The sequence below is a fragment of the Pontitalea aquivivens genome (assembly GCF_046507575.1).
Lineage (GTDB): Bacteria > Pseudomonadota > Alphaproteobacteria > Rhodobacterales > Rhodobacteraceae > Pontitalea > Pontitalea aquivivens.
Genome location: NZ_JBKFEY010000006.1, coordinates 1 through 54,826, shown reverse-complemented (window position 1 = coordinate 54,826; position 54,826 = coordinate 1). Strand labels below are relative to the sequence as shown.

The 54,826-nt window shown below is 63.8% G+C and carries 57 protein-coding genes (1 of these 57 cut by a window edge); 21 read left to right on the top strand and 36 right to left on the bottom strand.

The window, feature by feature from the left end; genetic code table 11:
• On the bottom strand, window positions 1–50 hold the 5' end (the start) of the coding sequence (locus ACK8OU_RS09630) for an acyl-CoA dehydrogenase family protein (RefSeq protein ID WP_410303173.1). Its footprint begins 1,195 nt before the window's first position; the window shows 50 of its 1,245 coding nt (coding positions 1–50); its start codon is at window positions 48–50; its stop codon lies off the left edge, out of view.
• Window positions 51–184: 134 nt separating this feature from the next.
• Window positions 185–1,231 carry a zinc-binding dehydrogenase gene (locus ACK8OU_RS09625; RefSeq protein WP_410303172.1) on the bottom strand — a complete coding sequence of 349 codons (1,047 nt, stop codon included), beginning with the start codon at window positions 1,229–1,231 and terminating at the stop codon, window positions 185–187.
• Window positions 1,232–1,312: 81 nt separating this feature from the next.
• On the opposite strand from ACK8OU_RS09625, the gene ACK8OU_RS09620 reads away from it, so the two are divergent.
• Window positions 1,313–1,720 carry a VOC family protein gene (locus tag ACK8OU_RS09620; RefSeq protein WP_410303171.1) on the top strand — a complete coding sequence of 136 codons (408 nt, stop codon included), beginning with the start codon at window positions 1,313–1,315 and terminating at the stop codon, window positions 1,718–1,720.
• Between the two features lie 15 nt (window positions 1,721–1,735).
• Here the strand turns inward: ACK8OU_RS09620 and ACK8OU_RS09615 are convergent, their stop codons facing one another.
• The 5 genes from ACK8OU_RS09615 to ACK8OU_RS09595 are packed head-to-tail and all read right to left on the bottom strand — an operon-like array spanning window position 1,736 to window position 6,345.
• Entirely contained in the window at window positions 1,736–2,545 is an 810-nt protein-coding gene (locus ACK8OU_RS09615) for an SDR family NAD(P)-dependent oxidoreductase (RefSeq protein ID WP_410303170.1), read from the bottom strand.
• A gap of 15 nt (window positions 2,546–2,560) precedes the next feature.
• Complete coding sequence (locus tag ACK8OU_RS09610; RefSeq protein WP_410303169.1) at window positions 2,561–3,424, bottom strand: MaoC/PaaZ C-terminal domain-containing protein; 864 nt, start codon at window positions 3,422–3,424, stop codon at window positions 2,561–2,563.
• A gap of 7 nt (window positions 3,425–3,431) precedes the next feature.
• Window positions 3,432–4,724, bottom strand: a complete 1,293-nt coding sequence (locus ACK8OU_RS09605) for a TRAP transporter large permease (protein ID WP_410303168.1) — start codon at window positions 4,722–4,724, stop codon at window positions 3,432–3,434.
• On the bottom strand, window positions 4,721–5,209 hold the full coding sequence (locus tag ACK8OU_RS09600; RefSeq protein WP_410303167.1) for a TRAP transporter small permease: 489 nt from the start codon (window positions 5,207–5,209) through the stop codon (window positions 4,721–4,723). Before ACK8OU_RS09600 ends, ACK8OU_RS09605 begins: the two co-directional genes overlap by 4 nt.
• Window positions 5,206–6,345 (bottom strand): CaiB/BaiF CoA transferase family protein, encoded by a 1,140-nt coding sequence (locus ACK8OU_RS09595; RefSeq protein ID WP_410303166.1) that lies wholly within the window; start codon window positions 6,343–6,345, stop codon window positions 5,206–5,208. The genes ACK8OU_RS09600 and ACK8OU_RS09595 overlap by 4 nt, the downstream gene beginning before the upstream one ends.
• Before the next feature lie 217 nt (window positions 6,346–6,562).
• Here ACK8OU_RS09595 and ACK8OU_RS09590 point away from each other — a divergent pair, with 217 nt between their 5' ends.
• The 4 genes from ACK8OU_RS09590 (at window position 6,563) to ACK8OU_RS09575 (ending at window position 11,129) form a co-directional block, all read left to right on the top strand.
• A complete protein-coding gene (locus ACK8OU_RS09590; protein WP_410303165.1) occupies window positions 6,563–7,330 on the top strand; it encodes an enoyl-CoA hydratase-related protein in 768 nt (255 codons plus the stop codon).
• Window positions 7,331–7,367: 37 nt separating this feature from the next.
• The gene (locus tag ACK8OU_RS09585; RefSeq protein ID WP_410303164.1) at window positions 7,368–8,924 is read left to right on the top strand and encodes an AMP-binding protein; all 1,557 of its coding nucleotides are present in this window, start codon (window positions 7,368–7,370) and stop codon (window positions 8,922–8,924) included.
• 76 nt (window positions 8,925–9,000) lie between these two features.
• On the top strand, window positions 9,001–10,029 hold the full coding sequence (locus ACK8OU_RS09580; RefSeq protein WP_410303163.1) for a TRAP transporter substrate-binding protein: 1,029 nt from the start codon (window positions 9,001–9,003) through the stop codon (window positions 10,027–10,029).
• Between the two features lie 74 nt (window positions 10,030–10,103).
• Window positions 10,104–11,129: a TRAP transporter substrate-binding protein gene (locus tag ACK8OU_RS09575; RefSeq protein ID WP_410303162.1), complete on the top strand. Its 1,026-nt coding sequence runs from the start codon at window positions 10,104–10,106 to the stop codon at window positions 11,127–11,129.
• Between the two features lie 60 nt (window positions 11,130–11,189).
• Here the strand turns inward: ACK8OU_RS09575 and ACK8OU_RS09570 are convergent, their stop codons facing one another.
• Together ACK8OU_RS09570 and ACK8OU_RS09565 are read right to left on the bottom strand one after the other, a co-directional pair.
• Window positions 11,190–11,999: an SDR family NAD(P)-dependent oxidoreductase gene (locus ACK8OU_RS09570; RefSeq protein ID WP_410303161.1), complete on the bottom strand. Its 810-nt coding sequence runs from the start codon at window positions 11,997–11,999 to the stop codon at window positions 11,190–11,192.
• A 22-nt stretch (window positions 12,000–12,021) separates the two neighbouring features.
• Window positions 12,022–13,662 carry an AMP-binding protein gene (locus tag ACK8OU_RS09565; protein ID WP_410303160.1) on the bottom strand — a complete coding sequence of 547 codons (1,641 nt, stop codon included), beginning with the start codon at window positions 13,660–13,662 and terminating at the stop codon, window positions 12,022–12,024.
• Between the two features lie 154 nt (window positions 13,663–13,816).
• Between ACK8OU_RS09565 and ACK8OU_RS09560 the strand changes: the two genes are divergently transcribed.
• Window positions 13,817–14,599 (top strand): enoyl-CoA hydratase/isomerase family protein, encoded by a 783-nt coding sequence (locus ACK8OU_RS09560; RefSeq protein ID WP_410303159.1) that lies wholly within the window; start codon window positions 13,817–13,819, stop codon window positions 14,597–14,599.
• Here the strand turns inward: ACK8OU_RS09560 and ACK8OU_RS09555 are convergent.
• Window positions 14,596–15,033 (bottom strand): PaaI family thioesterase, encoded by a 438-nt coding sequence (locus ACK8OU_RS09555; RefSeq protein ID WP_410303158.1) that lies wholly within the window; start codon window positions 15,031–15,033, stop codon window positions 14,596–14,598. The genes ACK8OU_RS09560 and ACK8OU_RS09555 overlap by 4 nt on opposite strands.
• 159 nt (window positions 15,034–15,192) lie before the next feature.
• On the opposite strand from ACK8OU_RS09555, the gene ACK8OU_RS09550 reads away from it, so the two are divergent.
• Together ACK8OU_RS09550 and ACK8OU_RS09545 are read left to right on the top strand one after the other, a co-directional pair.
• Window positions 15,193–16,215 (top strand): TRAP transporter substrate-binding protein, encoded by a 1,023-nt coding sequence (locus ACK8OU_RS09550; protein WP_410303157.1) that lies wholly within the window; start codon window positions 15,193–15,195, stop codon window positions 16,213–16,215.
• Window positions 16,216–16,267: 52 nt separating this feature from the next.
• On the top strand, window positions 16,268–16,741 hold the full coding sequence (locus tag ACK8OU_RS09545) for a MaoC family dehydratase (RefSeq protein ID WP_410303156.1): 474 nt from the start codon (window positions 16,268–16,270) through the stop codon (window positions 16,739–16,741).
• Window positions 16,742–16,778: 37 nt separating this feature from the next.
• On the opposite strand, the gene ACK8OU_RS09540 is transcribed toward ACK8OU_RS09545, so the two are convergent.
• From ACK8OU_RS09540 to ACK8OU_RS09490, 11 genes are all read right to left on the bottom strand, one after another.
• Window positions 16,779–17,699 (bottom strand): branched-chain amino acid ABC transporter permease, encoded by a 921-nt coding sequence (locus tag ACK8OU_RS09540; protein ID WP_410303155.1) that lies wholly within the window; start codon window positions 17,697–17,699, stop codon window positions 16,779–16,781.
• A gap of 74 nt (window positions 17,700–17,773) precedes the next feature.
• Window positions 17,774–18,652: a branched-chain amino acid ABC transporter permease gene (locus ACK8OU_RS09535; protein WP_410303154.1), complete on the bottom strand. Its 879-nt coding sequence runs from the start codon at window positions 18,650–18,652 to the stop codon at window positions 17,774–17,776.
• A 13-nt stretch (window positions 18,653–18,665) separates the two neighbouring features.
• Complete coding sequence (locus ACK8OU_RS09530) at window positions 18,666–19,358, bottom strand: ABC transporter ATP-binding protein (protein ID WP_410303153.1); 693 nt, start codon at window positions 19,356–19,358, stop codon at window positions 18,666–18,668.
• Complete coding sequence (locus tag ACK8OU_RS09525) at window positions 19,351–20,103, bottom strand: ABC transporter ATP-binding protein (protein ID WP_410303152.1); 753 nt, start codon at window positions 20,101–20,103, stop codon at window positions 19,351–19,353. Before ACK8OU_RS09525 ends, ACK8OU_RS09530 begins: the two co-directional genes overlap by 8 nt.
• A gap of 88 nt (window positions 20,104–20,191) precedes the next feature.
• The gene (locus tag ACK8OU_RS09520) at window positions 20,192–21,385 is read right to left on the bottom strand and encodes an ABC transporter substrate-binding protein (protein WP_410303151.1); all 1,194 of its coding nucleotides are present in this window, start codon (window positions 21,383–21,385) and stop codon (window positions 20,192–20,194) included.
• A gap of 148 nt (window positions 21,386–21,533) precedes the next feature.
• The gene (locus ACK8OU_RS09515; RefSeq protein ID WP_410303150.1) at window positions 21,534–22,289 is read right to left on the bottom strand and encodes an SDR family NAD(P)-dependent oxidoreductase; all 756 of its coding nucleotides are present in this window, start codon (window positions 22,287–22,289) and stop codon (window positions 21,534–21,536) included.
• Window positions 22,289–22,864 (bottom strand): 2-hydroxyacyl-CoA dehydratase, encoded by a 576-nt coding sequence (locus ACK8OU_RS09510; RefSeq protein WP_410303149.1) that lies wholly within the window; start codon window positions 22,862–22,864, stop codon window positions 22,289–22,291. Before ACK8OU_RS09510 ends, ACK8OU_RS09515 begins: the two co-directional genes overlap by 1 nt.
• A gap of 121 nt (window positions 22,865–22,985) precedes the next feature.
• A complete protein-coding gene (locus tag ACK8OU_RS09505) occupies window positions 22,986–24,197 on the bottom strand; it encodes an acetyl-CoA hydrolase/transferase C-terminal domain-containing protein (RefSeq protein WP_410303148.1) in 1,212 nt (403 codons plus the stop codon).
• A 3-nt stretch (window positions 24,198–24,200) separates the two neighbouring features.
• On the bottom strand, window positions 24,201–24,995 hold the full coding sequence (locus ACK8OU_RS09500; RefSeq protein ID WP_410303147.1) for an enoyl-CoA hydratase-related protein: 795 nt from the start codon (window positions 24,993–24,995) through the stop codon (window positions 24,201–24,203).
• A 52-nt stretch (window positions 24,996–25,047) separates the two neighbouring features.
• Entirely contained in the window at window positions 25,048–25,503 is a 456-nt protein-coding gene (locus ACK8OU_RS09495) for a PaaI family thioesterase (protein WP_410303146.1), read from the bottom strand.
• A gap of 1 nt (window position 25,504) precedes the next feature.
• Window positions 25,505–26,269: a glucose 1-dehydrogenase gene (locus ACK8OU_RS09490; protein ID WP_410303145.1), complete on the bottom strand. Its 765-nt coding sequence runs from the start codon at window positions 26,267–26,269 to the stop codon at window positions 25,505–25,507.
• A gap of 119 nt (window positions 26,270–26,388) precedes the next feature.
• On the opposite strand from ACK8OU_RS09490, the gene ACK8OU_RS09485 reads away from it, so the two are divergent.
• From ACK8OU_RS09485 to ACK8OU_RS09450, 8 genes are read left to right on the top strand one after another with little or no spacing between them, the layout of a single operon-like run.
• Window positions 26,389–27,822, top strand: coding sequence for a hypothetical protein (locus ACK8OU_RS09485; protein WP_410303144.1), 1,434 nt, complete (start codon window positions 26,389–26,391; stop codon window positions 27,820–27,822).
• Window positions 27,822–29,015, top strand: coding sequence for an acetyl-CoA acetyltransferase (locus ACK8OU_RS09480; RefSeq protein WP_410303143.1), 1,194 nt, complete (start codon window positions 27,822–27,824; stop codon window positions 29,013–29,015). Before ACK8OU_RS09485 ends, ACK8OU_RS09480 begins: the two co-directional genes overlap by 1 nt.
• Window positions 29,016–29,025: 10 nt before the next feature.
• Window positions 29,026–29,478 carry a MaoC family dehydratase gene (locus tag ACK8OU_RS09475; protein WP_410303142.1) on the top strand — a complete coding sequence of 151 codons (453 nt, stop codon included), beginning with the start codon at window positions 29,026–29,028 and terminating at the stop codon, window positions 29,476–29,478.
• Window positions 29,475–30,347 (top strand): HpcH/HpaI aldolase/citrate lyase family protein, encoded by an 873-nt coding sequence (locus tag ACK8OU_RS09470; protein ID WP_410303141.1) that lies wholly within the window; start codon window positions 29,475–29,477, stop codon window positions 30,345–30,347. Before ACK8OU_RS09475 ends, ACK8OU_RS09470 begins: the two co-directional genes overlap by 4 nt.
• A 4-nt stretch (window positions 30,348–30,351) precedes the next feature.
• The gene (locus tag ACK8OU_RS09465) at window positions 30,352–31,542 is read left to right on the top strand and encodes an acyl-CoA dehydrogenase family protein (protein WP_410303140.1); all 1,191 of its coding nucleotides are present in this window, start codon (window positions 30,352–30,354) and stop codon (window positions 31,540–31,542) included.
• Window positions 31,543–31,551: 9 nt separating this feature from the next.
• A complete protein-coding gene (locus tag ACK8OU_RS09460) occupies window positions 31,552–32,469 on the top strand; it encodes an SDR family oxidoreductase (RefSeq protein ID WP_410303139.1) in 918 nt (305 codons plus the stop codon).
• A gap of 3 nt (window positions 32,470–32,472) precedes the next feature.
• Entirely contained in the window at window positions 32,473–33,321 is an 849-nt protein-coding gene (locus tag ACK8OU_RS09455) for a MaoC/PaaZ C-terminal domain-containing protein (protein ID WP_410303138.1), read from the top strand.
• 11 nt (window positions 33,322–33,332) lie between these two features.
• Window positions 33,333–34,343: an NADP-dependent oxidoreductase gene (locus ACK8OU_RS09450; RefSeq protein WP_410303137.1), complete on the top strand. Its 1,011-nt coding sequence runs from the start codon at window positions 33,333–33,335 to the stop codon at window positions 34,341–34,343.
• Between the two features lie 54 nt (window positions 34,344–34,397).
• Here ACK8OU_RS09450 and ACK8OU_RS09445 read toward each other — a convergent pair whose 3' ends face one another.
• The 6 genes from ACK8OU_RS09445 to ACK8OU_RS09420 form a co-directional block, all read right to left on the bottom strand.
• The gene (locus tag ACK8OU_RS09445; protein WP_410303136.1) at window positions 34,398–35,543 is read right to left on the bottom strand and encodes an acyl-CoA dehydrogenase family protein; all 1,146 of its coding nucleotides are present in this window, start codon (window positions 35,541–35,543) and stop codon (window positions 34,398–34,400) included.
• Window positions 35,544–35,613: 70 nt separating this feature from the next.
• On the bottom strand, window positions 35,614–36,774 hold the full coding sequence (locus ACK8OU_RS09440; RefSeq protein WP_410303135.1) for an acyl-CoA dehydrogenase family protein: 1,161 nt from the start codon (window positions 36,772–36,774) through the stop codon (window positions 35,614–35,616).
• A gap of 141 nt (window positions 36,775–36,915) precedes the next feature.
• Complete coding sequence (locus ACK8OU_RS09435; protein ID WP_410303134.1) at window positions 36,916–38,538, bottom strand: AMP-binding protein; 1,623 nt, start codon at window positions 38,536–38,538, stop codon at window positions 36,916–36,918.
• Between the two features lie 229 nt (window positions 38,539–38,767).
• Entirely contained in the window at window positions 38,768–40,129 is a 1,362-nt protein-coding gene (locus tag ACK8OU_RS09430; protein ID WP_410303133.1) for an enoyl-CoA hydratase-related protein, read from the bottom strand.
• A 206-nt stretch (window positions 40,130–40,335) separates the two neighbouring features.
• The gene (locus ACK8OU_RS09425) at window positions 40,336–41,079 is read right to left on the bottom strand and encodes a tyrosine-protein phosphatase (RefSeq protein WP_410303132.1); all 744 of its coding nucleotides are present in this window, start codon (window positions 41,077–41,079) and stop codon (window positions 40,336–40,338) included.
• An 11-nt stretch (window positions 41,080–41,090) separates the two neighbouring features.
• Window positions 41,091–41,564, bottom strand: coding sequence for a MarR family winged helix-turn-helix transcriptional regulator (locus ACK8OU_RS09420; RefSeq protein WP_410303131.1), 474 nt, complete (start codon window positions 41,562–41,564; stop codon window positions 41,091–41,093).
• Window positions 41,565–41,749: 185 nt separating this feature from the next.
• Between ACK8OU_RS09420 and ACK8OU_RS09415 the strand changes: the two genes are divergently transcribed.
• Window positions 41,750–42,682 (top strand): beta-keto acid cleavage family enzyme, encoded by a 933-nt coding sequence (locus ACK8OU_RS09415; protein ID WP_410303130.1) that lies wholly within the window; start codon window positions 41,750–41,752, stop codon window positions 42,680–42,682.
• Window positions 42,683–42,852: 170 nt separating this feature from the next.
• Here ACK8OU_RS09415 and ACK8OU_RS09410 read toward each other — a convergent pair whose 3' ends face one another.
• The 5 genes from ACK8OU_RS09410 to ACK8OU_RS09390 form a co-directional block, all read right to left on the bottom strand.
• On the bottom strand, window positions 42,853–43,722 hold the full coding sequence (locus ACK8OU_RS09410; protein ID WP_410303129.1) for an SDR family oxidoreductase: 870 nt from the start codon (window positions 43,720–43,722) through the stop codon (window positions 42,853–42,855).
• Between the two features lie 18 nt (window positions 43,723–43,740).
• Window positions 43,741–44,793: a phosphotransferase family protein gene (locus tag ACK8OU_RS09405; RefSeq protein WP_410303128.1), complete on the bottom strand. Its 1,053-nt coding sequence runs from the start codon at window positions 44,791–44,793 to the stop codon at window positions 43,741–43,743.
• Window positions 44,790–45,578, bottom strand: a complete 789-nt coding sequence (locus tag ACK8OU_RS09400; protein WP_410303127.1) for an SDR family NAD(P)-dependent oxidoreductase — start codon at window positions 45,576–45,578, stop codon at window positions 44,790–44,792. Before ACK8OU_RS09400 ends, ACK8OU_RS09405 begins: the two co-directional genes overlap by 4 nt.
• Before the next feature lie 102 nt (window positions 45,579–45,680).
• Window positions 45,681–46,397 (bottom strand): SDR family NAD(P)-dependent oxidoreductase, encoded by a 717-nt coding sequence (locus tag ACK8OU_RS09395; RefSeq protein ID WP_410303126.1) that lies wholly within the window; start codon window positions 46,395–46,397, stop codon window positions 45,681–45,683.
• Between the two features lie 669 nt (window positions 46,398–47,066).
• On the bottom strand, window positions 47,067–47,291 hold the full coding sequence (locus tag ACK8OU_RS09390) for a helix-turn-helix domain-containing protein (RefSeq protein ID WP_410303125.1): 225 nt from the start codon (window positions 47,289–47,291) through the stop codon (window positions 47,067–47,069).
• Window positions 47,292–47,408: 117 nt separating this feature from the next.
• Between ACK8OU_RS09390 and ACK8OU_RS09385 the strand changes: the two genes are divergently transcribed.
• The 4 genes from ACK8OU_RS09385 to ACK8OU_RS09370 all read left to right on the top strand — a co-directional run bounded on the left by ACK8OU_RS09385 (window position 47,409) and on the right by ACK8OU_RS09370 (window position 51,424).
• Window positions 47,409–47,918: a PaaI family thioesterase gene (locus tag ACK8OU_RS09385; protein ID WP_410303124.1), complete on the top strand. Its 510-nt coding sequence runs from the start codon at window positions 47,409–47,411 to the stop codon at window positions 47,916–47,918.
• A gap of 63 nt (window positions 47,919–47,981) precedes the next feature.
• A complete protein-coding gene (locus ACK8OU_RS09380; RefSeq protein ID WP_410303123.1) occupies window positions 47,982–48,773 on the top strand; it encodes an enoyl-CoA hydratase/isomerase family protein in 792 nt (263 codons plus the stop codon).
• A gap of 72 nt (window positions 48,774–48,845) precedes the next feature.
• Window positions 48,846–49,733, top strand: coding sequence for an SDR family oxidoreductase (locus tag ACK8OU_RS09375; RefSeq protein ID WP_410303122.1), 888 nt, complete (start codon window positions 48,846–48,848; stop codon window positions 49,731–49,733).
• Between the two features lie 50 nt (window positions 49,734–49,783).
• Window positions 49,784–51,424, top strand: a complete 1,641-nt coding sequence (locus ACK8OU_RS09370) for a long-chain-fatty-acid--CoA ligase (RefSeq protein ID WP_410303121.1) — start codon at window positions 49,784–49,786, stop codon at window positions 51,422–51,424.
• An 80-nt stretch (window positions 51,425–51,504) separates the two neighbouring features.
• Here ACK8OU_RS09370 and ACK8OU_RS09365 read toward each other — a convergent pair whose 3' ends face one another.
• The 4 genes from ACK8OU_RS09365 to ACK8OU_RS09350 are packed head-to-tail and all read right to left on the bottom strand — an operon-like array spanning window position 51,505 to window position 54,581.
• Entirely contained in the window at window positions 51,505–52,620 is a 1,116-nt protein-coding gene (locus tag ACK8OU_RS09365; protein ID WP_410303120.1) for a hypothetical protein, read from the bottom strand.
• 10 nt (window positions 52,621–52,630) lie between these two features.
• Entirely contained in the window at window positions 52,631–53,104 is a 474-nt protein-coding gene (locus ACK8OU_RS09360) for a hypothetical protein (protein WP_410303119.1), read from the bottom strand.
• A complete protein-coding gene (locus tag ACK8OU_RS09355) occupies window positions 53,101–54,132 on the bottom strand; it encodes a phosphotransferase family protein (protein WP_410303118.1) in 1,032 nt (343 codons plus the stop codon). Before ACK8OU_RS09355 ends, ACK8OU_RS09360 begins: the two co-directional genes overlap by 4 nt.
• A complete protein-coding gene (locus ACK8OU_RS09350; RefSeq protein WP_410303117.1) occupies window positions 54,129–54,581 on the bottom strand; it encodes a PaaI family thioesterase in 453 nt (150 codons plus the stop codon). The genes ACK8OU_RS09355 and ACK8OU_RS09350 overlap by 4 nt, the downstream gene beginning before the upstream one ends.
• Window positions 54,582–54,826: the final 245 nt, after the last annotated feature.

Below are 54,826 nucleotides of genomic sequence, written 5' to 3'. Positions count from 1 at the left end.
TCCAGTTCGGCCAGCTTGTCGGTGATTTCCTGCGGAATTGTGAAATCCATCGTCCTCTCCTCCTCTGTGTTCGGGCCCGGACGTCTGGACGGTCCGGCAGGGCGGACTCCTCCTCCGCCATTTCGATCAAGTGTAGCCGAGTCGATGATTTTGTAAATAAGCTTACGATACCCTGCAGAACTATTTACGGCCGCAGGTTCAGCTTACCGAACTTGGTGCGGACTTGGCCAAAGGCGCCCTCGACCAGCGCGCGGGGCAGGTTGGCGAACCCTTCCAGCGTGGTCGTGGGCGCCTGCAATCGGCCTGCGCGAAGATGGTCACGCAGGATCGCCTCAGCCTCGGCCCGGCGGCAATAGTGATCGAAGACCAGCAGGAACGCGGGCCGCAGGCGCCGTTCCTTGCACAGGGCGCGCAGCTCTGGCGTCAGGAAGGCGTCGTTGCGGGGGATCGGCTTGCCCGGAATGATGTGATCGTAATCCGAAAGGTTGCCGGGGTGATACCAGCCTGCGCCGGGCTTCAGCAGCGGCAGGACCGTGCGACTGACCTCACCTCCGACCCCGTCCGAGAAGAAATCGACCCCACCTGGGCAAGCCTTCGCAAGCTGCGCCGCCATGTCCCGCGCGCGATAGTCGACTGTGGCGTCAAGCCCGAACTCTGTTTCAAGCCGCGCGCAGTTGGCCGGGCCACCCGCGATGCCGATCACCCGGCAGCCTGCCAGCTTTGCCAATTGCGCGATCAGGATGCCACAGGCGCCAGAGGCCCCGGCCACCACCACCGTTTGCCCCGGCTGCAGATCGCCCACCTGTTCCACGCCGAACCACGCCGTCATGCCCGTGATGCCGTAAACGCCCAGCAGATCCTCGGGGCTTTCGCCGGGGGTGCAGCGATAGATGAATTCGCTGCGATCATAGCTGTTCAGCACCGCGTAATCTTGCCAGCCGAAATCGCCGTGCCACAGATCGCCCACCCGGAAGCGCGGATCGGTCGAGGCGACGACCTCGCCGATGCCGAACCCCGCCATGACATCGCCCAACTGCACCTGTGGCCGATAGCTTTGCATCGCGAAATACAGCCGGTTCGCCGGGTCGATCGAGATCAGCCGGGTGCGGATCAGCGCCTGTCCCTGCCGCAGGTGCGGGATCGGTACCTCGCGATACGCAAAATGGTCGGTCTGCAACGCGCCCTCGATCGGGCGGGCATAGGTCCATTGCCGGTTGATCTGATCGGTCATGCTTCCCCCTTGCCTGACGGGCCATGCCATCATACGCTGATTGAAAGTAAATAAGCGTATGACGTGGGAGGCAAGAAAAACATGACGCCCGTTCTGGACCATATCGGCATCTTCGTGCCCGCGTTGGACCCTGCGCTGGAATTCTACGGCAAGATCCTGGGCTTGGGCGAGGCAGTGGTGCGCGAGATCCCGGAACTGGGGCTGCGGCTGGCGTTCTTCGACAATCCGGCCGGGACGATCATCGAACTGGTCGAGGCCTCGGGCAAGACGGAACTGCAGCCCGGCGATGTGGTTGTGGCGCTGGAGGTCGAGGATTTGGACGCCGCGATTGCGGACTATCGCGCGCGCGGCCTCAAGGTCTATGACCAGCCCGCAACCGAGAACCTGCCGCTCCGCCGCGGTTGGATCCCCAAGGGCGCGGGCCATGGCACGGTGATCGAACTGTGTCCCAAGGGCGCCGTCGCCGCCTTTGTGCGCGGCACCCTTTGACGCGCGCGGGGGCGGTCAGCTGGGTGTCAGCACCGCTCCGCCACAGACCGAGATGACCTGACCCGTCACGTAAGAGGACAGGTCGGTCACTAGAAACTCCAGCACATTGGCCATGTCTTGCGGCACGGCAAAGCGGCGCAGGGCGATCGCTTCCAGCTGCCCGGGTGTGCCGACGCCGTTTTCCGGGTCCAGCGCCTGTAGCCGCGCGGTCAGCGTGATCCCCGGCGAGATCGCGTTGACGCGGATGCCCTTTGGCCCAAGCTCGGCCGCAAGGTTGCGGGTATAGGTGTTCACCGCCGATTTCGCCGCGCCATAGACGGCCATTGACCCGCCCTTCAGCGGCTCTAGCGCGGTCTGGGATGAGATGTTGACGATCACGCCCGACCCTTGGGCCGCCATGATCGGCGCTGCCGCCTGACAGCACATCACACAAGACCGCAGGTTCACGTCGATCAGGAAATCGAAACCCGCCTGCGTCGTCTGCGTGGGCAGCGGGCCGCTGTCGCGATAGACCCCGGCGCCGGCGTTGTTCACAAGGATGTCGACGCGGCCGAAGGTCTCCATCGTCTCGCGGAACAGGCGCTCCACGGTTTCGGGTTTGCGCAGGTCGCCCTCAACCCCCAGTGCCCGTCGGCCAAGCGCCTCGATCTCGGCCATCACGGTTTCGGCGGTCAGCTCCTCGCCGATCTTGGCGGCGCCCTGCATGTTGATGTCAGACACCACCACATCCGCGCCCAGCCGTGCCAGATGCAACGCATAGGCCCGGCCGATGCCGCGCGCAGCACCGGTGACGATGGCGGTCTGGCCCAGAAGCGGTTGGGTCATAGTCTTCCTCTCGGGTCAGGGACGCAGGATCGCGCGGCCATGCAGCGCGGTCACGCCACGATCGGTGATCCGGGCGCGGAAACTGACGGTATTGCCGTCTTTCCACAGCTCGACGCGCAGGGTTTCACCGGGATAGACCGGCGCCGTGAAGCGGCAGCCAATTTCGGCGATCCGCGCCGGGTCGTAATCGCAGGCCATGCGCAGGACGGCATGGCAGGCCATGCCAAGGCTGCACAGACCGTGCAGGATCGGTCGGTCGAACCCGGCGGCGCGGGCCATCGCCGGGTCGGCATGCAGCGGGATCCGGTCGCCCGATAAACGATACAGCAGCGCCGCCTGCGCCACCGTCGGCAGATCGCAGGTCCAGTCGGGCGCGCGGTTGGGCAAGGCCTGCGGCACGGCGGGATTGATCGTGCCATGCACCCCGCCAAAACCGCCATCGGCCCGGGCAAAGGCCGTGCGTTCCACCGTCGCGATCAGCGCGCCGGTTTCGGCATCGCGCAGCGTCTTGGTGGCCTGAACCAAGGCACCGCGCCCCGGCCCCTTGTCGGCCAGTCCGGTCACGCGAAGCTGGCCCGTCACCCGACCCTCGGGGGCAAGCGGGCGATGCAGGATCACCCGTTCCTCGCCATGCAGGGTCTGGGGAACATCCATCCCCAGATCAGGGTGATAGACCCAGTCCATCGTCTCGCCCAGAACCACGGCCATCGTCGGCACGGCCTTGAGCCCGCGTTCAAAGACAAAGCCAAGCTGGCCAAGGTCGGTCGGATCGTGGCCGATGCCGATGCCCAAGGCATACAGCATCGTCTCGCGGTTGGTATAGGTCTGGGTCAGATCGGGAACGGTCAGACCCAGAGCCGTTTCGGGATTGATGGTCATGTCTGGCTCAGAACATCATTTGGGGCAACCACAGCACGATCGCCGGGAACAGGGCGATGATCGCGATGCGGATGACGTCCGCCACGACAAAGGGCGCAACCCCGGCGAAGATGTCGCGATAGCTGATGTGTGGCGCAACCGACCGGATTACGAACAGGTTGATCCCGATGGGCGGCGTGATTAGGCCGACCTCGACCGCGATCACGACGACCAGACCGAACCAGACCGGATCATAGCCAAGCGCCATGACGATCGGGAAGAAGACTGGCACCGTGATCAGGATCATCGACATCGATTCCATGACCGAGCCCAGGACGATGTAGATCATCACGATGATAAAGATCACACCGATCGCCGGCACACCGGAATCGCGGACAAGGGTCTCAAGATAGGTATGCACGCCGGTCAGGTTCACGAACTCGACAAAGGCCGAGGCGCCGATCAGGATCATGAACATCGACCCCGTGACCATCGCCGTATCCACGAAGATGCGCGCGATGTCTGACAGGGTCAGGGACCGGGCAAACATCGCGAAGATCAGCGCGCCGCCCGCGCCGATGCCCGCGGCTTCGGTCGAGGTGAACATGCCCGAATAGATGCCGCCCATCACCAAGCCGAACAGCACCACCACCGGCCAGATCGCGCGCAGCGAGGACAGGCGCTGCCCCCAGCCGACCCGCTCGCCCCGCGGGGTCGCGTCCGGATTTCGCCACGAGACGTATTTGATGGTCAGGATATAGCCCAGGACGCCCAGCAGCCCCGGCAGAATGCCCCCCGCGAACAGCATGCCGATATGGGTCTGTGTCGCCACCGCATAGATCACCATGATGATAGAGGGCGGGATCAGGATGCCCAACGTGCCGCCCGCCGCCAGCGTCGCCGCGGCAAGCCGGTTGGAATAGCCGAAATCGCGCATCGAAGGCAGCGCCACGCGCGACATCGTCGCCGCGGTTGCCACGCTTGACCCGCAGATCGCGCCAAAGGCGCCGCAGGCGACGATGGTCGCCATCGCAAGGCCGCCACGACGATGCCCGATGAATTGCTGCGCGGTGCGGAACAGGTTGCCCGAGATCCCGGCGCCGGCCACCAGATTGCCCATCAGCACGAACAGCGGCAGCACGGTCAGCGAATAGGACATCACGCCATGTTGGGCAAGCGCGGTAAGGCCTGCCTGTGCTGGCTTGACGCCGGTCTCGAAGGCAAGCCCGGCAAAGCCGACGATCGCCAGCGAGATCCCGATCGGGATACGCAGGAAAATAAGCGCCAGTGCGGCAAAGAATGCGATGAGAGTGGCGGTCACAGTTCTGCTCCTGACTGGGGGGCGTGGGTGCCACGGGCAGCGTTGAAGGCCGCGACGAGCGAAACCAGAACGGTCAGGGCGCACAGGACCAGAAGCATCCACCAGATCCACGTCCAGCTGAGACCGAGTTGCGGCAGCACCTCGCCGCTGCGCGCGGTGCGCGCTGTCATCAGATGCATGCGTTGGGTCAGGATCGCAAAGATCCCGGCGGTCGACAGGCTAGTCACCACGCCGATCAGGCGATGCACCGGGCCGTTATGGCGGATCTGCAGCAAATCGACCGTGATATGCGTCATCTTCAGCGCCAGCAGCGGCAAGGTGCCAAAACCCATCGCGCCCATCAGCAGTTCGGCGATTTCGGTGCCTGCGGCCAGCGGCGCATTGAAAAGGTTGCGCAGGACGACATCGACAAGGATCACGCACATCAATGCGAACAGCGTGACCCCGACCCAAATCGCAACAAGACGTTCAAACAGGCGAATCATGACTGGCCTACTGACTTGGAGGACACGAGCTTTTCCCACAGTTCCGTGGGCATGTTCCAGTCGGACCAGATTTCCTGGCTGTTTGCACCCGGTGCGGGTGTCGCGCGGCGCAGGCCGCCCGGCGTTCGCGACAGGCGCGGGGCAGGGCCGGGGTGGACCAAACCATCGAAGTTCCTGAACACCTGACGAGCGCGCATCTGCGGATGCGACCAAGCCTCGGTCATGGTCAGAACCGGCGAGAAGCAGGCATCGTGGCCCGCCATCAGCGCCTCCCATTCGGCGCGGGTCCGGGTGCGGAAGCGTTCGGCAAACATCGCCTTCAGCACGGGCCAATTGGCGCGGTCGGCCCGATCCGGGATTGTGGCCGGGTCCAGCCCAAGGGTCGTGACCAGCGCGGCATAGAACTGCGGCTCGATCGCGCCGACTGCGACATATTTGCCGTCCGCCGTTTTATAGCATCCGTAGTCCGGCGAACCGCCATCCACGATGTTGTCGGCGCGGTTCTCGGTCCAGGTGCCCTGCTGGGTAAAGGCAATGAACGCCGACATCAGATGCGACACGCCGTCTATCATCGCGGCGTCGATATGCTGCCCCTGCCCGGATCGGCGCGCCTCATGCACGGCAGCCATGATGCCAAAGGCCAGATACATACCGCCCCCGCCAAGGTCCGCCACCAGGTTCAAGGGCGGCGCGGGCGGCAGATCGGGGTGGCCGATCACATGCAAGGCCCCGGTCAGCGCCAGATAGTTGATGTCGTGCCCGGCCTCCATCGCCATCGGGCCTTCCTGGCCCCAGCCGGTCATCGAGCCATAGACGATGCGCGGGTTGGCCTTGGCGCAAGCCTCATACCCCAGGCCCAGCTTGTTCATCACGCCAGGGCGGAACCCCTCGATCACCACATCTGCGGTGCCGACCAGCCCCAAGGCAGCCTCAAGTCCCTCGGTGGATTTGAGGTTCAGGACAATCGACCGCTTGTTGCGGTTGTAGAAGTCGTATTTCGGCGGCATCAGCGGCGCGCCCGGCCGGTCGATACGGATCACATCCGCGCCGAAATCCGCCAAGAGGCCGCCCGCGAATGGCCCGGGGCCCTGGCCTGAAAATTCGACGACACGCAGGTCTGATAGTGGTCCTGACATCTGTCCTCCCAAACGTCTGTCTGTCCCGCGCCTTGCAGGCCAGCGGCCTGAAGAAGCGGTTTTCTTGTGCAGGCGACCGCTTGATTGGTTCGAAATCGTCGCTTGCTTTTTTTGTTCGCTGCCTTACGATAACATTGATGAATTAACCTGACAAGCGGCGAGCAGAGCCTTTTCCCCTCGGAAATACGGCTCGCCCGCGATCCTGGGGAGGAGCGCAATGCAGGAGGATGCGATTCGGGTCGAACGGTCGGCCCGGGGGCATGCGACGATCGTTCTGAACCGGCCCGACCGGCTGAACACGCTGTCGATCGGGCTGCGGCAGGCGCTTGCAGATGTGGTGCGCGAGTTGGAGGCGGACCCGGACGTGCATGTGCTGATCCTGACCGGGGCGGGCAAGGTCTTTTCGGCCGGGCTTGACATCACTGAATGGGAAAGCGCCAGCCTGACCGCCGCGGGGGCCTATGTCCACGATCCGGTGGCGGCGCTGACGGGATTCAGCGGCCCGGTCATCGGCGCGATCAACGGGCTGTGCCTGACCGGCGGGCTGGAGCTGGCGCTTGCCTGCGATTTCCTGGTCGCGGCGGAAAGCGCCTCCTTCGCCGACAGCCATTGCCAGGTGGGCCTGCTGCCGGGCTGGGGCGGCTCGGTCCGGCTGAGTCGGCGCATTGGCCCGGCGCGGGCGATGGAAATGGCCCTGACCGCGCGGTTCCTGTCAGCCACCGAGGCGCTGTCCTGGGGTCTGGTGAACCATGTAGTGCCGGATGGCGAGGTTCGGGCCAAGGCCGAAGAGCTTGCGCTTCAGATGATGTCGGGCGTGCCCGAGGCGCGAGCGGCCTACAAGCGGCTGTTGCAGCGCGGCCTTGCACTGCCCTTCGAGGAGGCGCTGCAGATGGAGCGCGCCGCCTCGGTCGCGGCAAATCAGGCGGTGGACAAGGCGGAACTGGATGCCCGCCTGTCGCGCCTCAAGGGACGCGGAACGAGATAGGTCGCAGGCACAAGCGATATTCAACGGGAGGATGGGAATGCAAGGCACATTGCTGCTGAAGCAGGCGCTACATCGCAACGCAGACGGGGTCGCCACGGTTTGTGGTCCACGCCAGCGCAGCTGGCGCGAGGTTGGCGACCGGGTGCCGCGGATGGCGGCAGCGTTCCGCGCGCTGGGTGTTTACGACGGGGCCTTTGTAGCAGTGCTGGCGATGAACTCGGACCGCTACCTGGAGATGTTCTTCTCCGTGCCGTGGGCGGGCGGCTGCTTTGCGCCGATGAACGTGCGCTGGTCGGCGGCTGAAAACCTGTTCGCCCTGCGCGATTGCGAGGCCGTGGTGCTGTGCGTGGATGACGCCTTCATCGAACAGGGCCACCAGTTGCGCCAAGACTATCCCGACCTCAAGGCCGTGATCCATATCGGCGACCTGCCGACCCCCGAAGGGATGCTGTCCTACGAAGATCTGATCGCCAGCCACGATCCGATCGAGGATGCCGACCGCAAGGGCGATGACCTTTACGCCGTGTTCTACACCGGCGGCACCACGGGCCAGCCAAAGGGCGTGGCGCTGACCCATTCCGCGCTTGGCCATGCCGCGACCGCCTGGCTTGCGATGCTGCCCGATGTCGAGGATCTCAGCTTTGCCTATGTCGGCGGCTTCTTCCATTTCTCGGGCGCCAGCCCCGTGCATTACATCACGATGGCCGGGGGCACCCATGTCGTGCTGCCCAAGTTCGAGCCGCTGTCGATGATGCACGCGATCCACAACCACAAGGTCAGCAATGCGGTGATGGTGCCCACCATCGTCAACATGCTGATCTCGCACCCGGATTTCGACAAATACGACCTGTCGAGCCTGCGGACCTGCATCTATGGCGGCTCGCCCATGCCCGAGGCGCTGATGGCGGCGGCGGCGGCGAAACTGCCGGGGCTGCGTTTCTACCAGATCTATGGCATGACCGAGACGGGTGGCTTCGCCACCATGCTGCGCTGGCGCGACCATGTGTTCAGCGGCCCCAAGGCGGAACGCATCCGGTCCTGCGGCCAGCCCGGACCGGGGGTCGAGGTCAAGATCGTCGCGCCTGACGGCGCGACCCTGCCCCCGCGCCAGATGGGCGAAATCGCGATGCGCTCGGACTATCTGATGAGCGGCTATCTGGGCAAACCCGCGCAGACCGCCGAGGTGCTGCGCGACGGCTGGATGTATTCGGGCGATGCCGGCTATCTGGACGAGGACGGCTATCTGTATGTCGCCGACCGCGTGAAGGACATGATCGTGACGGGCGGCGAAAACGTCTACTCGATCGAGGTTGAACGCGCGCTGTTCCAGCATCCGGCCGTGCATGAAGCTGCCGTGATCGGTATCCCGTCCGCGGAATGGGGCGAGCAGGTCCATGCGGTCGTCGTGCTGAAACCGGGCGCGACCGCGACCGAGGACGAACTGATCGCGCACTGCCGCACCCTGATCGGTGGCTACAAATGCCCCAAATCGGTCGAGTTCCGCAGCGAACCGCTGCCTTTGTCGCCCAAGAACACGGTGATGAAGAACGTGCTACGCGACCCCTACTGGGCGGGCCAGACGCGCAAGATCTGACGAAATCCGGCGCACCCGGCCCACCGGGGCGCCGCTGATCCCGCCTTTGGGCGGGCCATTTTCCGGGAGGATGAGAATGAGCTGTTTTTCCAAAATCGGCGTGATCGCTGGCCTTGCCCTGTCCGTCAGCGCGCTTGCCGCGCAGGCGCAAGAGGTGACGCTGCGCTATTCCAACTGGCTGCCGGCCGGCTATGCGTTGGACGTCAAGGTGATGGAGCCCTGGTTCGCCGATATCGAGCGCGTGACCGAAGGTCGCGTGAGGGTTGAAAAGACCCCCAAGGTCGTGGGCAGCGTCGGCCAGCAGTATGACGTCGTGGCCGACGGGATGGCGGACATGTCGCTGATGGTGGTCAGCTACGCGCCCGGCCGTTTCCCGCTGATCGAAGGGCTTGAGCTTCCGTTCTACGGCGACAACGAAGCCGACCGCGGTCCCGCCGTCTGGCTCACCTATGAAAAGTTCATTGCCCCGCAGAATATCTTCCCCGAAGTTGTCCCATTGTCGATCTTCCAGACCGGGTCGTTCCACCTGTTCACCACCGGGCTTGACCTCTCCAAGGTCGAGAACTTCAAGGGGGCCAAGGTCCGCAGCTCCAGCCCGTCGCTGACGCGCATTCTGGAATTGATGGGGTCCGTGCCAGTCAACAAACCCGTCTCCGAGGTCTATGAACTGGCCTCGGGCGGGGTGATCGACGGGGCGACGACGCCCCCGGACGCGCTTCTGGGGTTCAAGCTTGACGAGGTGCTCAACCGCATGACCTTCGTGCCGGGCGGCCTTACCTCGACCACGGTGATCGTTTCGGTGAACCCCGACACCTGGGACAAGATCTCGGAGGCGGATCAGCAGGCGATCCTGAGCGTTTCGGGGGAAAAGATTGCCAGGATGTCGGGCGACCTGCACTTTGACGAAACCAAGAAGGCCATCGAGAAGATGGAAGCCGGTGGCATGACCGTGGACCGGATGACCGACGAAGAGGCCGCCAAGATGCGCGAGATCGTCGCCCCCGTCACGATCGAGTGGCTGGAGAAGGCCAAGGCCGCCGGCCTAGCGAACCCGCAGGAAATGCTGGACTTCTTTGCCGCCGAAGTCGCCGCCGCACGCGAGTGACCTTTCAGTCAGCAACGGGCTCTGCCGGGCCCGTTGCTGACGCCTATGAACGAACAACTTTAATGAGGATGACAATGACCCGTTTTTCCAAAATCGGCGTGATCGCTGGCCTTGCCCTGTCCGTCAGCGCGCTTGCCGCGCAGGCGCAAGAGGTGGCGCTGCGCTATTCGAACTGGCTGCCGGCCGGCTATCCGCTGGATGTTCAGGTGATGGAGCCCTGGTTCGCCGAGATCGAGCGCGTGACCGAAGGCCGCGTGAAGGTTAAAAAAACCCCCAAGGTCGTGGGCAGCGTTGCCCAACAGTATGACGTCGTGGCCGATGGTCTGGCGGACATGTCGCTGTTCGTGACCGGGTTCAACCCCGGCCGCTTCCCGCTGATCGAGGGGCTTGAACTGCCCTTCTTCAGCGAAGACGAGGCCAAGCGGGGGCCTGCCGTTTGGCGCACCTATGAAAAGTACATGGCGCCGCTGAACATCTTCGAAGAAGTCGTTCCGCTCACCGTCTACCAGACCGGGGTCTATCACATCTTCACCACCGGCAAGGAACTGTCCTCAATCGAGGCGTTCAAGGGCGCGAAGATCCGCAGCTCGAACGAGTCGCTGACCGCCATGCTGGAGCTTCTGGGCGCGACCCCGGTCAGCAAGCCGACCTCGGAAGTGTATGAACTGGCCGCGGGCGGCGTGATCGACGGGGCCACTAACCCGCCGGATGCGACGATCGGCTTCAAGCTGAACGAGGTCTTCAAGCGGATGACCTATTTCCCGGGCGGCATGTCTTCGGCCACGGTGCTGGTTTCGGTGAACCCCGACGCCTGGGCCAAGATTTCCGAGGCCGACCAGAAGGCGATCTTGGAAATCTCGGGTGAAAAGATTGCAAAGGCTTCCGGCGATCTGCACGTCGGAGAGACCCAGAAGGCCGTCGAGAAGATGGAAGCGGAAGGCATGAAGATCGATCGCATCAGCGCAGAAGAAGAAGCGAAGATGAAGGAGGTTCTCGCCCCCGTCACGGCAAGCTGGGCCGAAAAGGCCAAGGCGGCCGGTTTGGAAAACCCGCAGGAAATGCTGGATTTCTTCGCCGCCGAAATCGCCGCCGCGAACTGACGGAAGACAATCTGAAAACGGGCCCCGCAGGGCCCGTTTTTTTTGTTCGTTCGGCGGCCCTCAGTTCGGGTGCAGCACCGCGCCGCCATCGGCGCATATGACCTGCCCGGTGACATAGCGCGACTGGTCGCTGGCCAGAAACTCCAAAACGCCGGTGCAATCCTCGACCGTGCCAAGTCGGCGCAGCGGCAGGGCTGCGGCCTGCGAATTGGTTCCGATGCCCCGCTGTGCGGCCTGGGTCGCGACGCGGGCGGTCATGATAATTCCCGGCGAGATTGCATTGACCCGTACCCCGCTTGGCCCCAGCTCGGCCGCAAGACTGCGCGTCAGCGATGCCACCGCCGCCTTGGCCGCGCCATAAACCGCAAGCACACCGCCCGGCAGATGCGACACCCCGGTCTGGGACGAGATATTGACGATTACCCCCGACCCCTGCGCGGTCATGATCGGCGCCGCCGCCTGACAGCACAGAAGACAGGACCGCAGGTTCACGTCCATCAGCAGGTCGTAATCCGCCTGCGAGGTCTGGGTCCCAAGCGGCCCACTGTCGCGCGCGATCGCTCCGCCCGCGTTGTTGACCAGGATATCCACCCGGCCAAAGGCCTTCATTGTCTCGTCAAACAAGCGCGCGACCGCCTCGGGGCGGGTCAGGTCGCCCTCCACCCCGACCGAGCGGCGACCCATCGCCTGAATTTCGGCGGGAACGCTTTCGGCGCCCAGAACCTCTCCCCAGTCCTTCGCGCCATCCAGCGTCAGATCGGCGATCACCACATCGGCGCCCATCCCGGCCAGTTTCAGCGCGTAGGCGCGGCCCAGTCCGCGCGCCGCGCCAGTGACAATGGCGACTTTTCCTTCCAGCCTGTCGGTCATTCTGTTGCCTTTCAATTGCGGGTCAGTTTGCTGCGCTGTGTTTCGCGGCCAGCGGGCGCAGGTCGGGCTTCTTGATCTTGCCATTGGGGGTGCGGGGCATCACCTCGATCACCTCGACCGCCTCGGGCCAGTATTGGCGGGCGACGCCGTTCTGCGCCATCCAGTCGCAGAGCTCGGTCATGGTAAAGGTCGTGCCCTCGCGCAGCGTCAGCACGGCGCAGCCCCGTTCGCCAAGGCGCGGATCGGGATAGCCTACCACGGCCGCATCGGCGATACGGGGGTGGCGATACAGCACCGCCTCGATCTCGACCACGGGGACGTTTTCGCCGCCGCGGATGATGATGTCCTTGGTGCGGCCGTCGATGCGGATGTAGCCCTCGGCGTCCATGTAGGCGAGATCGCCGGTGTCGAACCAGCCCTCGGGCTCGCGCCCGCACAGGCCCGGGCGCTTGAAATAGCCGATGAACTGCTGCGAGCCGCGAAAATACAACCGCCCGGTCTTGCCGGTGGGCAGGGGATTGAGGTTTTCATCCGCGACCAGAAGCTCCACCCCCTCGACGGTGCGGCCATCGGTGCTGGCGGATTTTTCGGCCGCACGTTCGGGTTCGGTCAGGCTGCCCGCCAGCCCCTCGGTCATGCCCCACAGCGACGAGACGCCAATCCCCATAAGCGCGCGCGCCTCCTCGATCACCGCGGGCGGGATCTGCGCGCCGCCGCAGAGGAAGGTCCGCAGCCGAGGTGGCGTGGCGCCTGCGCGGATTTGCGCGCAGATGTCCGACAGGAAGGCGGTAGAGGCCGCCATATGCGTCACCCCTTCGCGCTGCATGATCTGAACGCCGGCCCTCGGATCCCAGACATCCATCAGGATCGTGGTGCTGCCATATTTCAGCGCCTGCACCATGACGGCGGTATAGCCGGTCATGTGACCAAAAGGTGTTGCACCGATATGCACATCCTCGCTGCGCAGGCCGAACCGGTTGCCGAGGGCGGTGACACAGGCATGCATCGTGTTGGCGCAATGCATCACGCCCTTGGGTTCCCCTGTCGTGCCCGAGGTATACATCAGCACAGACATTTCATCGGGCGCGACGGGCGTTCCCTGGCCGGCCGGGATCGGCGCTGCATCGGCATTCATGATTAGCCGGTCAAAGCTGTCCGGGCCCTCGCAATCGACCACGATTACATGGCGCAACGCGGGAAGATCGGCGCGCAGCCCCGCCATCATCGTCAAGAAGTCATGGCCCCGGAAGGTGCTGGGAATCACAATCGCCTTCGCCTCGGCAAAGCCCAGCATGAAGCGCAACTCGCGTTCGCGGAAGATGTGCATCAAGGGGTTCGGCACCGCCCCGATCCGATTGAGCGCCAGGATCGAGACCTCGAATTCCCACCAGTTCGGCAGCTGCACGCCGACCACATCGCCGGACCCGATGCCAAGCGCGCGAAAGGCGCCGGCGGCCTTTGCAACCGCCGCTTCTAGTTCAGCGAAGGTCAGCGACCCGACCGGGGCGTCAAAGCCAGCGTCGCTTCGATAGGCGCGGATCGCAGGCTTGTCGGGGAACTGGTCGACGGCACCCTTCAGCAGATCGTCGAACGTTCTGTCCTGCCACCAGCCTTGCTGTCGCATCGCGGCCCGATGGGTTTGCAGATCGAACGTAGCGGCCATGATACCCCCCCCCTTTTGGCCATGTCGGGCCATTTGTTATTCTGCATATGATACGCTAGATGGTAAATCTTGAAGCTGTCAAGAAAAGCTGTCGTCGATCGCTGCGCAGCGGGGCGCAGCCAATCCTTGGCGCGAGGCATAAGGGAGGAACAGGATGACGAACACCCAAGACACGGTGCGCCTGGAGGTTCAGGGCCACATCGCGACGCTGCGTCTGAACCGGCCGGACAAGCTTAACGCGCTGACGGATGACATGGTGCGGCACATGCTGCGCCTGTTGGACGAGGTTACCGAAGGGCCCGCCCGGGTGCTGATCGTGACCGGCGAGGGGCGCGGGTTTTGCGCAGGCTTCGACCTGTCGCTGGCCGAAAAGGCCGAAGGCGAAGGGGACGAAACTGCGGCCTGGATGGCGCGCCAGGAACGCTATGCAAGCCTGGTGACGCGCCTGCGCGCCATTCCGCAACCGACCATTGCCGCGGTGAACGGCGCGGCCTGCGGCGCGGGCTTTGGTCTGGCCCTTGCCTGCGACCTGCGGATCGCCGGTCCGGGGGCGAAATTCAACGCGGCTTTCATCAAGGTCGGCATGTCCAGCTGCGACATCGGCGTAAGCTATCTGCTGCCCCGCGCCATCGGTACGACCCGGGCCTTCGAGATCATGCTGACCGGCCGCATGGTCGGCGCGGAGGAGGCAGAGCGGATCGGGCTGGTTTCGGCCTTGCATGCCGACGGATTGGACGAACAGGCCGAAAACCTGGCCCACCAGATCGCGGAAAACGGCGGCCTCTCGACCTGGATGACCAAACGGGGCATGTGGGCCAACCTTGAGGCGGGCAGCCTTTCCGCCGCGCTGGAACTGGAGAACCGCACCCAGATCCTGATGCGCGGTACCGGCAGCCTGGCCGCCCGCGCCGTCGAGCGCGGTTTCCTCAAGCCCTAGCGCGGTTTGACCAGCTTGTAGATGCCGTTGCAGCGCGCGACGGCATCTTCCCCGACCCGCAGGACCGACTGGAAGAAGATCATCTTGCGGGTCGCCTTGACGCATTCCGGCGTCCCTTCAACCCAATCGCCCAGTTTGGCGGGTGCCAGAAAATCCACCGAGATGGTGATGGTCGGCGCAGACCCGGATGTGCGTTCGATCTGCGGCAGCATGTAGCCCTGCAGGTCGGCAAACAGCGACAGGATCCCGCCGTGGCAGACCCCGGCGCCGTTCAGGTGGTGCTGCTGCACGCGAAAGCCCAGCCGGGCAGGGCGGTCGCCCTCGGCTTCGCAGACGTAGAACGGGCCGCAAAAGACCTCTGCCGGGGTCACGCCGGTCATCGGGATGAAACCGGGCGGCGGGTTCGGGTCGGTCACGGGAATCGCGGTCTGCATCGGGCGGTCCTTTCCGGGCTGCAAGGTCATAAGCCTTCGCATCATGCGCAACAGACATTTCGCTTGCAATACAAGTTCGCTCACGTACCGTATTATAGCGAAGCGTTTGCCGGAGGGGCCGGACAGGTGGCAGACCTTCCACTGCAACAGGAGGAAGACATGGGAATTTCTATTATCGGCCGCGCCGCGCTTGGCGGGTCATTGCTGGTCCTGATGGCGGGTGCCGCCGCGGCCGAAACGGTCACGCTGCGCTATTCGAACTGGCTGCCGACCACTTATTTCATCAACACCGACCTAATCTTTCCCTGGATCGCCGAAGTCGAGAAGGTGACCGAGGGCCGCGTGAAGATCGAACCGACGCCTAAGGTCGTGGGTTCTGCCCCGACGCAATTCGACGTGGTGGCCGACGGGCAGGCCGATATCGGCTTTGTCGTGCCGGGCTACACCCCCGGTCGGTTCCCGCTGATCGAAGGATTCGAGCTGCCCTTCTATGGCGACCAACCCGCTAAGCGCAGCCCCGCGACTTGGGAGGTCTATGAAAAGAACGTCGCGCCGCTGAACATCTTTGAAGGCGTGCATGTCCTGACCCTGTTCAGCGGCAGCCCCGCGCATCTGTTCACGACCAAGGAGCCGATCGTCACGGTCGAGGGCCTTAAGGGTGCCAAACTGCGTAGCCCACAACCCGCAACGACCGAGATGTTGAACCTTTTGGGTGCTGTTCCGGTCGTCAAGCCGGTGCCCGAAATTTACGAACTGGCCGCGGGTGGGGTGATCGACGGTGGCATAATCACCCCGGAGACCGTGACCGGCTTCAAGCTGGAAGGGGTACTCAAACAATTGTCCTTCTATCCGGGTGGCCTTGCAAGCACGGTGAACATGCTGGCCATCAATCCCGATTCTTGGGAGCGCATCTCGGAGCAGGATCGCGCGGCGATCACGGCGATTTCGGGTGCGGTCCTTGCGCAGCAGTCGGGCGATGCCCACCAGAAGGCGGTGGATGCGGCGCTTTCCAGCTTTGAGGGTCTTGGGGTAGTGCGCGCCGATGCCGCGCCCGAGGTGGTGACGCAGATCCAGGGGATCATTGCGCCGATTGAGGCGGATTGGATTGCCCGCGCCAAGAACGCAGGCCTCGCAGATCCGCAGGCGATGCTGGACGATCTACGCGCCGCAACCGCCAAGTGACAGATTGACCCCGCGCCATCGGGCGCGGGGTTTTTGCATAGAGGGAGCGAAGATGTTCAACTGGGTTTCGCCGGACCAGATCGACTGGTTTGAGCTTCAGAAGGTCGGGCGGCGCGGGCTGTCGCCCACCCGCACAATCACCGATCATGACGTGATGACCTTTGCCGGGCTGACCGGCGACATGGCCGAACTGCACACCAGCCAGAGTTTTGCAGAGCAGGCAGAGTTCGGAGGACGCATCTCGCACGGGATGCTGAACCTAGCGCTGGCGCATGGGCTGGTGGTGCGAAGCGGGCGGCTTGTCACCTCGGGGATCGCGCTTCTGGGCTGGGCCGAGGTGCGGTTTCGCGCGCCGGTGCGGCTGGGCGATACGGTTCAGGCGGAATGGGAAACCATTCAGGTGAGGGAAAGCGCCTCGAACCCGGCGGCGGGGATCGTCACCGACCAGATCACCCTTCGCCGGATGGATGGAACCGAGGTTCTGTCGGGGCAGGTGTCGGAACTGGTGCGGAAACGGCCCGTCTGACGAACCACCCGCGCAAAGCGTAACGGGCCCCGTTTTCTTACAGCGGCTTTTTCAGGCGCGCCTGGATTTCGCCGACAATCCCCTGCCGGAACAGAAGCACGCAGAGCATGAAGACCGTTCCCTCGATCAGCAGGACCCAAGGCCCATAGGGCGACAGGAAATGCTCCATCGACAGGATGATGAAGCTGCCGACCACGGGGCCAAAGATTGTGCCGATGCCGCCGACCAGGGTGATCAGAACCACTTCGGTGGTTGCGCCGACGGCGATGTTGTCCAGCGTCGCGATGCCGAACACGATGGTCTTCATCGAGGCTGCAAAGCCCGCCATCGCCGCCGAGATCGTGAACGAGGCCAGCTTGAACCGGTCCACGTTGTAGCCCAGCGACTTGGCCCGTTCGGGGTTGTTGCGGATCGCGCGCAGCACTTGGCCGAAGGGGGAATGGACGATGCGGTTATACAGAAGGATCGCGGCAAGCACGATGACCGCCATCACCCAGTACAGCGTGCTGTTCGTGGCTAGATCCAGCCCGAACATCGACCCGCGCGGCACGGCCTGAATGCCATCTTCGCCGCCGGTGAAGGGGGCCTGCACCGCCGCGAAATAGGTCATCTGTGCCAGTGCCAGGGTGATCATTGCGAAATACAGGCCCTGCCGGCGGATCGCGACCCAGCCGAAGACCAGCCCCAGCATCCCGGCGCTAAGGGTTCCGACCAGGATCGAAAGCTCGGTCGGAAGGCCCCAGCGGGCGGCGGCATGGCCGCACAGATAGGCCCCGGCGCCGAAGAAGGCGGCGTGACCAAAGCTCATCAACCCCGTGTAGCCCAGAAGCAGGCTCCACGAACATGCAAAGATGATCAGGCAATAGACCCGCATCAGGAACACGTCGTAAACGACAAGCGGTCCCAGCGCGATCACCAGGGCAAAGATGGCGAAGGCCACGGTGCGCGCCTTGGTCATGCCCAAAAACTGGAACTCGGCCGGATGTGTTGCCATGTTTCCGCTTCCCTTGCTAATGACGGTACTGTCCATGCTCAGGCCACCTTCCCCAAAAGGCCACGCGGGCGCAGGATCAGGATCACCACCATGGCGACAAAGATGACGGTCGAGGAAACCTCGGGGTAGATCGCCTTGGCCAGACCTTCGAGCAGGCCAAGACCAAGGCCAGTGACGATTGCCCCCATGATTGACCCCATGCCGCCGATCACAACCACCGCAAAGACAACGATGGTGATGTGGGTGCCCATGCCCGGGTCAACCGACATGATCGGCGCGGCCATGACCCCGCCGATCCCGGCCAGCGCGACGCCCGCCGCATAAGTCAGGGTCAGCATGATCGGCACGTTGATCCCGAAGGCCTGCACAAGGCGCGGGTTGTCGGTGGCCGCGCGCAGTTTCGCGCCCAGCGAGGTGCGTTCGATCAGATACCAGGTGACCAGACACAGCACGATCCCCGCGCCCACCACCCAGGCCCGATAGATCGGCAGGAACATGAAGCCAAGATTGACGGCGCCGCGCAGGCTCTCGGGGATCTGATAGGGCAAGCCGCGGGGGCCGAAGATGATCTGCACGCCCCCCTCGATGAAGACGGCAAGGCCCAGCGTCAGCAGCAGGCTGTACAGGTGATCCAGTTTGTAGATGTGGCGGATCAGCACGATCTCGACCACAAGGCCGATGGTACCCACCATCAGCGGCACGAGGATCATCGCCCCCCAGTAGCCGATGCCCAGGTAGGTCGTCAGCATGTAGGCGAAATAGGCGCCCATCATGAAGAACACACCATGCGCGAAGTTGATCACCCCCAGAAGGCCAAAGATGACCGCCAGACCCAGTGAAAGGATCGCGTAGAACACCCCGTTCACAAGGCCCAGGACCATCTGGCCGAGGATCAGGTTAATGTCGAATTCAAACATCGCGTCCTCCGCCCTACACGCCCAGAAGCCGGTCGACCCGGTCCATCTGTGACGCGAATTCATGATCCTCCAGCCGGTCAACGATCACGCCGTTTTCCATCAGGTAATGGACATTCGCCAATCCCTGCACGAAATGGGCATTCTGTTCGATCAGAAGGATGGTGTGACCAAGCTCCTTGATCTCGGCAATGGTGCGGGCGATCTGCTGCACGATCACGGGGGCCAGACCTTCGGTCGGCTCGTCCAGCAGCAGGATCGTCGCCCCCGTCCGCAGGATGCGTGCGATGGCCAGCATCTGCTGTTCCCCGCCCGACAGTTCCGTGCCGCGGCTTTGCGCGCGTTCCTGGATGTTCGGGAACAGCTTGTAGATCCGTTCCAGGCTCATGCCGCCGGGCGCCACGATCGGCGGCAGCATCAGGTTTTCCATCACGCTGAGCGAGGGGAAGATACCCCGATCCTCGGGGCAGATCGCGATGCCGCGCCGGGCGATGTGGTTGGGGCGCAGCCGCAGAAGGTTCACACCGTCATGCAGGATTTTGCCCTCAGTCCGGTCCATCAGCCCCATGATCGAGCGCATGGTCGTGGATTTGCCCGCCCCGTTGCGCCCCAGAAGCGAGACGACCTTGCCCTTTGGGATATCCATGTTGACGCCGTGCAGCACGTGGCTTTCGCTGTACCAGGCATTCAGGTTGCGGATCTCAAGCATGATGCGCCCCCAGATAGGCCTCGACCACGCGCGGGTCGGCGGATACCTCGTCGTAGCGGCCGCGTGCGATGACCTCGCCGCGGGCCAGAACGGTCACGCGGTCGCACAGGCCCCGCACCACAGGCAGATTGTGTTCGACCATCACCACCGTGCGACCGATCGCAACCTTGCGGATCAGATCGGTGACGCGCTCGATATCCTCGCGGCCCATGCCGCTGGTGGGTTCGTCCAGAAGCAGGACCCGTGGTTCCAGCGCAAGCGTCGTGGCGATCTCCAGCGCGCGCTTGCGGCCATAGGGCAGATCGCCTGCGCGGGTATCGGCCCAGCGGCCCAGGTCCAGCTCTTCCAGAAGCTCCATCGCACGGTCGTTCAGGCTGGCAAGCGTACGCTCGTTGCACCAGAAATCGAAATTCGTGCGCCGCTTTTGCTGCAGTGCAAAGCGGACGTTGTTGAGCGCCGTGAACTCGGGGAAGATCGATGAGATCTGATAGGACCGCACCAGCCCCATCCGCGCGATCTTGTCCATCGACAGGTTCGAGATCAGCTGCCCGCCAAAGTGGATCGTGCCCGCTGTGACCGGCAGGTTGCCGGTCAGCAGATTGAAGAATGTGGTCTTGCCCGCGCCATTCGGGCCGATCAGCGCGTGGATCTCGCCCTCGGCCACGTCAAGATCGACGCCGTTGACCGCGTTGAAACCGCCGAACTGTTTGATGACGCCGCGGATTTCCAGGATATTTCCGGACACCCATACCCCCTTCCGGCGCGCGATTGCCCACCGGCATGCCATTGGAAATGCGAGGCAGGGCGGCGCGCACGCCGCCCTGTCGCGAGGATCAGCCCTTCAGTAGCGGGCAGGTGCTTTCGCTGACCGGAGGAGCGATCTTTTCGGCTGGCAGGGTGCCGAGGATTTCGAGGTAATCCCACTCGCCCTTGCTTTCCTCTGGCGTGAGCGTGCGATAGGGGAACACGTCACGCAGAACGAAACCATCCTTTCGGATCGTCGCGGTCAGGCCGTTGACCAGCTCCACCGGATTGGCGCGCATCCATTCGTTCACCTTGTCCGCATCAGTGCTGTCGACCGCATCGACGGCGCGCAGATAATGGCGGGTGAATTCATAGTGGTAGGTGTTGGTGAAGGTCGGCGGACGGCCATAGCCTTCCTTGAACTTGGCTGCGAATTCGCGCGACTGGTCGTTATAGTTCCAGTAGGACAGGATCGAGCCGGTCACGTTCTGCACCGTGTCGAGACCGGCCGAGTGCACGTCGGTGATCCCAAGGTAGAAGGGCGACAGCTTCGCCTCGACGCCGAATTCCTGCGCCTGGCGGGTGATGGTGTTCTGCCAGGTGCCGAAGGTCGCCAGGGCGATGTTCTTGGCGCCCGAGGCTTGCGCCTGCAGCAGGAAGGCCGAGAAATCGGTGGTTTCGGGGGAATGCTTGACCGAACCCACGACCTTGCCGCCCGCGGCCTCAATGGCCTTGGTCGCCTGATCCTGAAGGTCGGTCCCAAAGGCGTAGTCCACGGTGATGAAGAACCAGGTATCTGCCCCGGCCTCGACCTGCGGCACGACGACCGCGCGCGCCAGCGAAGAGTTGTCCAGCAGCATGATCGCCTGATGCGGGCTGCACAGCTCGTTGATCAGCTTGGCGTTCGACGCGCCCAGCAGCATCGTGACATCCTTGTCACGCACGAGGTCGCTGACCGCCAGCGCCACTGCCGAGTTGTCGACGTTCAGCAGAAGGTTGACGTTCTTGGTGTCGACCCATTCGCGCGCGATGCCAAGGCCGGTATCGGGCTTGCCGGCGTGGTCAGCCTGCAGCAGTATGATCGGCTGGTCATCCACCTTGCCGCCGAAATCGTCGATTGCCATCTGGACCGCATGGGCTGCGGATTCGCCGGTCAACTCGGACGTGGCGCCGGTCAACGCAGCCAGATAGCCGATCACCACTTCGGCCGATGCCGGCGCAGAGTAAGCGGTCGTGATCGCCAGCGTTGACACCAACGCCGTCGTCTTGAAGTTCTTTTTCATTGTTTCCTCCCGTTCACAGCAGACTCACCGGGGCTCCACCAACCCCAAAAAATTTATTACATGCTTACGATACGGTAGAGTATGTTGTGTCATCTGACAAATGTTTTTTGCGCGATCAAGCTCCGCGCGGAAAACAGGCGGCGAGGGGTCAGATATGGTCGGTCGGGCGGATCACCACCTCGGCCAGCGCGACCCGGCGGGGAAGGGTGACGATGTGGCCGATCAGGTCCGAGACATCCTCGGCCCGCAGCTTTTCGACGCCGGACAGCACCTGTGACAGGCGCGCCTGCGCCGCCGTATCCTGATGATCGAAAAGCTCGGTTTCGACGGCACCGGGTTCAACGCAGGACACCCGGACATTGCGGTTGGCAAATTCCTGGCGCAGGGCCTCGCTGAAGGCGGTCACGCCGAATTTCGTGGCGTTGTAGACCGCGGCGCCCCCGCCCGCGACCCGACCGGCGATCGAGCTGATGTTGACGATATCCGCCACGCCGCGCGACCCTTTCGCGGCCTCGACCAGATGCGGCAGGGCGGTCTTGGTCACGGCCAGCAGCGCCGACAGGTTCAGATCCACCATCTGCTGCCATTCCGACAACGGACGTTTCAGCGAACTGCCGTTCAGCATCACCCCCGCCGCATTGACCAGAACGTCCAGCCGGCCCAGATGCGCCACGGTGTCGGCGACGACCTTTTCAGCCTGCGCCGCGTCGGTGATGTCCGCGACCAGAAACAGCGCCCGCCCCCCTGCGCCTTCGATCTGTTTGGCCAGCGCGGCCAGCCGGTCGGCGCGGCGCGCAACCAAGGCCACCGCAGCGCCCCGCCGCGCCAGATCCAGCGCCGTTACCGCGCCGATCCCGCTGGAGGCCCCGGTGACCAGCGCTACGCTTGCCGACAGGTCCGCCATCAGGCCGCCCTGCGCTGCGCGTCGAGCGATTCGATCATCGCCTCGAGGCGCTCGTTCAGAAGCTCATCCTTGTAGAAAGACTCATCCGCCACATCGCCCTCGAAGAACAGCGACTGGCGGCCGTGGCGTTTGGCGGAATCCGCGATCAGGAATTGCGAGTTGGTCATGCCCCGGCAGGTGCGCGCGGCATGCATCACCATGCCGTCGCTGTGGAACTTGTCGCAGATCTTCTCGATCTCGCCGATCATGATCGGGGCGCCGTGGTTGTTGGGGCAGACAAGGTAGTTCTGGGCCATGCCAAGCACCGGGTTCTTCAGGTCGATCAGCTGCGGTTCTTGCCAGAATGACATGTGGGTGTAGCGTCCGGCAACCACGCAGGCGTTCACGGCGGTGAATTTGTCGGCCAGCCAGCCTACCTTGTTCCAGTTAATCATTCCGTCGAAGAACAGGTAGCCTTCTTCATTGCTCACCGCGCCTTCGCGATTTGGCGACGTGCGGCTTGACCCGGCCAGAGCGCCCCCGAAATAAGTGACGATGTTCTGGTCACCCTGTAGGAAGTTCACCGGCGCGATCATCTTGCCATGCTGCTGCTGCGAAGAAAACCCACTTATCCCGGCTGTTCAGATTTCCGCAGCCGCCACTCCAACCCCTGAACCCGCTCATTAGAAGCCGTCACCTATGTGCCCTTTGCGTGGCTCAGCCTCGCTCCAGCGCCTCGCGGTGGTCGGGCGCGGCGATGGCGATCAGCGCGGCGCGGCGGCCTTCGTGGCTGAGGCCGCGCAGGTCGGCACGGCCAAACTCGGTGATGACGACATCCACGTCGAACCGGCCCAGCGACACGGGGCCGGTCGCGGCGCCGGGCGCCACGATGCGGCTAACGGTGCCCTTGGCGGCGGTGGCGGGCAGGGCGACGATCCGCAAACCGTCCATCCCGCGCGCGCCGGCAGCAAAATCCGATGCGCCGCCGGGGCCGGAGAGAAAGCCCTTCGGCGTCGCCTCGGCATAGGCCTGGCCCAGCAGATCAACCTCGATCGCGGAATTGACGGTGACAAACTTGTCGATCGCCGACACCTCCCGGATGTCATGGGTGACCGAGGGCGGGGCGAAGCGGAAGGCCGGATCGCTGACCGCGTCATACAGCCGCCGCGTGCCGATGGCGACGCCTGCGGTGATCGGATCGCGGGCGCGCAGCGCGCCGGCTTCCAGAAGGTTCAGGGTGGAAACCCCGATCAGCCCGGAATGGATCGCAAGGTTGCGGTGCCCGGTCAGGCCGCGCAGCAATGCCTCGGGGACGCGGCCCAGACCGGCCTGAAGGGTCGCGCCCTCGGGGATGATCTCGGCGGCAAGGGCGGCGATCGCCTGGCTGGTCACATCGGTGCCGGGGTCGGATTCAGGTAATTCGCTGTCACCCTCGATCACCGCGGTCAGTTGGGTATAGGGAATGGACCGGCCCTGCGTGCGCGGCAGGCGCGGGTTCACATGGGCGATGCGGACCGGGATCTGGTCCCAGATGTCGGCTAGGAAATCATTGACCGGGCCAAAGCTGCAATTGCCCTCCGCATCCGGGGGCGAAACCATGAACAGCGCCGCAACCGGCGGGTTCAGCGCCAGATCGCGACGGATGTCGCGGTAGGGCAGGGGCAGGAACGTCACTTGGGCGGGGGCTGCCAGCATCTCGGGCATCATAAAAAAGGTGCGGAACCGTGCGCCTTGCGCCAAGAGCGGCGCCATGGGGTTCAGCCCGGGCACGAAAATCCCGGTAAATTCGAGGCCGGACAGGTCTTGCCCGGCCCCGGCAAGACCCGCGCGGATCAGGGAGGAGTCGCCCGAACAGGCGTGAAGCCAGACGGTTCCCGATCGGGGCAGATGATCGAAAACCTGTTCGGGGCGGATCCGCGCGGGCGCCATCGCTTATTCCACGAACTTGTGGAAATCGGGTTTGCGCTTTTCGTTGAAGGCGTTGACGCCCTCTTTCGATTCCGGCGTCGCGTAGTACAGCTTCACCGCATGCAGCGCGAGGTTGGAAATGCCGCGGATCGAGTCGCTGTCGGCATTGAACGACCGCTTCAGGAAGGCCAGCGCGGTGGGCGAGCGCTCGGCAAGCGTATCGGTCCACTTGTTGGTGGCCTCGTCCAGTTCGGCGGCCGGGACGACCTTGTTGACCAGACCCATGTCCGCCGCCTGCTGGGCGGTGTACATTTCGTTCAGGTACCAGATTTCCTTGGCTTTCTTCTCGCCCACATGACGGGCCAGTAGCGCCGTGCCCCAGCCCGCGTCGAACGAGCCGACCTTCGGGCCGACCTGGCCGAATTTCGCGGTATCGGCCGCGATGGTGAGGTCGCACAGCGTCGCCAGCACGTTGCCGCCGCCGATCGCAAAGCCGTTAACGCGCGCGATGATCGGCTTCGGCGTGTCGCGGATAAGCCCCTGCAGCTCGTCGATCGGCAGGCCGACGACGCCACGGCCGTCATAGTTGCCTTCATGGGCGGATTGATCGCCGCCGGTGCAGAACGCCTTGTCGCCCGCGCCGGTCAGCACGATGCAGGACACGTCCTTGTCATTGCCCGCCAGGTGCAGCGCGCGGATCAGGTCTTCCAGCGTTTGTCCGCGGAAGGCGTTATAGACCTTTGGGCGGTTGATGATGATCCAGGCGGCACGGCCGCGGACCTCGTAGATGATGTCCTCGAACTGGGGCGCATCGGCCATGGGGTTCCTCCTTCGTATCGTTTCTTTAAGCTTATCGTAAACTAGTGTATCGTCAAGAACTGGTTTCGCCAGCTTTTGGCCGCGTCACGCGGAAATGCCCGCTGCACCGCGCCACGGGGTCGCCATCGGCCCGGATGACGGATTTGAAAAACAGCAACCGCCCGGTCTCATGCAGCGCCTCGGGCACACCCTCGACCCAGGCGCCTAGGGGGGCCGGGGCAAGATAGTCGACCGACAGGCTGATCGTTGCCACGATCTGCGGTACGGCCGGATCGTCTTGGAGCGCGGTCGTCAGCATGTCGGCGAAGGTCGCGATCATACCGCCGTGGCAGACGCGGTTGGGGTTCAGGTGCCGCTCCTTGATGCGGAACCCCAGAACCCATTCGCCGTCGCGTCGGGCCACATAGTAGGGCCCGGCCATCCAGTCAGCCTGCGATTGCCCACGCAGAAGGGTGAACCCGTCGGGCGGGTTGTCCCCCTCTGCGGCCTCTTCCAGCGTGAACTTCACCTCAGATCATGTTCATCCCGCCCGAGACCGAGATGGTCTGGCCGGTGATGAACCCCGCATCCGACGACGCCAGGAAGGCGACGATGCCCGCGTAATCCTCGGGCTCGCCCATGCGCTTGAGCGGGATGCCGCGGACCATCGCGTCCTTCCACTTCACCGCATCCTCGCCGGTGCCCAGAACCGAGGCCATCATCGGCGTGTTGGTCGGGCCGGGGCAGACGGCGTTCAGCAGGATGTTGGAGCGGGCCAGTTCGCGCGCCATCGACTTGGTGAAGGCGATGATGCCGCCCTTGCAGGCCGAATAGACCGCTTCGTTCGAGGTGCCGACGCGCGCCGCGTCCGACGCGATGTTGACCACGCGGCCACCCTTGCGCGCGACCATGCCGGGGCAGACCGCCTTGTGCAGGTTCAGCGGGCCCTGCAGGTTGATCGCGATGATCTTGTTCCACAGATCCGCATCGGTCGACAGGAACGGCGCGGGCTTGTCCCAGCCGGCATTGTTAACCAGCACCCAGACCGGCCCAAGGTCGCTTTCCACCGCCGCAACGGCCGCATTGACCGCCGCCTGATCGGACACGTCCAGACCATAGATCTTGACGTTGCCGCCCGCCGCACGGGCCTCATTGGCGGTTTCCTCGGCCGCTTCGGGACGCAGGTCGAACACGGCGACATTGCAGCCTTCGGCGGCAAGGCGCAGTGTGATCGCCCGGCCGATTCCCTGGCCACCGCCCGTCACGATCGCGGTTTTTCCCTTGAGGTCTTGCATCTTCTCTTCCCTTCTTGTCCTGCGCCGACGCGACCCGCGCCTTTCAGTTATCCTGCAAATTAATAAGCTTGCATACGATAAGTTGGCAAGGTATTTCTTTTCGTAACTGGGAGGAATCCATGTCAGATAAAGTCATTCTGGGTGTTGCAGGCTATCTTCCGCTGTTGCGCTTCGACAAGAAAGTCGCGCGGTCCGAACTTCGCTGGGCGGGCCTTGGGGGCTCGGGTCGCGGGATGCGCGCGGTAGCGGGATGGGATGAGGATGCGCTGACCATGGCGGTCGAGGCGGCGCGCGGTGTCGTTGCCGCGGCGGATCCGCAGCGCATCACCTTTGCCTCGACCTCGGCGCCCTTCACCGACCGCTCGCAGGCCGGGCTGATCGTCGATGCGCTGCACCTTTCACGCCGGGCCGAGGCGCTGGACGTTGCAGGCACACGTCGCTGTGCCGTGGCGGCGCTGTCGCGCGCCCTGCGCGGCGGGGCAGGGGCGGAGCTGATCGCCGCGGGCGAAAAGCGGGACACCCAGCCGGGCAGTGCCCAGCACCTGAACTGGGGTGATGGCGCGGGCGCGGTGATGGTGGGCGAGGGGGCGGGCCTTGCGCGCCTGCTTGGTGCCGCCACGCTGAACATGGACCTGCTGGACATCTACACCACGGCCGAAAAGGGCCTGCCCTACGCCGCCGAAGAGCGGTTCGCGCGCGATGAGGCGGTGGGCGTGGTGCTGGTGCCCGCCGTGCGCGAGGCGCTGGCCAATGCCGGGATCGCGGGCGATGCAATCGCCTTCGCGGTTGTGCCCGAATCGGTGTCCGGCAGCTACAAGGCGCTGGCGCGTCCCTGCAAGCTGACCGCGCCGAACCTGATGGAAGAGGTTACGGAAAAGGCCGGTGAACTGGGTGCAGCCGCACCGTTCTTTGGTCTTGCGCTGGCGCTCGAACGCGCCAATCCGGGCGACCGCATCCTGCTGGCGGGCTTTGGCAACGGGGCCGACGTGCTGGTGCTTGAGGCGCTGGCGCGGTCCGCGCAGGCCACCGCGGCCGAGGCGTTGGCCCAGGGTGTTGTCCTGTCCAGCTATTCGCGGCTGCTGGGCCTGACCGGCGGGATCAATCTGGATTGGGGCGCACGCGCCGAGGTGAACCAGAAGACCTCGGCCTCGGTTCTGGCGCGTCATGGGCGTGACATGCACGGCTTTGTCGGTGGGCGCGATCCGCGCGGCAATGTGCAATTCCCGAAGACCCCGATCCCGGTTTCGCCGCAGGCGACGGGGCCGGAACCCTACGAGGATGTCGTGCTGCGCGACATTCCGGCGCGCGTCGCCTCGATCACCGCGGACCGGCTGAACTTCACGCCCGACCCGCCGTTCAACTTCGGCCTCGTGCAGTTTGACAACGGCGCCCGCGTCGCGATGGAGATCTGTGACGTCGAGGGCCCCGCGCCCCAGGTGGGCGATGCGCTGCGGATGCGATTCCGCATCAAGTCGATCGACCGGCAGCGGATCTTCCGCAGCTATTTCTGGAAAGCCGCCCCCGTGGCGCGGCCCGAGTTGGAGGCGAAGTGATGGCAAGCGGGATCAAGGACAAGGTCGCCATCATCGGCATGGGCTGCACCCGCTTTGGTGAGCGCTGGGACATGTCGTCCGACATGTTGATGGTCGAGGCTTTTGAAGAGGCGCTGAAGGATGCCGGGATCGAGCGTAGCCGGATCGGCGCGGCCTGGCTTGGCTCGGCGCTGGATGATGTGAACGTCGGCAACTCGGCCATTCCGCTGGCCACCGCGCTGCGGCTGCCGCCGATGCCGGTGACGCGGGTGGAAAACATGTGCGCCACCGGCACCGAGGCGCTGCGCGCCGCGACCTATGCCGTGGCTTCGGGCGCGGTTGACGTGGCGCTGGCGCTTGGCGTGGAAAAGCTGAAGGACACGGGCTTTGGTGGCCTGCCGATCCGCACCAAGGGTTCGGTCAACGACCTGTGGATGCCCTATGGCTCGGCCCCCGGCACGTTTGCGCAACTGGCCGGCGCCTATGCCGCGAAATACGGCATCGCCGCGGCGGACCTGAAGCGCGCGATGGCCCATGTCTCGTGGAAAAGCCACGAGAATGGTGTGCATGCCGAAAAGGCCCACCTGCGCAAGGCGGTCAGCATGGAAACCATCCTGAACGCGCCGATGGTGGCCGACCCTCTGGGCCTTTACGACTGCTGCGGCGTGTCGGACGGGGCGGCCTGCGCCATCGTCACCACCCCCGAAATCGCCCGCGCGCTTGGCAAGGACACGCTGGTTTCGGTGAAATCGGTGCAGATCTGCGCTTCGAACGGCTGGGAAATGCAATATGGCGACTGGGATGGATCCTACGTCCGCAACACCCGCATCGCCGCGCAGAAAGCCTATCAAGAGGCGGGCATCACGCCGAAGGACTTGGGCCTGACCGAGGTGCATGACTGCTTCTCGATCACCGAGCTGGTGACTATGGAAGACCTTGGCCTGTCCGAGGACGGTCGCGGCTGGGTCGATGTGCTGGACGGCAAGTTCGACGCCACAGGCGCCCTGCCCAGCCAGATCGACGGCGGGCTGAAATGCTTTGGCCACCCGGTGGGCGCCTCGGGCCTGCGCATGGCCTATGAGGTTTACACCCAGCTGCACGGCCGGGCCGGTGCGCGCCAGCTGAAAAACATCGACTTCGGTCTGACGCACAACCTTGGGGGGCAGCCGTCCAGCTCGGTCTCGGCGGTCTCGGTCCTCGGTCGTCTGGAATAGGGAGAGAGATATGGCTGGCAAGTATTACGAAGAATTCGAGATCGGGCAGGTTATCCGCCACGACACCCGTCGCACCGTGACGGACTGGGACAACATGCAGTTCTCGACCATGACGATGAACCCGGCGGCAATTCACATCAACCACGAGTACTGCAAGACCACCGAATTCGGCAAACCGCTGGTGAACAGTGTGTTCACGCTGGGCCTTGTGGTGGGACTGTCGGTCGGCGACACGACGCTGGGCACGACCATCGGCAACCTCGGCTGGGAAGAGGTCAAGTTCCCGAAACCGGTCTTTGCCGGCGATACGATCCGGTCTGAAAGCGAAATCGTCGCCAAGCGCGAAAGCAAGTCGCGCCCGACGCAGGGCATCGTCACGCTGCTGCACCGCGGCCTGAACCAGCGCGACGAGGTGGTCTGCGAATGTCGCCGTCTGGCGCTGATGATGAAGAGGCCCGCATGAAGCTGACCTCGCTTCTGTTCGTGCCGGCCGACAGCGACAAAAAATTCGCCAAGGCGCAGGAAACCGGGGCCGACGGTCTGATCGTCGACCTCGAGGATAGCGTAGCCCCCGCCTACAAGGCGGCGGTGCGGCAGATGGTTGCGGGCTGGATCGACGCGACGGCGGGCCGCAACTGGGGCTTCTGGGTGCGGGTCAATGCCTTTGACACCGGCCTGACGATGGACGATCTGGCCGCCGTGGTGCGCCCCGGTCTGGACGGGATCGTGCTGCCCAAGGCCAATGGCGCGCAGGATGTGACCCGGCTGGGCCATTGCCTTGATGCGCTGGAGGCGAAGGCCGGCATGGCGCAGGGCAGCGTCAAGATCATCGTGGTCGCCACCGAAACCGCGCAGGCGATGTTCAACCTGGGCAGCTATGCCCCCGCCCATCCGCGCCTGGCCGCGCTGACCTGGGGGGCCGAGGATCTTTCGGCGGTGGTCGGTTCGACCGCGAACAAGGACGCATCGGGCGACTGGTCGCAGCCCTACCAACTGGCGCGCAGCCTGTGCCTGATGGCGGCAGCGGCGGCCGAGGTGCCGGCGCTGGATACGCTCTACGCCGATTTCCGCAACGAAGAGGGGCTGGAGGCAGCCTGCCGCATCTCACGCCGCGACGGGTTTGTGGGGCGTTTGGCAATCCATCCGGCGCAGGTCGCGGGCATCAACCGCGCCTTTGCGCCTTCCGATGCCGATCTGGCCCTTGCCCGCCAGATCGTCGAGGCATTCGAGGCCAATCCCGACCTCGGCACCATCGGGATCGACGGCAAGATGTACGACATCCCCCATCTGAAGCAGGCCCGCAGGACGCTCGCGGCCGCAGTGACAAGGTGAGATCATGAGCAAGCATTTCCCGGGCCAAAGCCCCGAACAGATCGAGGAAACCCGCGCCCAGATCCGCGAGGGCGTGCGCGCCGTCGCCTCGCGCTTTGACGCCGACTACTGGCTGGCGCGCGACGAAGATGGTGAATTCCCGCGCGAATATCACCGCGCAATGGCCGATGCCGGCTGGCTGGGCATCACCATGCCGGAGGAATATGGCGGCGCGGGTCTTGGCGTGACCGAAGCCGCGATCATGATGCATGAGGTCGCGAGCCACGGCGGCGGCATGGCGGCGACTTCTTCGGTGCACATCAACCTGTTCGGGCCGCATCCGATCGTGGTCCACGGCACGCCGGAACAGAAGGCCGTCTGGATCCCCGATCTGATCGCGGGCAATGCGCAATGCGCCTTTGGCTTCACCGAACCCGACGCGGGGCTGAACACCACCCGCATCAAGACCTTTGCCGAAAAGGTGCCGGGCGGCTACCGTGTGAACGGGCGCAAGGTCTGGACCTCGACGGGGCAGGTTGCCAACAAGATCATGCTGCTGACCCGCACCACCAAATACGAGGATTGCAAGCGCCCAACCGACGGGATCTCGATCTTCTACACCGATCTGGACCGCTCCAAGATCGAGGTGCAGCGCATTCCCAAGATGGGCCGCAAGGCGGTGGACAGCAACGCGATCTTCATCGACGACCTGTTCATCCCCGACGAGCATCTGATCGGTCAGGAGGGTAAGGGCTTTGGCTACATTCTCGACAGCCTCAATCCGGAGCGCGTGCTGATCGCGGTGGAAGCCATCGGCATCGGTCAGGACGCGCTGCGCCGGGCCACGCAATATGCCCGCGAACGCGAGGTCTTTGATCGTCCGATCGGGATGAACCAGGGCATTCAGCACCCGCTGGCGGAATGCTGGATGTATCTGGAATCGGCCTGGCTGATGGCGATGAAGGCCGCCGAGCTGTACGACAACGGCAAGCCCTGCGGCGCCGAGGCCAACAGCGCCAAGTTCCTGGGCGCGCGCGCCGGCTACAACGCGGCCGAACGGGCGATCTTCACCATGGGCGGCTTTGGCTATGCCAAGGAATACCACGTGGAACGCCTGTTCCGCGAGGTGGCCGTGACCCGGATCGCACCGATCACCGAACAGCTGATCATGTCCTTCATTGCGGAAAAGGTTCTGAACCTGCCGAAATCCTACTGAGGTAAGCCGATGACGAAGATGATGGAAGGCAAGGTTGTTCTTATCACCGGGGCCGGGCGTGGCGTGGGCCGTGGCATCGCGCTGGACATGGCGCGCGCGGGCGCGTGTGTCGTGGTCAATGACCTGGGCGTGTCGCTGCAGGGCACCGACGAGGGCAGCGTGTCCCCCGCGCAAGAGGTGGTGAACGATATCCTCGCGATGGGTGGGGCGGCGGTCGCCAACTTCGATTCAGTCGCGTCCTGGGATGGCGCGCATGGCATGGTGCAGGCCGCGCTGGACAATTTCGGCCGCATCGACGCGGTGGTGAACAACGCCGGGAACCTGCGCGACGTGCTGTTCCACAAGATGACCGAGGAAGATTTCGACGCGGTCATCGGCGTGCACCTGAAGGGGTCATTCAACGTTAGCCGCGCCGCCGCGCCGCATTTCAAGGAACAGGCTTCGGGCGCCTATGTCCACATGGCCTCGACCTCGGGGCTGATCGGGAACATGGGACAGGCCAACTACATGTCGGCCAAGCTGGGCATCGTCGCGCTGTCGAAATCCATCGCCATCGACATGGCGCGGTTCAACGTCCGCTCGAACGCCGTGGCGCCGTTTGCCTGGACGCGGATGGTCTCGTCGATCCCCGACGAGACGCCCGAGCAGAAAAAGCGCGTCGAAGGGCTGAAGAGGCTGGTGCCGGAAAAAGTCGCGCCCCTGTGTGTGGCGCTGTGTTCGGATGCGGGCAAGGGCGTGTCCGGCCAGATCTTTGGCGCGCGCAACAACGAGATCTACCTGTTCTCGCAGCCGCGCCCGTTCCGCACCGCGCATACCGCCGACGGCTGGACCCCCGAGGCAATCGCCGATCGCGTCTTCCCGCAGTTCCTCAATGACTTCTACCCGCTGCACAAGTCGGGCGATGTCTTTACCTGGGACCCGGTCTGAGCGATGGCCTTCGACCCCGACCGCCTGCGCGCCCATGCCTTTCCGCTGACCCGGCAGGCTTATGGCGCGCGCGACGCGATCCTGTATGCACTTGGCGTGGGGCTGCCCTTCGGGGCGGTCACCGAGGATCTGACCTATCTGCTGGAAGACCGGCTAACGGTGCTGCCGACCTTTGCGGTGACGCTGGCCACGCCCGGCATGTGGGTCAAGGCGCCCGAGCTGGAGCTGAATTGGGTCAAGCTTTTGCATTCCGCTCAGGCGGCCGAGTTTCACACCCCGCTTCCCGCACAGGCCGAGGTCGTCAGCCATACCTGCGTGAAATCGCTGCATGATCGCGGCGCGGGCAAGGGCAGTATATGCGTGATCGAGCGTCGGATCGTCGATGCGGTCAACGACACGCTCTATTGCACCGTGAACCAGACCCTGATGCTGCGTGGCAATGACGGTTTCGGCAGCGAACCCGCCCCGCGCGTCGCCCCGCCGACCCCGCCAGACCGCGCGCCCGATCATTCGGAAAGCGTGCAGATCTCGCCCCGGGCAGCGCTGGTCTATCGCCTGTCGGGCGATGTGAACCCGCTGCACGCTGACCCCGAGGTCGCACGCAAGGCGGGCTTTGATCGCCCGATCCTGCATGGGTTGGCCAGCTACGGCACGATGGGCGCGCTGGTACTGCGCCGGTTCTGCGGGCATGATCCGGCACGACTTGCGGCGCTCTCGCTGCGGTTCGCGGGCGTGGTCTATCCCGGTGACCGGCTGGACTGCGATTTCTGGCAAAAGGACGATCAGGTGCTGTTCACCGCCCGCGTCGGTGACCGGGTGGTTCTGGATCAGGGGCTGGCGCGGCTGGCCTGAAGGGGGGGGGAATGAATCGTCAATGGGTGTTGGATCACTATCCCGAAGGGCCCGCGACGCTGGATTGCTGGCGCATGGTCGAAACGCCGATCCCCGAGCCGGGGCCCCGGCAGGTTCTGGTCCGCACGAAATGGCTATCGCTTGATCCCTATATGCGTGGCCGGATTAGCCCGGCGACAAATTATACCGCAGGCGTGCAACCCGGTGGGGTGATGCATGGCGGGGGCGTGGCCGAGGTCATCACCTCAAACCACCCCGATTGGAAGCCGGGCGACCTGATCGAGGCAATGGGGGTCAACTGGCAGGAATATGCCGTTCTGACGCCTGATTTGCCCGGTTCGGAACGGGCCAATCGCGTGCCTGAAGGCGTTCCGGAACAGGCGGCGTTGTCCTGGCTGGGGATGCCCGGCCTGACCGCCTATATCGGCCTGACCGAGATTGGGCGCCCAAAGCCGGGCGAGACGGTCGTCATTTCCGCCGCTTCGGGTGCAGTGGGGCAGATCGCAGGTCAGATCGCAAAGCTGATGGGCGCGCGGGTTGTTGCCATCGCAGGCGATGACGAAAAGCTGAACCATTGCCGCAGCCTGGGCTTTGACGCCGGCATCAACTATCGCAGCGCGCCCGACCTGACCGCCGCTGTTGCTGCCGCCTGTCCCGATGGCGTGGATGTGTTCTTCGACAATACTGGCGGCCTAATCCATGATGCGGTGCTGGCCAATCTTGCGGTGCGGGCGCGCGTCATCATCTGCGGACGCATCGCCGTCATCGACAAGGCCCCGTCCGAGGACATCGGCCTGCGGTCCTCGGCCCGGCTTATCGTGACCCGCGCACGGGTTGAGGGGCTTGTGGTCTTTGACTGGTGGCATCGGCGCGACGAAGCCTTCGGGCGTCTTGCACGCTGGCACCGCGAAGGCCATCTGATCTTTCGCGAAGACGTCCTAGAGGGGTTTGAGCGCGTGCCTGAGGCTTTTATCAGTATGATGTCTGGCAAGAACCACGGCAAACAACTGGTGAAATTGTAAAAGAAAAGGCCCCCGGTTCGGGGGCCTTGCTTGTTTTCCGATAGTGCGCAGCCCTTACAGGCTGCGTGAGATCAGTTCTTTCATGATTTCCGACGTGCCGCCGTAAATCCGGTGGATACGGGCATCGGCATACATGCGACAAATGTCATATTCGCGCATAAAGCCATAGCCGCCATGCAACTGCACGCAGGCATCGACCACGCGGCCCTGCATTTCCGCACACCACAGCTTGGCCATCGATGCCTCTGCCGACGACAGTTCATGCCGCATATGCTTGTCGATGCACTGATCGATGAAGGCCCAGCCGATGGTCAGTTCGGTCTTCAGATCGGCCAGCTTGTGCCGCGTTGTCTGGAAATCGATGATGGCTTGCCCGAAGGCCTTGCGTTCCCGCGTATATTCCAACGTGATATCATAGGCTTTTTGTGCCGCGGCCAGCGCGGTCAGGCCGATGATCAGACGTTCCTGGGGCAGCTCGCTCATGAGCATGTGCATGGCCTTGCCCTCGGCACCCAGAAGGTTGCCGACCGGAACCCGCACATCGTCGAAGAACAGTTCCGAAGTATCGGCCGATTTCTGGCCAAGCTTGTCCAGGTTGCGACCGCGACGGAAGCCCGCCGTATTGGTTTCAATGACGATCAGGCTCATGTTGCCGGAACCGCGGCCCTCGCCGGTGCGGGTCACGGTGATCACCAGATCGGCGTGCTGCCCGTTTGAAATGAAGGTCTTGGCGCCATTGATGACCCAATGATCCCCATCACGCACGGCAGTGGTGCGTATGCCCTGCAAATCAGATCCCGTTCCCGGCTCGGTCATGGCGATGGCGCAGACCAGCTCGCCCGCGACCATTCCCGGCAACCAGCGGCTCTTTTGTTCGGGCGTACCGTATTGAAGCAGATAACCAAGACAGACATCGGAATGGACCGATATATTGGCCGCTGGACCTGCGAAGCCCGAATAAGCCATTTCTTCGCAGATGATCGTGTTCATGCGGAAGTCACCGCCAATGCCCCCGAATTTCTCGGGAACGGTCGGGCAGAGAAGGCCGGTTTCCCCGGCTTTTTCCCACATCTTGCGATCGACAATGCCGTCTTCTTCCCAGCGTGCAAAGTTGGAGGCGATCTCGGTTTCGATGAACCGGCGGACGGTCTGGCGTAGCTGGTTGTGTTCTTCGTCATAAACGGCGCGTTCGGGCAACATGAATTTCTCCGATTGCAGATGTAACAGGGCGGCACAGCAAGGCGCCGCCCGTCGGGTATCTTTCAACTGGTCACTTACGGGCGCGGGCTTCGTTCGCCATCTGACGCGCGATGATGGTCTTCATGATCTCGATGGCGCCACCGGCGATCTTGGTGATGCGCGCATCGGCGAAAGCGCGGGCAATCGGATATTCCCACATATAGCCCCAGCCGCCGAACAGTTGCAGACATTCATCCGCCGCCTTGCAGTGCAATTCGGTGGTGATCATCTTGGCCATCGCGGCATCGACCGGGTCAAGCTTGCCTTCCATGAACAGCTCGATGCACTTGTCGGTAAAGACGCGGGCTGCAACGGCCTGGGTTTTCAGCTCGGCCAGCTTGAACTGGGTGTTCTGGAAGTCGAAGATGGTCTTGCCGAAGGCTTCGCGCTGCATCGTGTAGTCAACGGTCCATTCGACGATGGTTTCCGCCACCGTGGCCGAGCGGATCGCCTGGGCGAGGCGTTCCTGCGACAGCTTGGTCATCATTAGCGCAAAGCCCTGCCCTTCCTCGCCCAGCATGTTGCTGGCGGGAACGCGGACGTTGTCGAAGAACAGCTCGGACGTGTCCTGCGCGTGCATCCCCAGCTTTTCTAGGTTGCGGCCACGGCGGAAGCCCTCGCGGGCGCCCTCAACCAAGAACAGGGTCACGCCCTTGGCGCCCGCGTCCTTGTCGGTCTTGGTCGCGCAAACCAGCAAGTCGCAGCTTTGCCCGTTCGAGATGAAGACCTTCTGCCCGTTGATGATGAAATCATCGCCGTCGCGGGTCGCGCGGGTCTTTAGCGCCTTCAGGTCAGATCCGGCATGGGGCTCGGTCATGCCAAGCGAGCCGATCGCCTCGCCCGAGACCATCTTGGGTAGCCATTTCTTTTTCTGCTCTTCGGTGCCGAAGGACAGGATGTAGGTCGCCACCAGATCGGTGTGGATCAGGAAGCCGGGGCCCGAGGCGCCCGCGCGCCACAGTTCCTCGAACACCACCACGTCGAACAGGTAGTCCAGGCCCATGCCGCCGTATTCTTCGGGCACGGTGCAGCACAGAAGGCCTTCAGCTCCTGCCTTCAGCCACAGCTCGCGCGGCACGATGCCGTCCTTTTCCCACTGCGCGTGGTAGGGGACGATTTCGCGTTCGACGAACCGCCGGACCGTTTCGCGCCAGATATTGTGTTCTTCCCGAAAGAGCGACCGTTCGATCATGGCCAGAGCTACCTCAATTTCGTATGCTTGCTTACATTTAACACCCTTACTCCCTCGTACGCAAGCTTACCGTATCTGGTTCATAAAAATATCTGGTGCTTGCAGGGGCGGCCGCCGGGGATGCCGGCGGCCGTCAGGATGTCAGGCGGTTGCGCCAAAAGCCTTGGCCTGTTCGCGCAGAACGAACTTCTGGATCTTGCCGGTCGGCGTGCGCGGCATGGCGTCGAGGATCTCGATCCGTTCCGGCCAGTACTGCTTGGCGACTTTCTTCGAGTCCATGTGTGCCTGCACTGCCGCCAGATCGAGGCTCTGGCCCGGCCGCAGTTGCACGAAGGCACAACCGCGTTCGCCCAGACGCTCGTCTGGATAGCCGACAAGGGCCACGGCCAGCACGGCGGGATGTTCGTAAAGAACGTTTTCCACATCGGCCACGGGCACGTTTTCTCCCCCGCGGATGATCACATCCTTGGTGCGGCCCGCGATGCGAATGTAACCCTCGTCGTCCATGTAGGCGAGGTCGCCGGTATCCATCCAGCCATCCGCGTCAAAGATCTCCAGATCCGGGCGCTTGAAATAGCCCAGCGTCGACTGCGAGCCGCGCACCATCAACCGCCCGACCGTGCCGGTGGGCAGCGGTTGGTTGTCGTCGTCCACCACGCAAACCGCGACACCGGGGGTGGGGCGGCCATCCGTGCGCGAGGATTTCTCGGCCGCGCGCTCGGGTTCGGTCATGGTCGAGGCGAGCGTTTCCGTCATCCCCCAGACCGAACAGACCGTCAGGTCAAGTTCATTGCGGGCGCGTTCGATCAGCGCCGGGGGAATGGGCGCACCTGCACACAGGAACACGCGCAGCTTTTCGGGGTTCGCGCCGCCGTTCTTCACCGTCTCGACCACGTCCAGAAGGAAGGGGGTCGCGCCGCCGGTATAGGTCACGCCCTCGGCCGCCATCAGCTCGACCCCGCGCTTGCCTTCCCAGACATCTTGCATCGTCATCGTGGCGCCAAGACGCAGCGCCAGCTTCACGCTTGCCGCAAAGCCCAGCATGTGGCCGACCGGCGAGGCGACGTGGATCACGTCGTCCTTGGTCAGACCGGCGCGCTCGGCGATGTTGTTGGTGCAGGTCATCACCGTGTTGATCGTATGCATCGCGCCCTTGGGCGACCCGGTCGTCCCCGAGGTATACATCAGGAAGGCCAGATCGTCGGGGCCGGCGCGCAGGGCGGGGTCGGGCATCAGCCGATCCTCATGGCCCAGCAGAACCTTTTCAAAGGCATCATTGCCCTCGCCGCCCATGACGATCACATGGTCCAGCTTGGGCAGCTTGGCCTTGAGCGAATTGGCCATCGATTCGAAGTCGAATTTGGCGAAGATCTTGGGAACGATGAAGGCGCGGGCCTCGGCAAAGCCCAGCATGAATTCCAGTTCATGTTCGCGGAAGATCGGCATCAGCGGATTCAACACCGCCCCGATGCGCTGGCAGGCCAGCGTGGCGACGACGAACTCCCACCAGTTCGGGCTTTGGATCGCGACGACATCGCCCTTGCCCAGGCCAAGCTTGGACAGGCCTGCGGCCGCGCGGGCCACAAGATCGCCAAGTTCGGCATAAGAGATGCGGGTCTGCCCACGGTCGCGGTCGGCAACGATCGCGGCCTTGTCGGGCGTGGCGGCGATCGTCTGGATCAGGATGTCGTCAAAGTAACGGTCCACCCAGAATCCCCCTTCGCGCATCGCGCGGGCATGTCCAGCGGGATCAAAACGGTTCATGGTCATTGCGGCTTGTTCCTCCCCTCGGTGCAAGGATGCGCAGACCGACAGGGGCGTCCTGTCTCGCGCCGTCCGTGCCTCCTCCAAACGCACAACAAACGTATCGTAAGGCAGCGAACTATGCAATCGCGTTGTTTCGGAGATACAGGAGAGGAGGGGGGCATCAACCCTTCAGGCACCGGGCCAAAAGGTTCGGGGGTACGCGCGCCGCACGGGCGCGCGGCAAAAGTCAGGTACGGGTCAGCAAATGGGCGACACCGTTTCCGCCGATGCAGTCGATCAGGGCGAAAGGCCCGCCCAGATAGGCAGGGAAGCCGGTTTCGCGAAGCACGATGAGGTCAGTCACCCGCTTGTCACTCTCATCAAGACCTGCCGCGAAGGGCGCCGCAGCCGCGGTCGCAACTCCGATCAGCTGCGCGCCAAGACGCTGGGCGTCGTTCATCGGAGCCTCGAACCAAAGATAGGTTTCGCTGCCCTCCGTCGCGGGCAAAGCATCGACCGAGGGCAGCGCGCCTTGCGCGGGCGTCACTGGCTTGTCGAAGCCTGCAGCGGTCGCTCCAGCTGCGGTTGCCTCGGCACCAGACATGTCGGCCAGTGCGCCAAGGGCGGCCCGCACAGCGGCAACGACAGCCTCTGCACTGGCGGGCAGGGTACCGGCCTTGCGCCGCTTGTCGAATTCCGTCCGGCCCTGGAACAGGGTGCGAATCATGTCCCGCGGCTCGGGGCGCTGGATCAAGGCGGCGAATTGCGCCAGCTCGGCCTGAATCCCGTCATCCATGCCAAGCGGCAGCCCCAGTTCGACACAATCCAGCGTCGCGATCATTGCCGGTTGATGCGCGGCGCTGCTGGACAGCACCCGACCGCGCCAAGGAGCCAGGGCCGCCCGGACCGCACCTGCGGACGCCGGCACGTGGCCCTTGCGGTCCCAGGGCTGCTGCGGTGCGGGATTGGTCCGCAGCCACGCCAAGGCCGCGGCTTCTTCCTCGCCGACGGCTACGACGGCATCCGCCGCGCCGCAGGCAAGCGCTTGCGCCGCGGTCAGCCGCCCGCCATCCAGCAGGATCGGCATCGCCAGATCCAGCCCGATCAGACGCGGCAGGCGTTGGGTGCCACCCGCGCCGGGGAACAGCCCGACCAGGGTTTCCGGCAGGCCCAGTTCCGCCCGCTCGGTCAACACGCGGTAGTGTCCGCCCAGGGCCAGTTCGCACCCGCCGCCAAGCGCCAGACCCGCCACCGCAACCGCCACCGGAACTCCAGCCGTTTCCAGCTTGCGGAAGGCACGGCCCAGCGGGTGGAAATGCCGCGCGGCCAGCGCCGTGCGTTCCGCAACCGGGGTCGCCATGATCATCTTGTAGGCCTGACCCAGCTCGCCCAGATCCGCACCGGCGCAGAAGGCCGTCGTTTTCCCCGAAACAATCACGATCCCCTTCAGGCCGCTGTTCGGAAGCCAGTCGGCGATCGCTTCAATCTCGCGAATGGCGGCTTCCGAAAACACGTTCATCGTGCGACCGGGCATGTCAAAGACAACCCGTGCAAAGCCTTCATCAAGTGGCTCGAGGCGGAACTGCTCGAGGGCGGGAGCGTTGAGCATGGTCATCTCCAATTTAATTAGCCTACCATACCTTACTGTAGCATACCTATTTGGCAAGCCATTTGGTGAACGGTCGCCGAAGGCAGAACCCCGCCGCGGCGGGGGTTAAATGCGCTGCGTGATGAAAGAAGGAAACGAATGCCAGAATGCCGCCGTCCCCCTTGGGGAACAGCGGCGTGACTGGTTTCGGCAATTCAGCTGCAAGGTCAGTCCAGAAAGAGCGCGCGCAAACGCTCGTTTCGATCTTGGTCAAGGCCCAGACGGTCGGACAGGTAGGCGGCGACCGACCCTTCGCGGTCGGTGATGGCGTCAAAGAAGGCACGGATATAGTCGGGGTTCGCGGCGACCACGGTATCAAGGACCTCGTCGCTCAGCGCCTCATAGCTGCCCGGGCCGCGGCGAGAGCGCAGCTGCGCCCTGATCTGCGGAACGGCGGCTGCTGTGCGGGCGTAATCCTCGATGATCGCATTGCGGTCGACACCCAGCGCGGACATCAGCAGCGCCACCGCCGCCCCGGTGCGGTCCTTTCCGATCTGGCAATGCACCAGCACCGGCCCCCGGCTTTCGCCCGCCTGCCACAGGAAATCGCGCAGGATTGGCGCGAAGTCGAAGGGCAGGGCGCGATACATCTCAATCATCGCGGCATGGCCCTGTTCGGGGCGAGAGCCGTTTTCGTGCAGCACCTGCAGCGGATTGCCCAGCGAGATGTCATGCGGTTCCGGCCGCAGGTTCAGCCCTAGCGACACCAGCCTGGAAGGCATCCGCGCACGCTCAACGCGCGAACGCAGATCATAGACCAGACCCGGCGCCAGCGCGCGGATCTGCGCAAGGCCCGTCTCGCTCAGCCGGTCATGCGCGCCCGAACGATAAAGCTGCCCCGACCGCAGCCTGCGGCCATCGGCGGCGGCATAGCTCTCCACCGCCCGGAAGTTGACGCACCCTTCGACCATCTGCGGTGCCGTCACTCGTCCAGACTGCCGTCGCGGCCGTGGTTGCCGGCGTAGGCGATCAGGTTCTGTTTCATCTTGAACAAGGTGCGGGCGGTCGTTTCCAGATCTTCTTGCGAAATTTCGGCCAAAATCAACTCGTTGAAGGCCTTGTTGACCGGGGTGATCTCGCCGATGACATGGCGGGCCTTGTCGGTCAGGAACACCCGCTTGACGCGCCGATCTTCCTTGTCGGGAACGCGTTCCACCAGACCCGAGGCCTGCAGCTTGTCGACCAGCGACCCGAGCGCCACCTTGCCTACCTCAAGCTCGTTGGCCAGTTGCGTCTGCGGCAGCCCGTTGTTGCGGGCGATGAAGGCCAGCACCCACCACTGCGAGCGGGTGATCCCCAGCGGTGCCAGTTCCCGATCGAAACAGACGCGCCGCAGCCGCGACACGTCGTGGATCAGATACCCCAGCCGCAAGTCCCATTTACGTTCGTCCAGCATCGTGTTGTCCCTTGCATGTGTGCTATTCGTCACGTTTCGACTTTGTTAGCATTATAACTATCCGCAAGACTCAAGTCGACAACGGAAACGTGTTTCGGTCGTTGCGTAACGAAATCGACTAATGTACGGTAGTGTATCATATGCCACGTCAGCAAGCCGGCCGCGCCGGAAACGGGAGGGACAAGATGCGCAAATCCAACAAGGTCATCGTCAGCTGTGCGATCACCGGGTCGATCCATACGCCGACGATGACGCCCCATCTGCCGATGACCGCCGAACAGATCGGGTCCGAGGCGATTGCGGCGGCAAAGGCCGGGGCTGCGATCCTGCACCTTCATGCGCGCAACGAAGAAACCGGCCAGCCCAGCCAGAAGCCCGAGGATTACGCCCGCTTCCTGCCGCGCATCAAGGACGAGTGCGATGCGGTGATCAACATCACCACCGGCGGCGGCCTTGGTATGTCGCTGGATGACCGGCTGGCGGCGGCGAAATGGGCCCAGCCCGAAGTCGCTTCGATGAACATGGGCTCGCTGAACTTCAACATCTCTGGCGCGGCGGGCAAGATCGCCGAGTTCAAGTATCCGTGGGAAAAGCCCTACCTGGAGATGACGAAGGATTTCATCCTGTCGAATACCTTCACCCAGATCGAGCGTGGCCTGACCGAACTGTCCGCCGCCGGCACCCGGTTCGAGTTCGAGTGCTATGACGTCGGGCACCTTTACAATCTCGCGCATTTCCGCGACCGCGGCATGGTGCAGGGGCCGCTGTTCATACAGGGCGTGTTCGGGATCCTTGGCGGCATCGCCCCCGAGATGGAGCATCTGCTGCACATGCGTAACACCGCGCAGCGCCTATTCGGCGACGATCACCAGATGTCGGTTTTGGCCGCCGGCCGCCACCAGATGCCCTTCGCGGTCAACAACGCGACCATCGGCGGCCATGTCCGCGTGGGTCTGGAAGACAGCATCTTCATTGAAAAGGGCAAGCTTGCCACCTCGAACGCCGAGCAGGTCGACAAGATCATCCGTATCCTCAAGGAGTTGTCGATCGAGGTTGCCACCCCCGAGGAGGCGCGCGAGATGCTGGCGCTCAAGGGTCGGAACAACGTCGCGTTCTGAGTTGCTCCCACTACAAAACGCTTCGGCCTCCGCACCGCGGAGGCCTTTTTTAAGCTTTTCCTTGGATTGACCAACGATCCCGACTACAGGAAACGAACGCCAGAGAAGCAGTGTACCACGAGGTTGCCAGATAATGTCTTGCTAAGACCTCCCCGTACTTTGTCAACTGGTCATTCCCCGCGGATCAACACCTCGGGCATCTTGGCACGGTGGAAGCCTTCGAAGGGCTTGTTCTTGTTGTGCGGTTCCAACGACCAAGTCTGGCGAGCATTCGGCGCGCCGCCATCCACGCGGATGCAACTGCCGGTGATGTAGGCGGCCGCCGGCGACAGCAGATAGACGATGGCGGCGGAAATCTCGGCCTCGGTGCCAAAGCGTGACAGCGGCACCCGGTCGGTATAGTCGAACAGCCGCTTGCGCATCTCGGGGCTGTAGGTGTCAAAGCCCGACGAGGCGATGCCGCCCGGCGCCACGGTATTCACCCGCACGTTCGACACGGCCCATTCGCAGGCCGCCGTTTCCGACAGGGTCAGCATCCCGCCGCGCGCCGCACCGGAATGGGCGAATTCGGGCCAGCCGTTCCAGATGTCGGCGATGATGTTCACGATGTTGCCGCCGTGATCGGCCATCCAGCGGTTATAGACCTCGCGCATGAAGATGAAGCCGCCGGTCAGGTTGTTGCGCACGACCGCCTCGAAGCCCTTGGTCGAGATCGTCTTTATCGCGGTGCGATACTGGCCGCCGGCATTGTTCACCAAACCCTGGATCGCGCCGTATTGTTCCAGCACACTGTCGATTGTGGCGATCACCGTGGGTTCGTCGCGAATGTCACAGACGCGGGTCGAAACGATGCCGCCATCCTCAAGGATCTCGGCCTCGACGGTGGCAAGCTTTTCGGGGTTGCGGCCGACGATGACGACATTGGCGCCCAGATAGGCCAGCTCATGCGCGGTGCAGCGACCGATGCCGCTGCCGCCGCCGGTGACGATGATGGTCTGGCCCTTGAAGAGGCCGGGGACGAAGACGGAATTATAATGCATGAAAGACTCCTTCGGGCGTCAGTGGGCCGTGTCGATCAGTTCAAGACCGCGACGGGCATAGGTGCGTGACAGGAAAAGGCCGTGGCTGGCGGCGTCATCGCTGACCCCGGTGCCGCCAAGGCCTCGCGCGGCAACCGTGGCCGCGCCGACCGCGCCCCGGAACATCGCAAAGACCTGATGGAAAGGTGCCAGCCGTTCGGTGCTGCCCGCAGCGGAATAGTAATCCTCAAGGTAGTCGTCCTGGGACGGGATGCCCAAGGCGGGAAGGTCAAGACCACGGATGCCGCCGTTCTCGTGCGGCTCCAGCAGCCAGGCTTGTGTGTTGAAGCCCACGTCCACCAAGGGGTGGCCAAGGGTGGACAGTTCCCAGTCCAGCACGCCCACCACACGCGGTTCGGTCGGGTGGAACATGATGTTGGCCACGCGGAAATCGCCGTGGCACAGAGCCAGCGTTTCGCTTTCCGGGATGCGGGGTTCAAGCCAGGCGATCAGGCGGTCGATGTCGGGGTTATCGACCGCGTCAAAACCCGCCCACATCTTCGACCAACGGCCGAACTGGCGGGCAAAGTAGTTGCCGGGCTTGCCGTAATCGGACAGCCCCGCCGCCTGCCAGTCAAAGCTGTGCATCGCGCCCATGGTGCGCGCCATCGACCGATAGGCCGCGCGCCGTTCCTCGGGCGTCATGCCGGGCATGGCATAGCTGTCGAAGACCCGGCCCTCCAGCCGCTCCATCAGGTAGAAGGGCGTGTCCAGGATGTCGCGCTCGGCGTGATAAAGCAGCGTGCGCGGCACCGGCACGCCCGAGCCCTGCAGCGCCCGCATCACCCGGAATTCCCGGTCGATCGCATGGGCCGAAGGCGCGATGTCGGGGCCGGGCTGCTTGCGCAGCACCGCCGAAAAATCGCCTGCTCGCAGGAAGAAGGTCGGGTTCGACAGGCCGCCCTGCGTGCGCGAAAGTTGCAGCGGGCCAGTCGCTTCGGGGAAATTGCGGCGCAGGAAAGCGTCCAGCCGAGCCGGGGCCTCGGCATCCCCAAGACCGGCGATCGGGGCATGTACGGTATGGGTCGTCACAGCACGAACTTTCCGAAAGGATGGGTGCTGGAAATGCCGCCATCCGCGGCGATCAACTGTCCGGTCACGTAGCTTGCATCGTCCGAGGCGAGGAAGGCCGCGACGGCCGCGATTTCATCGACATGGCCGGGGCGACGCAGCGGCGTCAAGCCGCCCAGCTTGCCCTCCACGCCCTTGGCGCGGGCATAGTCAAAGGTGGATTGCGTCAGCTTCGTCTCGGTCAGGCCCGGCAGAACGGCGTTCACCCGCACCCGCGTGCCGATGAAGGCATTGGCCGCGTTCATCGTCAGGCTGTTCACCGCGGCCTTTGCGGCCGAATAGGCCACCGTGCCGCCATTGGCGCGCAGCGACCCGGTCGAGGAGTTGAGGATGATCGACCCATGCCCCTGCGCCTTCATGTGCGGCCCGGCATGTTTCACCGCGAGGAAGGCCGAGATCACGTTGTCGCGGAACTGGCCCTCCCAGGCCTCGACGGTCTGCTCGAACAAGGGCACCATGTGGTCGGTGTTGCCCGCATTGGCAAAGAAGATTTCCAGCCCGCCGAAGCTGTCGATGCATTGTGCGACGGCGGCGGCCACCTGCTCCTCCTTCGTCGCATCCGCCACGAAGGCCTCGGCCACACCGCCCGCGTCCCGCACCAGCCGCACGGTTTCGTCCAGCGTCGCCTCGGTGCGGCCAACCACCAGAACCTTCGCCCCTTCCGAGGCAAATCGCAGGGCGCTCGCCCGCCCGATGCCGGTTCCGGCGCCCGTAATGATGGCCGGACGGCCTTCCAGTCTTCGCATTTATCCCCTCCCTTGCGGCCCTTCAGGCGGCCGAAATACCTCCGTTCACGCTGATCGCCTGCCCGGTGATCTTGGCCGCCTGCGGCCCGCCCAGGAACACGATCATCGCCGCCATGTCCTCGGGGGGACAACGCCCAGTTGCGCCATCTTGATCGCCTTGCCAAACAGCTTGCCCGAGAATTCCGCCGCCATGACATTGGCATAAGTCGCCGTACCTTCGATGATCGAGGGCGTGATGACATTGGCGCGGATACCGTTGCGCTTGCCCTCGATGGCCAGGCCCCGGGTGTACATGATGATCCCCGCCATTGCCGCGCCGATCACCGTCTCGCCCGGCGTCGCGACCTTACCCGCGTCCGAGGCGATGTTGATGACCGCGCCGGTGCCCTTCGCCTGCATCCCGGCCCAGACCGCGCGGCTGGTCAGCAGCGGCGCCATCATCTGCTTGACCACGATGTCATGCATCTCCATCGGGTCGATGTTGTGCAGAAGGGTCGGGCCGTAGGGGCCAACGGTCGAGTTCACCAGAACATCGACCGACCCAAGGGTCTCCTGCACCCGCTGGCACACGGCCAGCGCGGTCGCCGCATCATTGGTGTCGCCCGCGACGAATTCCACCCGTACGCCCGGAACCCGGTCAACGATCGCCTGCCTTGCCGCCTCTCCGCAGTCGCGATTGCGCCCGTTGATGGCGATGCGCGGCACGCCAGCCTCGGCAAATTGCATCGCGGTTTCCAGACCCACGCCCGAGGTGCCACCGGTGACAAGCACGGTGCTTTCGGAATAGGGCAGGGCAGGGCGGGTAGGAATGGCGGACATTTCGGGAAACTCCGATCTTCGAATCAAGGTTAGTTTAGTGGAGTATCATACGCAACATAATTGACAGTCAGGCTACGGCTTCGGCAGGCTTGCCCAGATAGGAATGGTGCAGGGCCGGATCCTTCAGACCCCATGATCGCGGCCTGAGCTGATTGGCTCGGTGGTCTCTCCCTCGGCATCCTGCGTTCGGGGCTTGTGTCGGATGGGCCAGTGCCGAGCCCAAAAAATGGGGTGAGACCGTATGCAGCATAGCGTATTCATCGGACTTGATGCCCATAAGGCGCCGATGTCGGTCGCGGTTGCACAGGGCGAGCGTGTGGGGAGAGATCCGTCACTGGGGCGCCATTCCCCTGAGCCCGGATCACGTCCGCAAGCTCGTGAAGAAAGCTCAGCGGTGGCTGACATCCTGACCGAGGAGCTTGACCCGGCGTGATGGAGCGTTTGGGGCTTCGCACAAATGTCAATTGCGCGATCAATCCTCACCCAACCTATGGCCGGAAAACGGGATGGGGCCGAAATGGCCGCGATCGGCGCGAAGTCCGTCAGAATGAAGCGTTAACGCAGGCTTACGCCGGTTGATTTCAAGGTTCTGCCAGATGATCAGGTGACATGGACCAGCCGCTCGCGGATCGGGCGCTGCAGTGCGGGTTCGGGATGGGTGGTCAGGAACTATTCGAACCAGTCCTCGGCCACGCGGATCAGAAGGTCGCGCTTGGTCGGGAAATACTTGTAGATCGTGCCTTCCGAAATGTTGCACCGCTCGGCCACCTCGGCGGTCAGGAATTGTTCATACCCCTTTTCGCGCAGGACCGCGCGTGCGTCCTGCAGGATGATCGCAATCCTCTGATCGCGCGGCAGGCGCCGCGTTCCGGTGCGTGTCGGTTTTTCTGCCATCGTAAGCCACTATCCATTTTGCTTCACCCGCAGCCATGCACAAAATCGTCGCCGGGTAAATGTCCTTGTTTTATTCGCTAGCGTACGGCTAGCATGTGGCTGTAACTGGAGGATGCCATGAAAGACACGCTGGAGCTTTTACAAGATGATTTCGCCCCTGATCCGCCGCCGGGCTACAGGCTTTTGCCCACCGGGCCGGGGTTCAACCTGCTGTTCGGGGATGTTTATGGACGATTGGACGGGCTGCGGCTGGTGCTTGGGATGCGGGTGTCGCCGCGCCACCTGAACCCGCACGACACCTGCCACGGCGGCGTGCTGTCGGTCTTTGCTGATTTCATGGCCTATGCCGTTCAGCATGAGGCGGGGGAACATCACACCTTGACGCCGACGGTCAGCACGACCATCGATTTCATGTCCCCCGCCGTTCTGGGCGATTGGATCGAGGCGCGGTGTGAGCTGTTGCAACACACACGCAACCTTTTGTTTTGTCAGACAGTCGCGCGTGTGGGCGAACGGGCGGTGTTCCGGTCAAGCTCGATCTTCAAGATCGGCAAGCGGGTGTCACATGTGGGCAGTACCTTGGGTGATTTCTTTGCCGCAGCGACGGAAGACGGAAACCCCTTGTAAAAGTGTGGCACAACATCGTATGCTGACTTACCAGTTGGACGACACATCAGACGGGAAGGCAAGATGACCGACTTCACCAGCATCGACCTGAAGATCGAGAACGGCTTTGCCCGTGTCACGCTGAACCAGCCGGATCGGGGCAATCCGATCGACGGTGCGTTCTGCCGCGACATTCGGGTGTTGGCCGCGCAACTTGCCGCGATGCCCGACCTGCGGGCGGTGCTGATCACCGCCAAGGGGCGGGTCTTCAGCGTCGGCGGCGACATCCGCAGCTTTTCTTCCTCGCGGGAAAACATCTCCCGGCTGGTTCAGGATTGGACCGCGGACCTGCATTCCGGCCTTGCACGTTTGCGTCGCATCAACGCGCCGGTAATCGTGTCGGTGCATGGCAATATCGCGGGCGGCAGTGTCTCGTTCATGGCCTTCGCCGATGTGGTTCTGACGGCGCGAAACATCAAGATCTCGGCCGCTTTCTCGATGATCGGGTTCTGCGCGGACAGCGGCTCGACCGTGTCCCTGTCCGAGCGGATGGGCGTGGCGCGGGCCAAGCGGTTCCTGCTGTTGTCCGAAACGCTGACCGCTGAAGAAGCGCAGGCCGCCGGCCTTGTGGATTTCGTCCACGATGCCGAGGAACTTGAGGCCGCAACCGAGGCTTTGGCGAAGAAGCTGGCCAACGGCCCGACCCGTGCCTTTGGAAAGATCAAAGAGACGATGCGCACGGTGAACAGCTCGACGCTGGAATCCCAGCTGGAGGACGAGGCGCAGGCACTGGCCGAAATCGCCGCAAGCGATGATGCTTGGGAGGGGATCACCGCCTTTGGCGAAAAGCGCGCGCCCAGATTTACCGGCCGCTAAGCGGCAGGCTATCCAACATGCCCCTCCGGCGGGAGGCCAGGTCGGGGCGAACCATGACAGGGAGGGAAGGGCATGAGCCCGTTTCGTAGTGATATTCTGGCCGGCAAGCGCATCCTGATCACCGGGGGCGGTACCGGGCTTGGCAAGGAAATGGCCATGGGCTTCGCCTCGCACGGTGCGCATGTGTTCATTTGCGGGCGGCGCGAAAGCGTGCTGGCCGATACCTGCGCCGAGATCAGCGCCAAGACCGGCGGGCGCGCCGACTATCGCATCGTCAACGTCCGCGACGGCGACGCGATGGACGCGATGATCGGCGATATCTGGCAATCCGGCCCGCTGACCGGTCTGGTGAACAACGCCGCCGCGAACTTCATCGCGCCGACGGAATCGCTCAGCCCGCGCGGCTATCAGGCGATCACCTCGACGGTGATGGACGGCTCGTTCTTTGCCACGCTGGCCTGCGGCAAGCGCTGGATCGATCAGGGTCTGAACGGCACGGTGCTGTCGAACCTGGTGACCTGGGTTTGGACCGGTTCGGCCTTTGTGACGCCCTCGGCGATGTCCAAGGCGGCGGTGCAGGCGATGACCATGTCGCTGGCGGTGGAATGGGGCCCCAAGGGGATCCGGCTGAACGCCATCGCCCCCGGACCGTTCCCCACCGAAAACGCTTGGGAAAAGCTGAACCCAGTCCCCGGCACCTCGGTCGGCGCGACGCAAAGCGATCAGGTGCCGCTCCGCCGCTATGGCCAGATGGACGAACTGCGCGCGCTGACCATCTTCCTGATGTCGGACGCCTGCAACTACATCAACGGCGCGACCATCGCGATCGACGGCGGCCACCATCTGGCCGCGCCCAGCACCTTTGCCGACATGTCCAGCCTGTCCAAGGCGGACTGGGAGGCCGCGCGCGAGGCGCTGCGCGCCTCGGCGGAAAAGGAACGTCAGGGCCGCAAGGCCTGATCTTGCCGGGCCCGGGAACCCCGGGCCCGTGTCGTTTGGGGAGGAAGACCGTGGAACCGCTCAAGGGCCTGTCGATGGAGCTGCCGCTCCTTCTGTCGATGATCAACGAACATGGCGCGGTCGCACATCGCACCACCGAGGTCGTCTCGCGCGACCTGGCGGGGCGCATCCACCGGCTCACGTTCCAGCAGATGAACCGGCGTACCAAGCAGCTGGCCAATGCCCTGACCCGGCGGGGCTTTGGCCTTGGCTCGCGCATCGCGACGCTTGCCTGGAACACGCACCGGCATATGGAGCTGTTTTACGGCTTCACAGGCATTGGCACGGCGATCCATACCGTGAACCCGCGCCTGACCACCGAGCACCTGACCTACATCATCAACGACGCCGGGGGCGAGGCACTGTTCTTTGATGCCGACATGTTGCCCCAGGTCGAGGAAATCGCGCCCCTCCTCACCCGCATCCGCCATTACGTCGTGCTGGAAGCGCCCGAGGACATGCCGCAGAGCAGCCTGGCACTGGAAAGCTACGAGGCCTGGCTAGCCGCCGAGCCCGAAACCTTCGACTGGCCGAGCTTTGACGAGCGCACGGCCTCGACGATCTGCTATACCTCGGGCACCACGGGACGGCCAAAGGGCGTGGTCTATTCGCACCGCTCGACCTTCCTGCAAACGATGACGCTGGCGAACCTTGGCTGGCTGCCGGTGCCACGCCGCAATCCTCTGGTGTTGATGCCGCTGGCGCCGATGTTCCACTCCAACGCATGGAACTACCCCTTCGGCGCCTTCTACATGGGCAAGAAGCTGGTCCTGCCGGGCCGCGACCTGACGCCGCGCGCGGTGCAGGAACTGATCGTGCAGGAACGCGTGACCAACATGGCGCTGGTCCCCTCAATCGCGTCGAACCTTCTGGAATGGGTCGAGGCGAATGGCCTGTCGCTCGACCCGCTGGAAACCATGATCACCTCGGGCGCGGGCATGGCGCCGGCGCTGCTGCGTCGCCTGCGCGACGGCTACGGGATCGAGGCCAGCCACACCTGGGGCATGACCGAATGCATGTTCGGATCCTCGGGTGCGATCACCGCGCGCGACGCCGCCCGCCCCGAGGATGACCAGATCCCCTACCGTTGCATGGACGGCCGCCAGACCCCCGGCATGGTGATGGAGATCTTCGATGACGAAGGCAATGTGCTGCCGCATGACGGCAAGGCGCGTGGCCATCTGCGGGTCAAGGGCCTGTGGGCCACCCGCAGCTATCTGAACCAGCCCGAAGGCTCGGCCGTGGACGAACGCGGCTGGTTGATCACCGGCGACATCGCGACCATCGACGAGGATGGGTACCTGCGCCTTGTCGACCGCGACAAGGACCTGATCAAGTCGGGGGGCGAGTGGATTTCCTCGGCCGATATCGAGAAACTGGCCTGCGCCCATCCCGATGTGGTGCTGGCGGCGGTGATTGGCGTTCAGCATCCGAAATGGCAGGAACGCCCGATCCTTCTGGTGCAGCGCCGAGAGGGCAGCAGCGTGACCGCCGAAGACATCCTTGACGCCGTGCGCCCGCATGTCGCCAAGTGGTGGGTGCCGGATGCGGTCGTGTTTGTCGATCGCTTCCCGCTGACCGGCACGAACAAGATCCGCAAGCCCGACCTGCGGGCGGAGTATGGCGATTACCTGGTGAATCAGGGCCGCTGACCGGGCGCGCGGGGAACGGCGACAAGACCAAAGCAAAAGGGCCGGGTAATTCCCGGCCCTTTCATCATTTTGTGGTCCGATCAGATCGGAGGATGGACCTGCACCTGCGGATACAGGGCAAAGCCCTTGCCGACGCCGTATTCCATGATGCCGTAGCCAACCTCGCCCTGATCGGTGACGCGGATCACGTGGTCCGAAAGGGTGCGGACCAGTTCGCGGACCTTGGGGTCGGACAGGTCCCAGACATCGTGTTCCATGTACAGCTTGCCCTTGTCGTCGCCGTGGAACCAGCCGTTGATGCCTCCATACATGCCGCCCTTCAACCAATACCGGCCCGGCAGGGTCTCGATCTTGATCTCGCGGGTGGAGCCGTCTTCCATCGTGATCTGGTAGGTGGCCGAGGTCACGGTCTGGCCCAGCGGGTCATCGGCCCATTGCACGTCATGCACAACGGCGATCAGGTCGGCGCCGGGCTTGGCGCGCTGGCCCAGCGGCAGGACATCCTCGCCCGAGATATAGATCACGTCGCCCGGCGCGCGTTCCTTGAAAAAGATATGCAAGCCGCGGTTCTGAAACTGGATCGTAGTCCAGGCATAGAAAAACGGCGGGTAGAAGGTCATCGGCAGGCTGGTGGGGTCGGTCCGCATTTCGGCCCGGATGCCCCAGGAATGGTCGCGCTGCGCATACCAGGTGTCGGGGTTGATCTCGATGCGCTTGCCGTCATATTCGAACCAGCCCTTGAAGCGGCCCAGCTGCTCCATCCGCGCCATGTGTTCGGTGACACGGCCCTTGCGGCGGCGGAAGTGTTCCTCCTCCTCATGCGGGTTCATCGTGGCGATGAATTCCAGGTCAAAGGCGATGCCGCTGTCGTTCTTTTCCAGCACCATGCGGTGGCGCTTCAGCCCCTCGATGATGCGGATCGACAGGGGGCCGACGGTGGTGTCAAGCGCGTTCGGCCGCAAGTGGCGCGAGACGCGGAAGTTGTACTGCTTGCCCTCGATCATGATCCCGGCAAAAGCATCCATGACGTTCTTGTTGGGGTAATAGCCCAGACCGATGTCGATCACAGCCTCGCCGCCCGGGACCGGATGGGCGGTGTACCAGTAGCGTTCCATCCAGGCGGGATCGCTGCTAACAACGTGATCGAAGGTGGTGGGTAGCTGGTGCCCGATGAAATCGTCCTGCGGTGTGATCATGGTATCCTCCCTATGCGTCCTCGGTGCCGCGCGACATTTCCGCGAACATCGGCTTGGCCGAGGTTTTCAGCTCGTGTCGTGCCTGCGCGGCCATGTAATCGTCCAATATCGCCTCGATCGCGGCTTGGTCGGGCAGGTCGGCCCCGGCAAGCCAGACGATCAGATCGCAGATCGCGCGGTCATTGGCGTCGCGCAGCGCCTGCAACTCGGCCGCGCCGGTCAGCGCCTGCGGCAGCGCACCATCGGGCAGGGCAGGGCCACGCCCGGCCAGAGCGGCGCGCAGTTTCCCCAGCGCCTCGGCCTGGATCCGCAGCTGGTCGGACAGGAAGCCCACCGCCCATTCCGCCCGCAGCTTGATCGAGTTCATCATGTAGATCAGGCCAAAGGCCTGCCCGCGCGCGAATTCATCGTCGAGCTTCGGGATGATCTGGCTGCGCAGCGTGGCGCACATGCCGTCCAGAAGGCGGTCCAGCGAATTGTTCATGCGTCCTCCTCGATCGCTTTCTGGATCTGCCGGAACGCGGCAAAGATCTGGGTTCCCATCGCGGGCATCCGCATGTCGTCGAAATCGCCCGCCTCGAAACAGCGGACCCCGGCCAGTTGCGTCATCGCGATCTTGAACAGGTTCAACACGATGTAGAATTTCAGCGTCGCGGGATCGAGCTGAATCCCCGTCTTTTCCGCATAGCGGGCGATGAAGTCCTCGCGCGAGATCAGACGGCATACCAGCCCGGTTCCGGCCATGTACTGCGGCAGGAAGGCCCAGCCGATATCCTCGTGCGGGTCGCCCAGATGCGCCAGTTCCCAGTCGAGGATCGCGGTGATCCGCCCGCCCTGTTCCAGGAAATTGCCAATCCGGTAATCGCCGTGGATGATCGCGACGCGCGGTGCGACGGGCAGGTTCGCGCGCAGCCACGTCAGCGTGCGATAGACCATGGGATAGGGCCGCATCGCCCAGCGGTCATGCAGCTTTTCCCAGCGCTCGACCTCGCGCGCGGCGACGTTTTCCACCGTTTCGCCCGCTTCCCATTCCGCAAGCGGGCTGGCCTTCCAGTCGAAATTGTGGATCCCGGCCAGTTGGTCGACGAATTCGTTGCCCAGCCCGATGCGATAGCTTTCCTCAAACTCCGCCCCGTTCGACACAAACGGAATCGGTGCCTCGCCCCGGGCCATTTCGCTGATGTAGAACGGCAGGCCCATGACCGCAGGGTCATCGCTGAACCAGTAGGCGTCGGGAACCTTGATGTCGGATTGCGACAGGACTTTCTGCACCAGATATTGCGGCCGCGCCTCGTAGGGGGAGAACAGGCCGGTATCCGGCCCCAGCCGCAGGATCATCTCGTGCGTGCCGTCGGGCAGGGTGGCGGTAAAGCCGTAGGTGATCCAGGAAAAGCCCACTGGAAAGCGCTTCAGCGTCGTCACGGAAACGGGGGTGCCGGTCTGCCGGCTCAGGAAAGCCTCCAGCCGCTGGCGGACCTGATCGTCGGTGGGAATCGAACGCGGTTCGTTCATGTCGGATCTCCCGGCACGGGTTGGTTCAGATTTAGCTTGAAGATGCCGCTGGCGCGTGCCGCCACCAGGCCATCGGCGGTGATCAGCGTTTGAAAGAACAGCATCTTGTTGGTGCGCTGCACCACCTGTGGTGTCGATTCCACCCACGATCCGTTAGGTACGGGTCGAACGAAATCCACCGAAAGGTTGATAGTGGGCGAAATGCCCGCAATGCCAACCCCGCGCTTGATCGCATAACCCTGCAAATCAGCAAAAGTTGCGATAAACCCGCCGTGGCAAACGCCTGTCCGGTTCAGATGCCGTGGATGCACCCGAAACCCCATCGATACATCGGATCCGGATTGCCGCAGATAGTAGGGACCTGCGAAATTTTCTCCCTCAGTGCGGTTCACCACTGGCTCAAAGCCACCGGGCGGGGCATCTTCGGCGCTGTGCATGATCAGGGTCATGGCGCGGCAACTTTGGCTATCCAGGCCGGTGCGGTCATGGAAGGGTCCTTCGGATCAGCGGCAAAGCACCGCAGATATCAGTCATCCCTGAACGTTATGCTGACTTATGATATGGTGGCAATACCATTTTCCCCTGCGTGTGACAATAAAGGGATTGAACCCCGAAAATTCGTATGCTAGCGAACCATATCCATCTTACGCTAGGGGCGCGTCCGTTTCCACGTGAAGGCCCCGGCTACGCAATC

Bases quoted from the DNA above. Each gene is read 5' to 3' on its own strand.
- ACK8OU_RS09445 (WP_410303136.1), bottom strand. From the start codon at position 35,543: ATGTTGCCCGAACGCGCCGTTTATGACGAAGAACACAACCAGCTACGC.
- ACK8OU_RS09540 (WP_410303155.1), bottom strand. From the start codon at position 17,699: ATGACCAAGGCGCGCACCGTGGCCTTCGCCATCTTTGCCCTGGTGATC.
- ACK8OU_RS09355 (WP_410303118.1), bottom strand. From the start codon at position 54,132: ATGAACGAACCGCGTTCGATTCCCACCGACGATCAGGTCCGCCAGCGG.
- ACK8OU_RS09380 (WP_410303123.1), top strand. From the start codon at position 47,982: ATGACCGACTTCACCAGCATCGACCTGAAGATCGAGAACGGCTTTGCC.
- ACK8OU_RS09475 (WP_410303142.1), top strand. From the start codon at position 29,026: ATGGCTGGCAAGTATTACGAAGAATTCGAGATCGGGCAGGTTATCCGC.
- ACK8OU_RS09510 (WP_410303149.1), bottom strand. From the start codon at position 22,864: ATGATCGCGCCGGTGAACTTCCTACAGGGTGACCAGAACATCGTCACT.
- ACK8OU_RS09365 (WP_410303120.1), bottom strand. From the start codon at position 52,620: ATGATCACACCGCAGGACGATTTCATCGGGCACCAGCTACCCACCACC.
- ACK8OU_RS09400 (WP_410303127.1), bottom strand. From the start codon at position 45,578: ATGCGAAGACTGGAAGGCCGTCCGGCCATCATTACGGGCGCCGGAACC.
- ACK8OU_RS09615 (WP_410303170.1), bottom strand. From the start codon at position 2,545: ATGACCCAACCGCTTCTGGGCCAGACCGCCATCGTCACCGGTGCTGCG.
- ACK8OU_RS09580 (WP_410303163.1), top strand. From the start codon at position 9,001: ATGAGCTGTTTTTCCAAAATCGGCGTGATCGCTGGCCTTGCCCTGTCC.
- ACK8OU_RS09570 (WP_410303161.1), bottom strand. From the start codon at position 11,999: ATGACCGACAGGCTGGAAGGAAAAGTCGCCATTGTCACTGGCGCGGCG.
- ACK8OU_RS09515 (WP_410303150.1), bottom strand. From the start codon at position 22,289: ATGGCGGACCTGTCGGCAAGCGTAGCGCTGGTCACCGGGGCCTCCAGC.
- ACK8OU_RS09480 (WP_410303143.1), top strand. From the start codon at position 27,822: ATGGCAAGCGGGATCAAGGACAAGGTCGCCATCATCGGCATGGGCTGC.
- ACK8OU_RS09435 (WP_410303134.1), bottom strand. From the start codon at position 38,538: ATGAACCGTTTTGATCCCGCTGGACATGCCCGCGCGATGCGCGAAGGG.
- ACK8OU_RS09595 (WP_410303166.1), bottom strand. From the start codon at position 6,345: ATGTCAGGACCACTATCAGACCTGCGTGTCGTCGAATTTTCAGGCCAG.
- ACK8OU_RS09390 (WP_410303125.1), bottom strand. From the start codon at position 47,291: ATGGCAGAAAAACCGACACGCACCGGAACGCGGCGCCTGCCGCGCGAT.
- ACK8OU_RS09375 (WP_410303122.1), top strand. From the start codon at position 48,846: ATGAGCCCGTTTCGTAGTGATATTCTGGCCGGCAAGCGCATCCTGATC.
- ACK8OU_RS09505 (WP_410303148.1), bottom strand. From the start codon at position 24,197: ATGGCGCCCGCGCGGATCCGCCCCGAACAGGTTTTCGATCATCTGCCC.
- ACK8OU_RS09395 (WP_410303126.1), bottom strand. From the start codon at position 46,397: ATGTCCGCCATTCCTACCCGCCCTGCCCTGCCCTATTCCGAAAGCACC.
- ACK8OU_RS09450 (WP_410303137.1), top strand. From the start codon at position 33,333: ATGAATCGTCAATGGGTGTTGGATCACTATCCCGAAGGGCCCGCGACG.
- ACK8OU_RS09350 (WP_410303117.1), bottom strand. From the start codon at position 54,581: ATGACCCTGATCATGCACAGCGCCGAAGATGCCCCGCCCGGTGGCTTT.
- ACK8OU_RS09520 (WP_410303151.1), bottom strand. From the start codon at position 21,385: ATGAAAAAGAACTTCAAGACGACGGCGTTGGTGTCAACGCTGGCGATC.
- ACK8OU_RS09490 (WP_410303145.1), bottom strand. From the start codon at position 26,269: ATGCAAGACCTCAAGGGAAAAACCGCGATCGTGACGGGCGGTGGCCAG.
- ACK8OU_RS09625 (WP_410303172.1), bottom strand. From the start codon at position 1,231: ATGACCGATCAGATCAACCGGCAATGGACCTATGCCCGCCCGATCGAG.
- ACK8OU_RS09360 (WP_410303119.1), bottom strand. From the start codon at position 53,104: ATGAACAATTCGCTGGACCGCCTTCTGGACGGCATGTGCGCCACGCTG.
- ACK8OU_RS09415 (WP_410303130.1), top strand. From the start codon at position 41,750: ATGCGCAAATCCAACAAGGTCATCGTCAGCTGTGCGATCACCGGGTCG.
- ACK8OU_RS09470 (WP_410303141.1), top strand. From the start codon at position 29,475: ATGAAGCTGACCTCGCTTCTGTTCGTGCCGGCCGACAGCGACAAAAAA.
- ACK8OU_RS09430 (WP_410303133.1), bottom strand. From the start codon at position 40,129: ATGCTCAACGCTCCCGCCCTCGAGCAGTTCCGCCTCGAGCCACTTGAT.
- ACK8OU_RS09440 (WP_410303135.1), bottom strand. From the start codon at position 36,774: ATGATCGAACGGTCGCTCTTTCGGGAAGAACACAATATCTGGCGCGAA.
- ACK8OU_RS09575 (WP_410303162.1), top strand. From the start codon at position 10,104: ATGACCCGTTTTTCCAAAATCGGCGTGATCGCTGGCCTTGCCCTGTCC.
- ACK8OU_RS09465 (WP_410303140.1), top strand. From the start codon at position 30,352: ATGAGCAAGCATTTCCCGGGCCAAAGCCCCGAACAGATCGAGGAAACC.
- ACK8OU_RS09550 (WP_410303157.1), top strand. From the start codon at position 15,193: ATGGGAATTTCTATTATCGGCCGCGCCGCGCTTGGCGGGTCATTGCTG.
- ACK8OU_RS09560 (WP_410303159.1), top strand. From the start codon at position 13,817: ATGACGAACACCCAAGACACGGTGCGCCTGGAGGTTCAGGGCCACATC.
- ACK8OU_RS09530 (WP_410303153.1), bottom strand. From the start codon at position 19,358: ATGCTTGAGATCCGCAACCTGAATGCCTGGTACAGCGAAAGCCACGTG.
- ACK8OU_RS09600 (WP_410303167.1), bottom strand. From the start codon at position 5,209: ATGATTCGCCTGTTTGAACGTCTTGTTGCGATTTGGGTCGGGGTCACG.
- ACK8OU_RS09545 (WP_410303156.1), top strand. From the start codon at position 16,268: ATGTTCAACTGGGTTTCGCCGGACCAGATCGACTGGTTTGAGCTTCAG.
- ACK8OU_RS09610 (WP_410303169.1), bottom strand. From the start codon at position 3,424: ATGACCATCAATCCCGAAACGGCTCTGGGTCTGACCGTTCCCGATCTG.
- ACK8OU_RS09590 (WP_410303165.1), top strand. From the start codon at position 6,563: ATGCAGGAGGATGCGATTCGGGTCGAACGGTCGGCCCGGGGGCATGCG.
- ACK8OU_RS09420 (WP_410303131.1), bottom strand. From the start codon at position 41,564: ATGCTGGACGAACGTAAATGGGACTTGCGGCTGGGGTATCTGATCCAC.
- ACK8OU_RS09555 (WP_410303158.1), bottom strand. From the start codon at position 15,033: ATGCAGACCGCGATTCCCGTGACCGACCCGAACCCGCCGCCCGGTTTC.
- ACK8OU_RS09500 (WP_410303147.1), bottom strand. From the start codon at position 24,995: ATGGCCGATGCGCCCCAGTTCGAGGACATCATCTACGAGGTCCGCGGC.
- ACK8OU_RS09410 (WP_410303129.1), bottom strand. From the start codon at position 43,722: ATGCATTATAATTCCGTCTTCGTCCCCGGCCTCTTCAAGGGCCAGACC.
- ACK8OU_RS09460 (WP_410303139.1), top strand. From the start codon at position 31,552: ATGACGAAGATGATGGAAGGCAAGGTTGTTCTTATCACCGGGGCCGGG.
- ACK8OU_RS09620 (WP_410303171.1), top strand. From the start codon at position 1,313: ATGACGCCCGTTCTGGACCATATCGGCATCTTCGTGCCCGCGTTGGAC.
- ACK8OU_RS09565 (WP_410303160.1), bottom strand. From the start codon at position 13,662: ATGGCCGCTACGTTCGATCTGCAAACCCATCGGGCCGCGATGCGACAG.
- ACK8OU_RS09535 (WP_410303154.1), bottom strand. From the start codon at position 18,652: ATGTTTGAATTCGACATTAACCTGATCCTCGGCCAGATGGTCCTGGGC.
- ACK8OU_RS09455 (WP_410303138.1), top strand. From the start codon at position 32,473: ATGGCCTTCGACCCCGACCGCCTGCGCGCCCATGCCTTTCCGCTGACC.
- ACK8OU_RS09425 (WP_410303132.1), bottom strand. From the start codon at position 41,079: ATGGTCGAAGGGTGCGTCAACTTCCGGGCGGTGGAGAGCTATGCCGCC.
- ACK8OU_RS09485 (WP_410303144.1), top strand. From the start codon at position 26,389: ATGTCAGATAAAGTCATTCTGGGTGTTGCAGGCTATCTTCCGCTGTTG.
- ACK8OU_RS09385 (WP_410303124.1), top strand. From the start codon at position 47,409: ATGAAAGACACGCTGGAGCTTTTACAAGATGATTTCGCCCCTGATCCG.
- ACK8OU_RS09585 (WP_410303164.1), top strand. From the start codon at position 7,368: ATGCAAGGCACATTGCTGCTGAAGCAGGCGCTACATCGCAACGCAGAC.